Annotated in this window: 39 protein-coding genes and 2 pseudogenes; 17 read left to right on the top strand and 24 right to left on the bottom strand. The window is 39.7% G+C overall.

What is annotated here, in order from left to right; translation table 11 throughout:
- Positions 1 to 301: 301 nt before the first annotated feature.
- From pgl to pgi, 3 genes are all read right to left on the bottom strand, one after another.
- Positions 302 to 1,012: a 6-phosphogluconolactonase gene (pgl, locus tag CWB80_RS04110; protein ID WP_138600000.1), complete on the bottom strand. Its 711-nt coding sequence runs from the start codon at positions 1,010 to 1,012 to the stop codon at positions 302 to 304.
- Positions 1,013 to 1,017: 5 nt separating this feature from the next.
- Positions 1,018 to 2,490 (bottom strand): glucose-6-phosphate dehydrogenase, encoded by a 1,473-nt coding sequence (gene zwf / locus CWB80_RS04105; protein ID WP_054553730.1) that lies wholly within the window; start codon positions 2,488 to 2,490, stop codon positions 1,018 to 1,020.
- Positions 2,491 to 2,760: 270 nt separating this feature from the next.
- Positions 2,761 to 4,407 carry a glucose-6-phosphate isomerase gene (gene pgi, locus CWB80_RS04100; protein ID WP_138600001.1) on the bottom strand — a complete coding sequence of 549 codons (1,647 nt, stop codon included), beginning with the start codon at positions 4,405 to 4,407 and terminating at the stop codon, positions 2,761 to 2,763.
- A gap of 348 nt (positions 4,408 to 4,755) precedes the next feature.
- Here pgi and CWB80_RS04095 point away from each other — a divergent pair, with 348 nt between their 5' ends.
- Positions 4,756 to 5,787 carry a LacI family DNA-binding transcriptional regulator gene (locus tag CWB80_RS04095; RefSeq protein ID WP_138600002.1) on the top strand — a complete coding sequence of 344 codons (1,032 nt, stop codon included), beginning with the start codon at positions 4,756 to 4,758 and terminating at the stop codon, positions 5,785 to 5,787.
- A 67-nt stretch (positions 5,788 to 5,854) separates the two neighbouring features.
- On the opposite strand, the gene CWB80_RS04090 is transcribed toward CWB80_RS04095, so the two are convergent.
- The 3 genes from CWB80_RS04090 to CWB80_RS04080 form a co-directional block, all read right to left on the bottom strand.
- Complete coding sequence (locus tag CWB80_RS04090; RefSeq protein ID WP_138600003.1) at positions 5,855 to 8,110, bottom strand: aminotransferase class V-fold PLP-dependent enzyme; 2,256 nt, start codon at positions 8,108 to 8,110, stop codon at positions 5,855 to 5,857.
- A 118-nt stretch (positions 8,111 to 8,228) separates the two neighbouring features.
- Positions 8,229 to 9,296 carry an AI-2E family transporter gene (locus tag CWB80_RS04085; protein WP_054553734.1) on the bottom strand — a complete coding sequence of 356 codons (1,068 nt, stop codon included), beginning with the start codon at positions 9,294 to 9,296 and terminating at the stop codon, positions 8,229 to 8,231.
- Complete coding sequence (locus CWB80_RS04080; protein WP_054553735.1) at positions 9,289 to 9,507, bottom strand: sulfurtransferase TusA family protein; 219 nt, start codon at positions 9,505 to 9,507, stop codon at positions 9,289 to 9,291. Before CWB80_RS04080 ends, CWB80_RS04085 begins: the two co-directional genes overlap by 8 nt.
- A 155-nt stretch (positions 9,508 to 9,662) precedes the next feature.
- Between CWB80_RS04080 and CWB80_RS04075 the strand changes: the two genes are divergently transcribed.
- Genes CWB80_RS04075 through CWB80_RS04055 form a run of 5 tightly spaced genes read left to right on the top strand, consistent with a single transcriptional unit; the run spans position 9,663 to position 13,198 of the window.
- On the top strand, positions 9,663 to 10,328 hold the full coding sequence (locus CWB80_RS04075; RefSeq protein WP_054553736.1) for a hypothetical protein: 666 nt from the start codon (positions 9,663 to 9,665) through the stop codon (positions 10,326 to 10,328).
- Between the two features lies 1 nt (position 10,329).
- Positions 10,330 to 11,790 carry a beta-barrel assembly-enhancing protease gene (gene bepA, locus CWB80_RS04070; RefSeq protein ID WP_138600004.1) on the top strand — a complete coding sequence of 487 codons (1,461 nt, stop codon included), beginning with the start codon at positions 10,330 to 10,332 and terminating at the stop codon, positions 11,788 to 11,790.
- A gap of 54 nt (positions 11,791 to 11,844) precedes the next feature.
- Positions 11,845 to 12,192, top strand: coding sequence for an arsenate reductase (glutaredoxin) (gene arsC, locus CWB80_RS04065; protein WP_054563602.1), 348 nt, complete (start codon positions 11,845 to 11,847; stop codon positions 12,190 to 12,192).
- Entirely contained in the window at positions 12,192 to 12,746 is a 555-nt protein-coding gene (wrbA, locus tag CWB80_RS04060; protein ID WP_138600005.1) for an NAD(P)H:quinone oxidoreductase, read from the top strand. The genes arsC and wrbA overlap by 1 nt, the downstream gene beginning before the upstream one ends.
- Entirely contained in the window at positions 12,743 to 13,198 is a 456-nt protein-coding gene (locus CWB80_RS04055; RefSeq protein ID WP_138600006.1) for a DUF2069 domain-containing protein, read from the top strand. Before wrbA ends, CWB80_RS04055 begins: the two co-directional genes overlap by 4 nt.
- Before the next feature lie 84 nt (positions 13,199 to 13,282).
- Here the strand turns inward: CWB80_RS04055 and CWB80_RS04050 are convergent, their stop codons facing one another.
- Together CWB80_RS04050 and CWB80_RS04045 are read right to left on the bottom strand one after the other, a co-directional pair.
- Positions 13,283 to 14,620 carry an ankyrin repeat domain-containing protein gene (locus CWB80_RS04050; RefSeq protein ID WP_138600007.1) on the bottom strand — a complete coding sequence of 446 codons (1,338 nt, stop codon included), beginning with the start codon at positions 14,618 to 14,620 and terminating at the stop codon, positions 13,283 to 13,285.
- A gap of 300 nt (positions 14,621 to 14,920) precedes the next feature.
- A complete protein-coding gene (locus tag CWB80_RS04045) occupies positions 14,921 to 15,514 on the bottom strand; it encodes an MlaC/ttg2D family ABC transporter substrate-binding protein (protein ID WP_138600008.1) in 594 nt (197 codons plus the stop codon).
- A 234-nt stretch (positions 15,515 to 15,748) separates the two neighbouring features.
- On the opposite strand from CWB80_RS04045, the gene CWB80_RS04040 reads away from it, so the two are divergent.
- Complete coding sequence (locus CWB80_RS04040; RefSeq protein ID WP_138600009.1) at positions 15,749 to 16,285, top strand: acyloxyacyl hydrolase; 537 nt, start codon at positions 15,749 to 15,751, stop codon at positions 16,283 to 16,285.
- A 39-nt stretch (positions 16,286 to 16,324) separates the two neighbouring features.
- Entirely contained in the window at positions 16,325 to 16,471 is a 147-nt protein-coding gene (locus tag CWB80_RS04035; protein ID WP_082389286.1) for a DUF2897 family protein, read from the top strand.
- 33 nt (positions 16,472 to 16,504) lie between these two features.
- Here CWB80_RS04035 and CWB80_RS04030 read toward each other — a convergent pair whose 3' ends face one another.
- Positions 16,505 to 17,872 (bottom strand): YjiH family protein, encoded by a 1,368-nt coding sequence (locus CWB80_RS04030; RefSeq protein WP_138600010.1) that lies wholly within the window; start codon positions 17,870 to 17,872, stop codon positions 16,505 to 16,507.
- A 71-nt stretch (positions 17,873 to 17,943) separates the two neighbouring features.
- Complete coding sequence (gene bamC, locus CWB80_RS04025) at positions 17,944 to 19,005, bottom strand: NlpB/DapX family lipoprotein (RefSeq protein WP_054553745.1); 1,062 nt, start codon at positions 19,003 to 19,005, stop codon at positions 17,944 to 17,946.
- 368 nt (positions 19,006 to 19,373) lie between these two features.
- Between bamC and CWB80_RS04015 the strand changes: the two genes are divergently transcribed.
- Positions 19,374 to 19,907 carry a glycine cleavage system transcriptional repressor gene (locus tag CWB80_RS04015; protein ID WP_054553746.1) on the top strand — a complete coding sequence of 178 codons (534 nt, stop codon included), beginning with the start codon at positions 19,374 to 19,376 and terminating at the stop codon, positions 19,905 to 19,907.
- 10 nt (positions 19,908 to 19,917) lie between these two features.
- Positions 19,918 to 20,397, top strand: coding sequence for a thioredoxin-dependent thiol peroxidase (gene bcp / locus CWB80_RS04010; protein WP_138600011.1), 480 nt, complete (start codon positions 19,918 to 19,920; stop codon positions 20,395 to 20,397).
- Positions 20,398 to 20,525: 128 nt separating this feature from the next.
- Here the strand turns inward: bcp and queE are convergent, their stop codons facing one another.
- Positions 20,526 to 21,191 (bottom strand): 7-carboxy-7-deazaguanine synthase QueE, encoded by a 666-nt coding sequence (gene queE / locus CWB80_RS04005; protein WP_054553748.1) that lies wholly within the window; start codon positions 21,189 to 21,191, stop codon positions 20,526 to 20,528.
- 121 nt (positions 21,192 to 21,312) lie between these two features.
- Here queE and queC point away from each other — a divergent pair, with 121 nt between their 5' ends.
- Positions 21,313 to 21,993, top strand: a complete 681-nt coding sequence (queC, locus tag CWB80_RS04000; protein WP_283235031.1) for a 7-cyano-7-deazaguanine synthase QueC — start codon at positions 21,313 to 21,315, stop codon at positions 21,991 to 21,993.
- 26 nt (positions 21,994 to 22,019) lie between these two features.
- On the opposite strand, the gene CWB80_RS03995 is transcribed toward queC, so the two are convergent.
- The 4 genes from CWB80_RS03995 to CWB80_RS03980 form a co-directional block, all read right to left on the bottom strand.
- On the bottom strand, positions 22,020 to 24,194 hold the full coding sequence (locus CWB80_RS03995; protein WP_138600013.1) for an exonuclease domain-containing protein: 2,175 nt from the start codon (positions 24,192 to 24,194) through the stop codon (positions 22,020 to 22,022).
- A 66-nt stretch (positions 24,195 to 24,260) separates the two neighbouring features.
- Positions 24,261 to 24,449, bottom strand: a complete 189-nt coding sequence (locus CWB80_RS03990; protein WP_054553751.1) for a DUF3185 family protein — start codon at positions 24,447 to 24,449, stop codon at positions 24,261 to 24,263.
- Positions 24,450 to 24,524: 75 nt separating this feature from the next.
- Positions 24,525 to 25,934, bottom strand: coding sequence for a sensor histidine kinase (locus tag CWB80_RS03985; RefSeq protein ID WP_138600014.1), 1,410 nt, complete (start codon positions 25,932 to 25,934; stop codon positions 24,525 to 24,527).
- The gene (locus CWB80_RS03980) at positions 25,934 to 26,608 is read right to left on the bottom strand and encodes a response regulator transcription factor (RefSeq protein WP_138600015.1); all 675 of its coding nucleotides are present in this window, start codon (positions 26,606 to 26,608) and stop codon (positions 25,934 to 25,936) included. Before CWB80_RS03980 ends, CWB80_RS03985 begins: the two co-directional genes overlap by 1 nt.
- 175 nt (positions 26,609 to 26,783) lie before the next feature.
- Here CWB80_RS03980 and CWB80_RS03975 point away from each other — a divergent pair, with 175 nt between their 5' ends.
- Genes CWB80_RS03975 through CWB80_RS03965 form a run of 3 tightly spaced genes read left to right on the top strand, consistent with a single transcriptional unit; the run spans position 26,784 to position 30,769 of the window.
- Positions 26,784 to 28,727 carry an LTA synthase family protein gene (locus CWB80_RS03975; protein WP_138600016.1) on the top strand — a complete coding sequence of 648 codons (1,944 nt, stop codon included), beginning with the start codon at positions 26,784 to 26,786 and terminating at the stop codon, positions 28,725 to 28,727.
- A gap of 15 nt (positions 28,728 to 28,742) precedes the next feature.
- Positions 28,743 to 30,368: a phosphoethanolamine transferase gene (locus tag CWB80_RS03970; protein WP_249362510.1), complete on the top strand. Its 1,626-nt coding sequence runs from the start codon at positions 28,743 to 28,745 to the stop codon at positions 30,366 to 30,368.
- Between the two features lie 20 nt (positions 30,369 to 30,388).
- Positions 30,389 to 30,769 carry a diacylglycerol kinase gene (locus tag CWB80_RS03965; RefSeq protein WP_054553755.1) on the top strand — a complete coding sequence of 127 codons (381 nt, stop codon included), beginning with the start codon at positions 30,389 to 30,391 and terminating at the stop codon, positions 30,767 to 30,769.
- Here CWB80_RS03965 and CWB80_RS03960 read toward each other — a convergent pair.
- From CWB80_RS03960 to CWB80_RS03920, 9 genes and pseudogenes are all read right to left on the bottom strand, one after another.
- Entirely contained in the window at positions 30,766 to 30,999 is a 234-nt protein-coding gene (locus CWB80_RS03960) for a hypothetical protein (protein ID WP_054553756.1), read from the bottom strand. The genes CWB80_RS03965 and CWB80_RS03960 overlap by 4 nt on opposite strands.
- A gap of 63 nt (positions 31,000 to 31,062) precedes the next feature.
- Positions 31,063 to 31,806 carry a hypothetical protein gene (locus CWB80_RS03955; protein ID WP_138600017.1) on the bottom strand — a complete coding sequence of 248 codons (744 nt, stop codon included), beginning with the start codon at positions 31,804 to 31,806 and terminating at the stop codon, positions 31,063 to 31,065.
- 71 nt (positions 31,807 to 31,877) lie between these two features.
- Positions 31,878 to 33,320 (bottom strand): glycoside hydrolase family 10-like protein, encoded by a 1,443-nt coding sequence (locus CWB80_RS03950; RefSeq protein WP_249362508.1) that lies wholly within the window; start codon positions 33,318 to 33,320, stop codon positions 31,878 to 31,880.
- 144 nt (positions 33,321 to 33,464) lie between these two features.
- A complete protein-coding gene (locus CWB80_RS03945) occupies positions 33,465 to 36,083 on the bottom strand; it encodes a TonB-dependent receptor (protein ID WP_138600019.1) in 2,619 nt (872 codons plus the stop codon).
- 321 nt (positions 36,084 to 36,404) lie between these two features.
- Positions 36,405 to 37,127 carry an SIMPL domain-containing protein gene (locus CWB80_RS03940; RefSeq protein WP_138600020.1) on the bottom strand — a complete coding sequence of 241 codons (723 nt, stop codon included), beginning with the start codon at positions 37,125 to 37,127 and terminating at the stop codon, positions 36,405 to 36,407.
- Between the two features lie 167 nt (positions 37,128 to 37,294).
- Complete coding sequence (locus tag CWB80_RS03935) at positions 37,295 to 37,594, bottom strand: hypothetical protein (RefSeq protein ID WP_138600021.1); 300 nt, start codon at positions 37,592 to 37,594, stop codon at positions 37,295 to 37,297.
- 137 nt (positions 37,595 to 37,731) lie between these two features.
- Positions 37,732 to 38,559: pseudogene (locus CWB80_RS03930) on the bottom strand (DUF4437 domain-containing protein).
- Between the two features lie 70 nt (positions 38,560 to 38,629).
- Positions 38,630 to 39,475, bottom strand: a complete 846-nt coding sequence (locus tag CWB80_RS03925; protein WP_138600022.1) for an enoyl-CoA hydratase/isomerase family protein — start codon at positions 39,473 to 39,475, stop codon at positions 38,630 to 38,632.
- A gap of 59 nt (positions 39,476 to 39,534) precedes the next feature.
- The gene (locus CWB80_RS03920; protein ID WP_138600023.1) at positions 39,535 to 40,350 is read right to left on the bottom strand and encodes an SDR family NAD(P)-dependent oxidoreductase; all 816 of its coding nucleotides are present in this window, start codon (positions 40,348 to 40,350) and stop codon (positions 39,535 to 39,537) included.
- 218 nt (positions 40,351 to 40,568) lie between these two features.
- On the opposite strand from CWB80_RS03920, the gene CWB80_RS03915 reads away from it, so the two are divergent.
- The 3 genes and pseudogenes from CWB80_RS03915 to CWB80_RS03905 form a co-directional block, all read left to right on the top strand.
- Positions 40,569 to 41,489 carry a LysR family transcriptional regulator gene (locus tag CWB80_RS03915; protein ID WP_138600024.1) on the top strand — a complete coding sequence of 307 codons (921 nt, stop codon included), beginning with the start codon at positions 40,569 to 40,571 and terminating at the stop codon, positions 41,487 to 41,489.
- A 333-nt stretch (positions 41,490 to 41,822) separates the two neighbouring features.
- Entirely contained in the window at positions 41,823 to 43,613 is a 1,791-nt protein-coding gene (locus CWB80_RS03910; RefSeq protein ID WP_138600025.1) for an ATP-binding protein, read from the top strand.
- 735 nt (positions 43,614 to 44,348) lie between these two features.
- Positions 44,349 to 44,566 (top strand): annotated as a pseudogene (locus CWB80_RS03905) (transposase); the annotation flags it as partial.

Here is a 44,566-nt window from a genome sequence, read left to right as displayed (position 1 = left end):
GCTAAACCATCAAGCCCATACTCTAGGTAACTAGAAACCCATTTATTCACACTACTTCTTGCAGTGTTTATACCAATTCGCTTAATTAAGTGACCTATTTTTAGGCAATAAAACCTCGTTGATAACAAGGCAAAATTTCGTTATTTAGTTGTTCTAAATCAGAAATTTTTAACGCCGTTAGCGACAGGTTTAATCCCTCAAAATGATTAAGTATTATTGCGGATTGGTATTCAAGGTAAGTATTTAAAAACAAAAAAGCGAGCATAATAGCTCGCTTTTGGCATAGAGTTTTATTGGGCGATTAAGGCGCCCAATAAACTTCAATATTGATATGCGGGTGATTCAATACTGCACGTAAAGGCATGTCAGCAACTGCACCGCCCTCTTTCGCTTGCTTGTAAACAGCGAGTTTTTCTTCACCACTAATTAAAAGCTTCACAACTTTAGAATCTGCAATCGCAGATAAAGTTAACGTCATACGCTCAGTGATTTTACCTGTTACATCGCTTTCAATGGCATTAATTGCACATACTAAATCATCTGTTGCTAGACCGTGTTCAAGACCTTCGGCATGAGGGAAAAGAGAAGCCGTATGACCATCAGGGCCCATGCCTAAAATCGTCACATCAAAAGGACGCTTTAATGCTTTGTATGCAGCTTCACATTCAGCTACACCGTTTTGCGCCGTTAATGCGTCATTTTTCATTGTCACGAAATTAGCAGCTGCGCCATGGTTTTGTAATAGCGTGCTTTTGATAAATGCTTCATTACTTTTTTCATGATCAGCATCAACCCAACGCTCATCAACCATAGCAACATCAATGCTTGCCCAATCAAGTTCAAGGTTTGATAAGTGCTTATAAGCAGGTGCTGGCGATGAGCCACCCGACACCATCAATACCGCACGGCCATCTTCTTTAATACCAGCAACAAGGCTTTGTTCAAGGCTTGAAGAAAGTTCAGCTGTTAATTCGTCTTTGTTTGCAAAGAATTTTTCAACAATTGTTGCCATCTTAATTACGCCTTATCGCCTGTGTTAAACCAAACGTGGTTGTTTTCTTCTAAAAGCTCATCTGCATCTTCAGGGCCCCACGTACCAGCGCGGTATAACGATGGTGCACCTTTTTCTTGCCAACGCTCGATGATTGGGTCAATCCATTTCCATGCTTGACGCACTTCATCACGGTGAATAAACAGCGACGGGTTGTTTGCTGCGGCATCTAACATTAAGCGCTTATAGGCATCTGAATGAAAACCATTACTGTACGCTTGCGATAACTCAATGTTCATGGTTACTGGTTCTAATTGCATCTCAAGGTTATCAAGGCGCTTAGACATCAGTGTTAATTGAATTGTTTCTTCTGGTTGCAGACGAATAACAAGACGATTTGGCTCAATGTTACCTACGTTGTCGGTATAAACGTTGTGAGATACTTTTTTGTATTCAACAACGATTTCAGCACAACGCTTTTTCATACGTTTACCAGTACGAAGATAGAAAGGCACGCCAGCCCAGCGCCAGTTATCGATGTGCGCACGAATAGCAACAAAAGTTTCTGTTTTACTCGCACCTTCGTTTAATTCTTCTAAGTAACCAGGGACGATTTTACCGTCTAAGTTACCTGGTACGTACTGACCACGTACAATGTTTGCATCAACATCTTCAGCCACTAACGGACGTAACGACTCAAGTACTTTTAGTTTTTCAGTACGGATGCTGTTTGCGTTTAGTTTATTTGGTGATTCCATTGCCACTAAACAAAGTAATTGTAGCAAGTGGTTTTGTACCATATCGCGTAATGCACCCGCTTTATCGTAGAAACCAGCACGGCTTTCTAGACCCACTGTTTCCGATAAGCTAATTTGGATGTTATCGATTGATTTTGCATCCCACAGGTTTTCAAACAATGAGTTTGAAAAACGTAGTGCCATTAAGTTTTGTACTGTTTCTTTACCTAAGTAATGGTCAATACGGAATACTTGCTCTTCTTTGAAGTATTCAGCAATTTTTGCATTGATTGCTTCAGCAGATTCACCACAGTAACCAATCGGTTTTTCAACAACAACACGAGATGTTTCTGTGATTAGACCTTTCTTTGATAAGATTTCACAGCAGCTACCATACACTGCAGGTGGTAAAGAAAGGTAAAAAACACGAGACTTGTCAGCGTCGTGTTCATCAAGAATATCTCTTAATTTGTCCCAGTCATCATCTGCTTCAGTCACATTTGATACAACTGGCACAAGGTAAGCTGAAAACGCTTTCCAATCTTTTGCGTTGTACTCACCTTTACCTAAAAAGTCTTGTAACGCTTTATGTGCTGTTTCGATGTATTCTTTACGTTTGCTTTCTTCACGTACCGTAGGAAGGATACGAGAACCTTGAGGAAGGTTGCCCTCTTGATAAGCGCGATACATTGCAGGAAGTAACTTACGTAACGCAAGATCACCGCCGCCCCCAAAAATTACGATATCAAATGGATTTAACATATATCACTCTCTACATTGGCAATGCCATGTTCATCCAATTCATGCAATATGGCAGTGCGTGTTGTTATCTGGTTGATGTGGCCTGTTAGACAATATCCTTTAACAAAGCCTGTTGAATTTGTTTGTAAGTAGCTTACTCATTCTTTTTATGTTGGCTGAAGTAAATGAGTCTTAGGGGCTCTGTAAATCCTCTCACAAAAATACAGGCCCTAAGAACTCCAGCGCTACCCGTTCAAAGGTATTCGGTTTGCAGCTAATACTGCGAATCTTTTACTGCTTACGATGTGTCTTATAGTAAGCGATCAGTCCATTGGTTGAACTATCATGTGGATGACTGACTGCATCATCAAATAATTCAGCTTCAATTTTAGAGGCAAGTCCCTTACCTAGCTCTACACCCCATTGGTCAAATGAACAGATTTCTAAAATAATGCCTTGGCAGAAGATCTTGTGCTCATAAAGCGCAATTAATCGTCCTACCGTTTTCGCATCAACTTTATCTAATAACATTGACGTTGTTGGGCGATTGCCTTGGTGAATCTTGTGATTCAATAATTCTGAGATTTCTGCTTCAGATTTACCTTTCGCGGTTAAATCTGCAGTTACTTGCTCTGCATCAACACCGGCCATCATCGCTTCGGTTTGTGCAAAGAAGTTTGATAATAAAATATCATGATGCTTGCCTACATTGACTTGGGGCTCAATTGAAGCAATAAAGTCAGCAGGTACAATTACATTACCTTGGTGTAGACATTGGTAAAAAGCATGTTGACCATTGATACCTGTCATACCCCAAATAATTGGAACCGTCGTGTAAGGAACCGTTTCACCTGCAAAAGTAACATGCTTACCGTTACTTTCCATCTCACCTTGCTGTAAATACGCGGGTAACATGTGTAGTGCTTGATCATACGGTAAAATAGCTTGCGCTGTATAACCTAAAAAGCTTGTGTTCCAAACACTTAAAAGCGCCATTAATAATGGTACGTTATTTTCAAATTCAGCATTTTTAAAATGCTCATCAATTTCAAACGCACCTTCTAGGATCTCTTCGAACGCGTCGAAGCCTAGGTACAGGGCGATTGGTAATCCTATCGCACTCCATAAAGAAAAGCGACCGCCTACCCAATCCCACATTGTGAATACGTTTTCATCAGCGATACCAAAGGCCGCTGTTTTTTCTAAATTGGTGCTTACAGCTACAAAGTGCTTAGCTATGTGCTCTTGCGCTTGTGCCGTTTGTAAAAACCACTCAACAGCCGATTTAGCGTTAGTCATGGTTTCTGAGGTGGTAAACGTTTTTGACGAGATAACAAATAACGTTGTCTCAACGTCTAAACCTTGTAAAACAGATGCAATCTGAACACCATCAACATTTGATACATAGTGAACATTTAATGTGCCATCAGCATAAGCAGCAAGCGCTTCTGTTGCCATTTGTGGGCCTAGATTTGAACCACCGACACCAATTGCAACCACATCTTTTACTGCTTTTCCTGTGTAGCCTAACCACTCACCACTGCGTACCTTACCAACAAAGGCTTTCATTTTAGCAAGCTCAGCGTTAACAGCATCTGTTACGTTTTCACCATCAACCATTACAGCTGTGTTAGCGCGGTTACGTAAAGCAGTATGAAGTACAGCACGGTCTTCAGTAATGTTAATTTTCTCACCACTGAACATTTTTTCGCGCCATGCGCTAATATCACACTCTTTCGCTAAAGCAATTAATTGTTCAAAAACAGTTTTATCAATTTGTTGTTTCGAGTAATCGAATAATACACCCGGGATCTGAGCAGAGAATTGCTCGAAACGCGTGCTATTTTTGGCAAATAAATCTTTAAGATGAATTTGTTTCATCTTCTTGGCACTTTCAGATAGTGCTTGCCAACTAGCTAATTGCGAACGGCTGCTCATATATTTAATCCCCTTCAAAACTTGCAACAAACTGATTCTTAACTATCTTTTTATTATATTGAATAAAGACAGCAATTAAAAACACGGTGTGAAATCAACACTAAGTTAAAATGACAACGCTGTCAATGTTCTACTTTTACATTCTATAGTCGAGATAATAGCGCAATTTTTCTCTTTTGACACCGGTATCATAAAAATTATCTCAATTATTTTACTGCTAATTTGGTAGAACATTAGATACACTAACTAACTTATATTAAATATAGATGTACATATAAGAAAAAGCGTCTGGTGAACACCTGAACGATAATATTATAATACAAATATAACCAACTATAAAGCAACAGTATGAAAGTAACCATTAATGATGTAGCCAAGCTCGCAGGTGTTTCAATGAAAACCGTTTCACGAGTGATTAATAAAGAGCCATCGGTCAGAAAAAAAACGTACGATATAGTGATGGACGCTGTTAACACGTTAAACTATCAACCAAACCTTGCTGCTCGTAACCTAGCAGGCACATCGTCTTTTACTGTTGGTTTAGTTTATGACAACCCGAATGCTTATTATGTCATCGACATGCAAAACGGTGTGTTATCGCGTTGTAAAGAAGAAGGCTATGAGCTGGTTATTCATCCATGTAACTATCTGGATGGCAACATGGAAGAAGACTTTAAAACCATGATCAAGCGCTCTCGCTTAGCTGGCCTTGTATTAACGCCACCGCTGTCAGAGCAAAATAGCATTATCGATATGCTAGATGAAATGGGCATTCATTATGTACGCGTACTCTCTGGCCGCCCTACTGAAGAAGACCAAGACACTTGTATCTATGTGAACGATTACGCAGCAGCGTACGAAATCACCGCTCACCTACTGTCGCTTGGCCATAAAAATATTGGTTTTTTATGCGGTGACAAAGAGCATAAATCAACAACTGAACGTTTAGAGGGTTATCAGGCCGCGTTAAAAGATCACAGCATTCCATTGCATGACGCGCTCATCTACGAAGGCCAGTATTCTTTTGAATCAGGTGTAGAAGGCGCAAAAGCATTGTTAGGTGAGAATAACCCGAAAAACATCACAGCCCTACTTGGCGGTAACGATGAAATGGCAGCGGGCGCGTTATTCGCCTCACGCTTAATGGGTATCGAAATTCCACAGCAGCTATCAATTACGGGCTTCGAAGACTCACCGTTCTCGCGTCAGACTTGGCCTAAACTCACTACAGCTCATCAGGCAAATGATGTGATTTCGCAGCATGCAGCGCGTTTACTGTTTAGAAAAACCCGTGGTGCACGTAATCAAGATAAAGACATCATCACGACCTTTACCCCTTCATTAGTAGTACGGGAAAGCTCAGGCCCTACAACGGCCTAATTTATACAAGTTACGAAAAAGCCGCTCTATAGCGGCTTTTTTTAATTAAGCGAATTGGTATTGCTTGTTAAAGCAATGCTAAACCACCATTTAAGTTATAAACATTTTCAAACCCTAACTGCGACAAATTGTTAGCCGCTTGTTTTGAACGATTACCACTTCGGCAAACCAAAATGTAGCTATGCGCTTTATTAAGCTGCCCTTGCACGATGGCGTTTGCCATGCGACTGAGTGGAATGTTAATCACTTTGCTCTCAGCAACAGTGAATAACTCTGCTAAATTATTCGCTCCATGCTCATACGGTTCACGTGTATCAATTAGGTAAGTTGCCTTATCATCTAACATTGATTTCGCATCGGTTGCGACTAGCTGTTTCATCGGCGCACTTTCAAGTGTTTCAACATAGCCACATAGAGAATGACTTACAGTATGCTTTTGCTCATCAGCTTGTTGCTTTAATTCAACAAACTCATCATCTGATACTAGCTCACTTAATAGTTGCGCAAGTAACGGAGTCGTTGCTTTTTGCGCATGCCAATCCATAGCAAAACACTGCTGATAATCATGACCAGAACAAATCACCGTTGAATCTTGTATTACCATAGCAAGCTGCTTTAAAGACTGAGCCATTTTCACAGCATCACCACCGCTAATTGCAGTGTTACCTAAGCCGCCTGGTAAGATTAAATCACCACAGAAGCAATAGCTGATATCACCGCTTTGCGTATCTGATAATAAATAGCTAACACTATCGTCACTGTGACCTGGTGTTGCTACTTTAGTTAAGCGCGCATCGCTTAATTCGATGGTTGCTGAATCTTTTGGCCAGCCAAGTTCGTCTATCTCATTAGCAACATAACGTTCTGCGAGCTCTTTTGATAATAAACAACGGGCCGATAAACGTTCTTGGTGATTATGGGTATCGATAATCGCTTTTACTGTTAAACCTTGTGTCGCGACAATTTTCGCCATACGTGGAATAAGCTCAATGATAGGATCAATCACCACAGCGCTTTTATCACTGTCGACATAAAGCCAGCAGCACGCTGCTTGATGGCGAAGTTGTGTTAAGCCAATAGCACAAACTTCGTGTTGCGGCGATGTACTATCAGATACCACTAAGCAGTTTGCTTCTAGAATCGGCTTTAAAGAACGGATTTTGTCGCAAGCAAAATCAATCTCTTGTTGGTTAACAGCTGGGCCAAACGACATACGTATCGCGTTTTCACTTTGCCAATCACTGGCTCCCATCGCATCTAAAACAAAACTACGATTTGCACCTGAGCTACACGCTGAGCCGCCACTCACACGGATACCCGCAGCATCAAATAAATCCATCACTTCTTTACTGGTTAATTCGTTCACCGCAAAGTTCAACGTTGTTGGCACCGAATGCTCAAAACTGTGATTGAACGTGATGCTACCAAAGGTGTCTGTTAATGCAGCTAATAATTGCTCGCGAAAAGCATGTAGCTGCTCAATTGGCTTAAAAGTCTGGTTTTGTTTATCAAGCAATAACGAGAACAGCTTATTCAAACCGGCAATGCCCGGTAAATTTTCGGTACCAGATCGCATACCGCTTTCTTGGCCGCCGCCAGCAATAAATGGCGTATATGCACTGCCTTTACGAATATAAAGTACACCAATGCCTTTAGGCGCATACAATTTATGGCCAGAAAATGGGGCGTAATCAATGGTTGTTTGGCTTAGTGCTAAGTTGGTTTTGCCTAATGCTTGTACACAGTCAACCATCCAAGCCACATTATTGTTTTCACTACGAATAACTTGCTCAATAGCGCTTAAATCTTGGAATACACCGGTTTCGTTGTTTACTGCCATAGTACAAATCATCAGTGCATTCGCAGCATGTGTACGAATAAACTCGTGATCTAAAATACCGTTTTTATCTACTGGAATAGCTAATACCTGCGCGTTGATATCAAGTACACTGTTCCAATGTTTTAGGGTATTTGGCACCGCTTTATGCTCTGTTGCCCCATAAAGTAATACCGGATTCTCGATTTGATGATTTTTTGCAGCAATAAGCGTTGAAACAACCGCCGTTTGAATTCCTTCTGTTGCACCCGAGGTAAATAAAATATCGCCGTCGGCAGCGCCAATGACTTCACGAGCTTTGTTACGTGTTTGTTCTAATAAGTGTTTTGCTTGAATACCCGTAATATGAGAGCTTGATGGATTACCAAAACAGACTTGCATCGTGTGCGAAACCACATCGGCAATTTCAGGAAGTACAGGAGTCGTTGCATTCGCATCTAAATAAATTTGCTGATTAGCATCGTCAGGAAGGTAAAAATTTGCCATGAAAAACGCACCATATTACTAAAAGATATATCTTATAACCTATTTTACATTTTTCACGGCTAAATTATAATAATCAATTAGTCAGTAAAGTGCGTTTTCTATACTTTTTAAGACTAAGCTAATTTTCTATTAGCTCAACCTGCTTAGAAGACCAGGCATTGATAAGTGCTTTTACTAAAGAAGCCAGCGGTATTGCGAAAAACACGCCCCAAAAGCCCCATAAACCGCCAAAAAACAATACTGCAACGATGATGAACACTGGATTTAAATCTACCGCTTCAGAGAACAATAACGGCACTAACACATTGCCATCAAGTGCTTGGATCACGCCATAGATGATTAAAATAGTCCAAAATTGTGTTTCTAAACCAAACTGGAATAACGCCACTGCAGCGACAGGAATGGTCACCAATGCCGCCCCTACAAATGGAATAAGCACAGACAAGCCAACTAATACGCCGAGTAAAGCCGCATAGCGAAGGTCAAGCACTGCAAAAGCGATAAAAGATGCAGTACCAACAATTAAAATTTCAAATACCTTACCGCGAATATAATTCATGATTTGCTGATTCATTTCTTGCCAAACTTGAATGATCAAGCGACGTTGCTTAGGCAATAAACGCTCAGCACTTTGCGTGAGCTCTAATTTATCTTTAAGCATAAAGAACACTAAGAGCGGCACTAAAATAAGATAAATCAGCCAAGCTGCAACGTCTTTTATCGAAGTTAATGACACCGATAGCACCAACTGACCAAACTCAATAGCTTTGGTCTCAACACTGGTAACAATTGATTTAACCTGATCTTCAGTAATCAAACTTGGGTAATCTTCAGGAAGATGTAACAGCAGTGCTTTACCTTTTTCGATCATATAAGGCGTTTCTTGAACTAGATTGCTGGTTTGCTGCCAAAGCACAGGCCCCATGCCGACAATAATCATAATCATCAAGCCACTGAATACCAGCATAACTAGAATCGTTGCGGTAAACCGTTTCAAACCCAGCTTTTCTAAGTGAGCAACAGGCCAATCTAGTAAATAGGCAATTACCAAGGCAACTAAGACAGGCACGATTAACGAACCAAAAAAGTAGAAAAATGCAAAGGTTGCAATAAGCAATAACAACAAGGTTACTGAATGGGGATCAGAAAATTTATTTTCGTACCAGGCTTTTACATACTCAAACACGAATGGGCTCCACTGTTAGCACACCTAATTCTAGGTCAATTTTAAAATGGTAATGATGTTTTTCTAAAAATCGCTGCATATCGTCCGTTGCCTCAGCAGCATTAAATGTAAAAGTCACGGCTTGTTGAGCCGATACTGCCTTATTCAACCCTAATTTAAACTGAATAAATTGTTGAGGGCACTTATAGTCCCTTAAATCAACCGTTAACATAGCGAATCAACTGCGTTATTAATATGAATAATAAGTATAAGATGTAGGCACCTTGCTAAAATAAGTCTTTATAATGAGAAACAACTCATTTTTTTCTTAAAACACGCAAAACAATAGTTTATCCTTATTCAATAACTGGTAGTAAAGGAAACCTGATGCCTGGCTCGCATAATAAAGCGCAATTACCTGCGAATCCAACTCTTAAAGAGATAAACTGGTATAAAAAACAAATAAACTGGGGCGAGCTGCCGCCTTTTTATCATATGGTCGCATCATCGGTTAGCGAATCTGAAGGGATTTTAGACCACGGTTTTGATAATGCCGTTAAACAATTAATTGACCCACGCAACTGGAACCTTGATTTATTAGGTGGCCATGAAACCGACATGGGCGAAATTGTCTGTGAGCAAAAACCGCGCATTGCTTTGCATCAAAGCTTTACGGACCGAGGTTTCGAATTATGGGCCTACCCTTATGCAAAAGATGTGACGGTAGACCAATACATCAAAGACAACCGCTTTATGGAATTTAAGGTGTGGGATCCGCACACCATGAAAAACCTTATTCGTTTTAACCAGCTTCATAAATTCATCGCTTTTTACTTTGAAAGAGGTGACAAAGCTGACAAAGCCTTAATTCTGCATGCTCATAAAGTAGCGCATAAAATCATAACTTTTTTACAACGGGAGTTGAACGTTGTTAAGCTAGATGGAGTCACAATAAAAGATTTCTATCAATTGTGCGAAAAAGACAGCCGAGCATGCAGCGACGAAATAGATTTAGCAAAAGTCATGTTAGGTGAGCAAATCAACAAGGAATAAGATGCGACTAAAATTAGCCTTTATTACACTGTGTAGTGCATTACTGACATTTTCGATATTGCACAGTGAGCCGTTGAAGGCACAAACTAACTTTAAGCTGCCCGATTTAGGGACCTCGGCATTACAAGCCTTACCGATTGAAAAAGAACAAGCAATCGGTGAAGTGATGATGATGCAAATTCGTGGCTCATCACCCGTTGTCAATGACCCTGTTCTTGATGAGTATCTGACCACTTTGGGCCGCCGTTTAGTCGCAAACGCCAACGATGTTCGTTTTCCATTTTCTTTTTTCTGGGTTAATAACCCTGAAATCAACGCTTTTGCGTTCTATGGTGGTCATGTAGGTGTGCATACAGGGCTCATGGCACAAGCCGATAACGAAAGTCAATTTGCCTCAGTACTTGGGCACGAAATTGCCCACGTAACACAGCGCCATTTAGCGCGTCGTATTCAACAACAGCAAGATAACAGCGCGTTAACTATCGCTGGTATGATTGCTGGTATTTTAGCTACTGTAGTGGCACCTGATGCTGGTATTGCAATTATCTCAGCAAACCAGACACAAGCGGCGTTTAGTCAATTAACTCATAGCCGTGCTGCTGAACAAGAGGCAGACCGAATTGGTATGCAGACCTTAAATAATGCTGGGTTTGATCCTCGCCAATCGAGTGAGTTTTTAACTAAACTTGCTGCACAAATTCGCTACAAATATAAGCCGCCCGCATTTTTGCTGACTCACCCATTACCAGAAAGCCGTGTCTCTGATGTGCGCTTACGTGCCGAGCAGTATCCAAAAAGGCACTACTCCGACAGCCTAGAGTTTAACCTAGCTAAGAGCCGTGTTATTGCTCGCTATCAGCAAAAGTCAAAAGCCGCGGAAGATTTATTTCGTAAATTAATGCGTGAAAATACCGTTCATAACGACACTGCACTTAAATATGGTTTGGGTATTAGCTTGTTGGACCAAAAAAAGCTTGATGAAGCAGCCAGCATTTTGAATCCATTACTTGAGCAAGATCCAAAGAACTTATTTTATATTGATACCCACACCGACTTACTTATTGCGCAAGGTAAAGCGAATGAAGCAGTAGAGTTTTTAGCTAAACTAGATATCGATAGACCAAACAATCAGGTGATTGCCTTAAACTATGCAAATGCCGCTATTGAAGCAAAACATTTTGACCTTGCTGAACGTATCTTAAAATCTTATTTATTAGCAAAATCTGAGAACAATCTTGCCAAAGAGCTCATTGCTGATGTCTATAAAAAGCAAGAAAATATGGCTTCCTACCATGAAGCGCATGCCGATGTGCTTGCCCAATATGGCGCTTATTTAAAAGCAGCAGATGAAATTCAAAAAGCACTAAACTTTGTTGAGCCTGAAGAGCTAGTTAAACAACAACGTTTAAAAGCCCTACTTACACAATACCGTCAATTACAAAAAGAGCTTGCGAGACTTTAAGTCTCGCGGCGCTTGCCCTAAAATAAGCCAAATTATTAAATGTGAGAACACACTATGTCTGTGACTATTTATCATAATCCACGTTGTTCAAAATCGCGTGAAACACTTGCCCTATTAGAAAGCAATAACGTACAACCAAGCGTTGTTGAATACCTAAAGACACCGCTTAATGAACAACAAATCTCGACTTTAATTAGCCAACTGGGCTTTACTTCAGCGCGTGAATTAATGCGTACTAAAGAAGACATCTACAAAGAGCTTGAGCTTAAAAACGAACAAAACGAAGACAAATTAATTGCTGCAATGGCTGCCAATCCAAAACTAATCGAGCGCCCAATTGTTGAAAATAACGGCAAAGCTGCTCTGGGTCGTCCACCAGAAAACGTATTAAGCGTACTTTAATGGCTATAAACATTGTTGTGCTATACCACTCAAGCCATGGCTCTGTAGAAGCAATGGCACATGAGATAGCCGAGTCGATTGAGCAACAAGGTGCTACTGCCTTATTGCGCACGTTTGTTAAACGTCAGCCACACGATATTGTGATCAGTAAAGATGATCTAATTAATTGTGATGGCTTAGCCTTTGGCACCCCTACTCGATTTGGCATGATGGCCTCACAAGCTAAGAGTTTTTGGGAGACCACCAGTGATCTGTGGCTTAAAGGTCAGCTGATAGATAAACCTGCTTGCGTTTTTTCGTCATCAAGCAGTATGCACGGTGGTAACGAAGCTACCTTGTTGAATCTATCACTCCCGTTGTTACATCACGGCATGATGTTGCTTGGTGTGCCTTATGAGGTACCTGAGTTATTAGCAACTGAAACCGGCGGTACGCCGTACGGCGCGAGTCATGTGGCCGGTAGCAATAACAGCAATGTGTTAAGTAAAGACGAAATTAAAATTTGCCAAAGCGTTGGAAAACGCTTGGCACTGATTGCGAGTAAATTAAAATGAGCTTGGAACCTGAGCTAAATCAGCCTGTTGCCAAAAAACCAATTACAAAACGATTCCAACGTTTTGCACTGATTGGTTATATCGGCTTATTAGTTTTAATGCCAACTTGGTTGTTTTTAATTGCCCCAAGAGAAGGCCACAGTAACGGCTTTATCTTTGTTGTTTATATACTCCCTCTTCTATTACCACTGAAAGGGATTATTCAAGATAAGCCTTACACCTACGCGTGGGCAAACTTTATCGTGATGTTCTATTTTATCCATGGTTTTACATTACTATGGGTCGCACAAGAACAGCTGATTTGGGTATTACTTGAGTTAATCTTTGCCAGTCTGATGTTTATTGGTTGCACTTATTATGCTCGCCATCGCGGGCAAGAGCTTGGCCTTAAGATACGTAAATTAAAAGAAGAGCTGGCCGAAGAAAAAGCGGCACATGAGCACGATAAATAAGCACTTTCGTTTAGCTTAATTAAAACAAAAAACGGCAACCAAGGTTGCCGTTTTTTTATGTCACTTTATTTAGTTTTTATGCGTTCACACCAACTCTGCTAAGGTGGCTAGCGCGACAATACTTGCCAGACCCACTTGGCCAATTAAGCTAAATAGTGAGAACAATCTTAAAATAAACAGCCCCCATGGATGACGAATATGCGGGTACAGCGCACAGCGTTTTAAACTTGTAGCAAAGAAAAAGCATAAGATAGAAACTAATGTAAAGCCCAGCGTTAACTCACTTTTAATAGCAATGCTATTGTCAAAAAAGAAGAACAACTGCACAGGTAGTAACACAGTTACAATCGCGTGGAGTAAGTGCACTTTTTTAACGCGATCAAACTGCCCTTCTGGCGAAAGCTCTTTAATACCAAAGTCATGCTCAAGGCATTTAACTAAGTTATCTGCTTTAATGCTTACAGCTAATCGGTAGCAACTTAGACCATCGTTGTTACGAACTCTAAAGTCATAGCCCGCTTTTAAAAGCAACACCAGTAAAGGTCCATTCTCGGCTAATACGGCGTAATGTAATGCTGTATTCCCTTTGTTGTCTTGGGCCTTCTTATCTTGATGTTCAAGTATTGTCTCAACCACATTCACATAGCCTTTTTCGGTTGCCCACATAAAGGCTGTTTTACCGTTTTCGTCAGCTAATGCACCTGTTGCGCCTTGCTCAATAAAACGCTTTGCCATGGTTTGTTTTGCATTTTCGTGGCTTAAATGAGCAAGTAAAGCTTGTTCAAGTAACGATGCGGAATCAACATCAGGTGATACAAGTTTTAGTAAGGTGAAGTAATCTTCACCGTGAGCAACTTTTTCAGCTGCAAGCGCCGTTAATGATTCAAGATCAGCCACTGAATCAGGGATAAAACCACTAAAGCGCTCTCTAAAGTCAACTTCGGTCCACAGCTCTAATACATCGTCCGCAGACATTTTTGCACCGTGATTAAGCACATGTTCTATCACAGTAAAATAGCGACGATTAAATAACTGGTGAATCAAAGTTATAGGTGTTTTAACAGCCGATTGAGCAAATGCGCTAGCGTATTTCTCTAAGCGCTGGCATAACATTAAAACAAGACTCTCAGGGGTGTAGTCGTTTTCTAAAAAGTGCGCTTTCATAGCATTAATGTAATGCAGCGCAGCTTCATCAAATTCAGAGATGTGTTGGAAATAACACTCTTCAAACGGTTCAAGAGGAGTCAACCATGTAAGATAGTAAATAGGCGGAAGAACCGTCGTACACACACCGTCATCTTCATTAGTAGAACGACATGCCGGCCAAGCTTCTAAAGCGTCTAAAATATAAGCCCCGTTTTGCTCAGCTAATCCTTTGATCAGTAACGGGTATTCCTTTGGCCAAATCAGTACATTTTCCATTAAAAAAACACAACTCCGCTGCACATTATTCGATGTCTAATTAAGCACTCAGTTATAGCAAAATTTAACTGACAGTTTGCTTAATATTGCGACCAATAACACAGTATCTGATAGATACTTTGGTAAACAAGAAAAGTAGTATGATTCTACCACAGAGGGTTACAGGTGCTAGCGCAAAGTAGGTGATTTTTAAAGAAAATAGAAAAGCAGCGGCACATGGACGGTACTCACTGCTTGGTTGGAGACTGAAAGTAACTAAAAAGCCCGATGAGGTGAAGGTAATCGCGCTTTTTAGCTGACTTACTTACTTGCTAATTCGTGTGTCACTTCATCAATGCCAACTTGGCTAATGCGCTGCAGCACTTCTTTTTGCTTTGCGCTTAACAGTGAGATACCTTCAGCAACGATATCGTATACTTTCCATTGCTTATCTTTGCCTTGACGTAATTTAAAGTGCAAATCAATGGCTGGCGCATTGTCATCAACAATTTGTGTCTTAACAGTTGCATAACCATCGTCGATGAGTTGTGATTGATCAAAAATTACTTTTTGGCCTGTGTATTTCATTAGCGCGCCGGCATAAGTCACTGTTAAGTAATGCTCAACCGCAGCAATAAAATCAACGGCTTGTTCACGGCGCAGACCTTTAATGTGCTTACCTAAAAGCTTATACGATACAAACTTAATATCCATGTGCGGCAATAAGCGTTTTTCTACAATGTTCGCCATTGCTTCTGAGCTTGCATCGCCTTTCGCATTTACATTTGCGATATCAACAAATAAATCTGCTGTGACTGATTCTAATAGTTGCTTAGGCGAGCGGTCTTCACTGGCAAAAGCAGATGCGGCAAAAAATGCTGCAATTAGCAAAAATGAGTTAACTAGTTTGGTCATCGTATTCACCTCTCAACGAAAATTTTCGCTAATATACCGATATTAAATCCATAAAAAAAGAAACAATCCGACACCGTTTTAATGCCAATTAAGCACCAATCGATTTTTTCCATAGTTTTCAGCTAATTGCTAAGAAATATGAGAATGTGCACAGCTTCTGTGTTTTTTTGCACATTGAAAAGCCCCTAGCACCGCCTTATTTACTTGCTCATCGACATAATGAGAAGTACCGAAATGAAATTTAAAAAGCCATTAAAAGCACTTATTTTGAGTGCAGCTGCTCTTTTAGCAGCACCAAGTTATTCAGCTTCAAATCATGGTTATGCCATTGATTACATCCAAGGTGAAGGTGATGTAAAAGGTCTAAAGCTGGCCTATCAGTACCATGTACCCAATGAAAAGTTGCCCTTGCAACACGCCCGCTTGTACTTCGAATCTAGTTTTAATATTTGGCAGTATGGCAAAGACAACAAACATCAAACTAATATCGTGTTAGCTATGTCTCCGGTGATCCAATACCCTGTGTTTAATGTGAAAAACATGCCTGTTTATGTGGAGTTTGGGATTGGCGTTTCACTGTTGGACGACACCCGTTTTGCAGGCAAAAACGTTAGTACTCACTATCAGTTTGAAGATAGATTGGGTCTAGTTGCAGATTTAGGTGACGACTCAAGCTTAGCACTTAGATATTTACATTACTCAAATGCGGGTTTCAAGAGCCCTAACCCTGGCCTTGATTTTATTTCACTGTCTTATGCAAGACGATTTTAAGTGCTACTATATCGCTGTGTATATCGGCAGGATTTCAAGATGGAAACTTGGCAAATTATAGCCATTGTTGTTGCTGTGTTTGGTGTAGTAATTGGTAACCTTATGTTGCTAAAACATGCAGCAAAAATGGACTTCAAAGTACCTAAAAGCGATGATAATGAAGATAAGAAAAGCCCTGATGAATAATCAGGGCTTTTCTATTTAATGCTTTAGCTAAGATTACACTAACCAATGTGCCATTAAGACAATCACCGGTAATGTCACTAAAGTTCTTAAAATAAAGATGAAGAACAATTCGATAATATTAACCGGAATTTTACTACCTAAAAGCAGTGCTCCCACTTCCGACATATAAATCAATTGCGTCACACTCATTGCTGCGATAATAAACCGTGTAACATCACTTTCAATACTACCCGCTGCAAGAATTGACGGAATAAACATATCAGCAAATCCAACCATAATTGTTTGTGCTGCGGCCTCAGCTTCAGGTACTTGTAATAGCTCTAAAAATGGCACAAACGGCTTGCCCATATATTCAAAAATTGGCGTATATTCAGCAATAATCAAGGCAAATGTGCCCACAGCCATAACGACAGGTAACACAGCGAATACCATATCAAAGGCGTTATGTAGACCTTCTTTCACTGTACCAGCAAAACCCGGTGCAGTGCGTGCTTTGGCAAGCGCCACATCAAGTGAATGAGAGACTAATGTTTTACCTTCAGGCACTGATTCTGCGTCTTTATCAGGCTCTGAGCCATCAAAATATAGGTCTTTTTTGAAGCGTAATGGTGGTAAGCGAGGCACAATTAATGCCGCAACAAAACCCGCCAAACACACTGTTAAATAAAACGGTGCAAACAAGTGTTCAAGCTTTACTTGGCCAATAACAACTAAACAAAAGGTGATTGATACTGCAGAGAAAGTAGTACCAATAATGGCAGCTTCGCGTTGTGTATAATGTTTATCTTCATACTGACGAGCGGTCATCAAAATACCCACACTACCATCACCTAACCAAGATGCTACACAGTTAACCGCACTGCGACCTGGCACACCAAAAAGTGGACGCATCACTTTAGTTAATAAGGTACCGACTAGCTCTAACAAGCCGAAGTTTAATAATAACGGTAATAGTAAGCCCGCTAAAACAAACACAGAAAACAACACAGGCAACAAGTCGTTTAAAACCAGTGCACCGGTATTACCGGAAATAATCATTTCAGGCCCTTGTTTTGTGTAGGTCAAAACGATAAAAACCATGCCTAATAAACGAACACTCAACCACAACCAACTAACATCAAATAAATGTTTAATTATAAAGAACTTAAGTAATGGCTGGGGTTTAAACAACTTTATCACTAAAGATAAAATACCGGTAATGCAAACAATGCTCGTAATTAAACCAAGCGCGAAAGGAGCTATCCACGCCTGCACAGCTTTTGCCATAACAGCAATCGGAATGGTCATTGCCTCACCTATGGGTACCGGCGTCATAAACAAGAAGACACCTATAAGTGAGGGAACGAAAAAGGTAAACAAGGTTCGCAAGTCACTGCGATGGGCTGTGTTTAAGTTAGACATATTTTCAACCTGTAAAAACCACAAAAAGAGCGGCTAAGCTCTTTTTGTGGTGGTTTTAACTATTATAATTATTAAATATTAATACCGCGCTGACGCAGTGCATTCTCTAATGCTTGCTGGAGATCATTCATTGTTCCTGGCTCAAGAATTGTGCCTGCAGAATCCATCCACGTTAAGCTTGTGCCACCTTCTTTAGTGCGACTAACAAGAATTTGATATTGGCCATCTTCAATTGGTAGCTCAGCTAACTCTTCACCCCAAATTGAGTCCCATACGCTTGATTCTGGCTTTTTATAATCAGCCGTGATCAAACCACGATCTTGGTCAATTTCTACAATAGTGAAAGATAAGCGCTCTAAGAAACCTGAAAAACGCTCAAACACAGCAAAGTAGTCCTGCTCAGTCACTAAAGCTGCATTCCCTTTGTCATCAAACCCCATCTCTAACGAGATAACACCTTGCTTTTTGCGCATTTCAACTTCAAGTTGACGATAGCGATAATCAAATTCAGCGACAACTTGGTTTAACGCACGCACTTCTAACTGTTGCTGTAAAAGCGGTGTAAGTGGTTGACTATCGCTTTTATAATCTACTAACTTAGCATTTAATGACGCAGTACGTTGGTGCGATTTTTCTTCAATAGTAAATAAGAAACGTTGTTGTGATACTTCGGTTTCGCTTTCCCAAAACCAACCATCTTCTGGTTTTATAATTGTGTACCAATCTGTTTCAACACTTCCTAAAAGCTTATCTTCTTTTATTGCAGAAGTATTTTTTTCGTTCAACACGGCGTGGATCGAGTCCCAAATAAACTCGTCTAAATCAACAATACCGTCGTTTTTATCAAAATAAACACGCGCATCTTTGTCACCCTCTTCTACCCAACTACCTTGAGCAATGGTAATAACCTGTGCTGGCGGACGGTAGTTTTTCGCTTCAGGGTTATTGTCGTATTGCGCAACGTCCATTTTATATGTCGGATCTTGAGCCGGTTGCGCTAAACCTTCAGGTGCTTTGACTGGTTGATTAGCACGATAATTGCGTTTGTGGTGCGCTTCGTCGGTAAATACACCGCACCCAGTTAAACTTACCACTACGCTTACAGCAAGCGCCTTTGAGATCCAATACTGCACAGATATTTCTCCTTAGCAAACCCTTAATTCTTTTAACAAATATATGAGTGGGTAATACCGATTTGGTTCACTGTAAAATCACTTTTAACTTTACATTTCTTGTTTTTATGCAAAAAACCCGAATAGATTGGGCTAGCGTAACGTGTTTGAATGCTTATCGCCTTGCAAAATTTTAACTATGGTACTTTCTGATGCCCCTAAAAACAAGAAAGAGCGCACTTTATTCACGGCTTAATTAATCGTCGCTATCGTTAACTAAGCAAATTATGTTAAACTTCGCCGCCGTGCGGTATTAAACTCACGTGAAATTAAAGCTTAATCAAGCTTATATCCATTGGTATTGTTAATTACTAGGTATTTAAAATTCCATGACTGCTTTTACAAATCATCAGATAGTACTCACTGCGATTGGCGAAGATAGACCCGGTATCGTCAGCGAATTAACTCAGTTAGTGAGTGATTGCCATTGCAATATAATTGACAGTCGCATTGCTATTTTGGGCAACGAGTTCACCTTTATCATGCTACTAGCAGGTGATATGTCGGCAATTAGCCGCATTGAACATACTTTGCCAACTAAAGGAATGGAACTAGGCCTTTTAACCATGATGAAACGCACTGCAAGTCATGTTGCATGTGAATTTTGTGCCGGTTACACCCTCGAATACACAGGTATTGATACACCAGGAACATTAAGTAAAGTTACGCGCTTTTTTGCTGATAACAACATCAGCATTTGTTCTCTTAAATCGGACACTTATGATGAAGATGACGAGCTTAAAATGCGCTGTGAACTTGAGTTTAATATTCCTGTTGAAGTCGATATTGATAACTTTAAAGTGAGCTTTGAAGATCTTTCTCGTAGTTTGAACGTAGATTATATTTTCAGACGCATTCGCTAAGGAGCAAAGCATGAAAACAATTAATCCATTACAAGCAGGCGACACAGCCCCAGCTTTTAGTTTACAAAATCAAAATGACGAAACTATCGTACTCGCTGATCTTTTAAAAGAGCAGCAAGTACTGGTTTATTTCTACCCTAAAGCATCAACACCAGGTTGCACTGTGCAAGCAGAAAACTTACGTAATGAAAAAGCTGAGCTAGCTAAATTAAATACACGTGTTGTAGGTATCAGCCCTGATCCAATCAAGCGTTTAAAGAATTTTGAAACCAAAAAAGAGCTTAACTTTGATTTATTAGCCGACGAAGATCACGCGATTGCTGATGCCTTTGGTATTTGGGGTTACAAGAAGTTTATGGGTAAAGAATACGAAGGAATTCATCGTATTAGCTTCCTTGTAGGCCAAGACGGTAAAATCAAACATGTGTTTGATAAGTTCAAAACCAAAGACCATCATCAGGTGGTGTTGGACTATTTAGCGCAGAATTGATAGTTACGAGTTACAAGAACATAGTATAAAAGCGTTGCCATGGTGCAACGCTTTTTTGTTTTTAACTAGAAAGATTAAACCCCGTGTCTACTTTATCGGGGTCAGATCAGACGGCTGACGGCTAAACCCTAGCTAATTCCTAAATATTTATGTACTTGAACCGATAAACGCCAGTTCTTTGCAATACAGGTTTCAATAGCAAGTTTAGTTGCTGAGATCTTTTGGCTAATTGGTTGTAGATACACTAAACGTGGATTCACACCTGTTTTTAAGAATAAATCTTCGAGCTCTTCCACATGCTTTTGCATTGCCACTGGGTGTTTAATCTCATCAGCGCGCTGCATTGCACTGCGTAATACTTTATAGCCACCACGCATATTAATTTTTGGTGATACAGTCACCCATGTCTGCTCAGGGACTAAAATCTCAAATGTACCGCTGGTTTCAATTTGAGTCGAATAGCCATTTGCATGTAATAATTCACACACTGGATTTAAGTCGTACATGCAAGGCTCACCACCGGTGATCACCACATGTTTTGCGTTGTAGCCACGTTTTTTAAATAGCGCTAACACTTGCTCCGCTGTTGCTTCTGCCCAATGATCTGAGTCTGCTTTTTTCTCAACGGTGTCATCAAGTGACACTTTATACACATTATCAACGTCCCATGTTTGTTTTGTATCACACCAAGCACAACCCACAGGGCAGCCTTGTAAACGTAAAAAGATTGAAGGTGTACCCGTAAAACTCGCTTCACCTTGAATTGTTTCAAACACTTCGTTAATTTTGTACAAAAGACATCTCACTTACGACGCAACGGTATAAAATACATACCATCAAAAAACCAAAAACACGCGCAAAAATTGTTATTTAGGCCCGAGCCGTGTAGTATATCGCGCCCTGAAGTAAACCTCTATCAAAAGTAAGAGCAAAACAGATATGACGCAAAAAGTAGTTGTGATTTATTCCGGCGGTATGGACTCATTTACCGTATTAAATAAAGCCCTGCAACAAGGCCACGAAGTGTATGCCCTGTCTTTCGACTACGGCCAGCGTCATGTTAAAGAGCTTAAAGTAGCTGCTCAAGTATGTGAAAAGTTAGGTGTTTCTCACAAGATTGTTGATATTTCAGCGATCAACCAATTGATTGGTGGCTCATCACTAACTGATGATATCGAAGTACCAGAAGGTCACTACGAAGAAGAAAGCATGAAGAGCACAATTGTGCCTAACCGCAATATGATTTTACTCTCACTGGCTGTGGGTTATGCGGTGTCTTTAAAGGCTAGTAAAGTTTATTACGGTGCCCACTCAGGCGATCATGCAATTTATCCAGACTGTCGCCCTGAGTTCGTACAAAAAATGGATGATGTTTGCCGTATTGCCAACTACGACGCTGTTGAAATTTTCAGCCCATACTTAAACAATACCAAAATCGACATTTTGACAGACGGTTTAAAAATGGGTCTTGACTACAGCCAAACGTGGACCTGTTACAACGGCCGCGACAAGGCCTGTGGTAAATGTGGTGCTTGCCAAGAGCGCTTAGAAGCCTTTGCATTAAACAAGGTTACCGACCCTATCGAATACGAATAACGACATAGCTAAGTGAAAAGGCGAGTTTAACTCGCCTTTTTTGATTGTGTTTGTTGAATCAGATTTAACAACTCTGCTGTGGCAGTTGCATCAGCTAACGCTCTATGGTGATTCGTTAAATTCAATTCAAAATGTGCCGCTAAGTTACCAAGCGAATATGACTTAAGCTTTGGAAATGCCTTTCGTGATTCAACTACAGTACATAGCTTTGGCATTTTAAAGCCTTGCCCAAGTGCACCATATTCTTTGCGAATAAAGCCGAAGTCAAAATTCACATTATGAGCAACAAATACACTGCCTTTTAATAGTGAGCGCAGTGTATCGGCAATCTCTTCAAAGCGTGGCGCATCACGAACCATAGCAGCGTTTATCCCCGTTAACTTGGTGATAAAAGCAGGAATACTGCGCTCAGGATTGATTAAACTCGCCCATTGATTGATTACTTCACCCGCTTGTAACTGCACAACCGCTATTTCGGTAATTTTATTATTACCTTGTACGCCGCCGGTGGTTTCTATATCCACCACACTGTAAATACGATTCGGATCATTAAACCAATTTACCGCAACGATATTTACTGCAAAGCCTTGTTGTTTTAACACCTCAATACTGACAAGTTGGTTGCGTCTTAATTTGTCGCCAGGGGCTTTCACTTCTTCAAAGGTGAGTGTATCCCCCTTTAACACCATCAAGTCTGGGTAGCCATCTTTGAGCTGCTTAAAGGTTTTTGTCATTTGTAGTAAATGCGCTTTTAAATTTGCAAGCGGGCTGTGTTTTATTAATACCTCTAGCGGCTCTAACATGTCGCTGTGCCACACAAACACGCTATTGGGGGCTTCATAAAACTGCCCTACGTTTTTGCAAACATATTTATATAAGGCTTCATTACTAGTGAATTTGGCAAGCTTTTGCTCAATTTGTGTTTGTTGCGCTGTGTAAAAACAATCAGCCAGCAACACCTTTGGATAAAGATCAAATTCATTACACGGCGGGTGCGGAGTCTCTATAAAGAGCTCTTGCCAAAACGTTAAGGTAAAGAAGCTCAACCAAAGATTATTCTCGGTAAAAAAAACCGTATTACCCAGCTGTTGATAATGCTCACACACTCCTTGCTCTACATCGCCACGGTAAATATCATCAACCTCTAATTGATGCTCGGTATCGATGAGCATTTGTGTTAGGCGTGAGCGTTGTTGCTTATTATATTTACGCTGTAAAAAGTCCTCTGCAAAATATAAAATGCCATCATCAAGCGGGTCTTGAATAACTTGCTCAAGCTTTTGTTCAACCCAATTTTTATCACCTTGTTTGTAACGCTGACGAATTGCCAGCTCTTGCGCTTCACTACTGCCTTCACAGTGCTCAAGTAATTCAAATGCAAATGCTAAGTCATGCTCTTTAAGCTGCTTATACAAACGGATCAATAACTTGTTTTTGATACTCTGGGCTAATTCATCTTCACAGCTAATGGCTAAAAGCGCTTGGGCTAAATTTTGATACTGTGATTCTGAGTCACTTTCTTTGAACTGCATTCGCAGCTTATTTAATTGATAATGCGTTTGTGCTTCGGCTAGCGTTTGAAAACGAGAGATGCTCTCACTCACATCAGCTCGCACTTTTGCAATCCCTAAATCACGCATCACAAAACGATTTTGATGATTGATATCGCCGCCACTTAGTCGGCCGCTATGTAAAAACTCAAAGTATTCATAATACTGGCAACGGCTATTGACCACGAACTGACTAAACAACGCCTCTAATTCACTGTGGTTGCGATCAATATGCTCTTTACACAGTTGGGTCAAGCGCTGTTTACTGGCTGACTTTTTGTAATCAGGTTTAGTCGCCATTAACTCATCATTTGCTAATAAGGTTAACAGGGTTGGCTTGGTTAAATGCTCAAGCAATAGATCTAATTCGTCACTACTAGGATGTGCCACCAGCCCTTGCTGTTTTAGCTTAAAAATAGCACCGTGCAGGTTGGGGATCTCTTCATAATTTAAAGATGACAACGCAACGATTTTTGGCTTTCGAGAATATATACGTAGCAAAGTACATAAGCTTTGCTCATCAAGCTGAAGGAGTTTTTCAAGAAATAACTGCTGCTCTGCTAGAAGCAGATGCTTGCACTGAGATTGAATAAATTCAGCAAGCTCAAAGAAGTGACTTAAATAATATTTTGCTGGTAATTGTGTTTTCATAGCCAAACCCGATACTGTATATAAAAACAGTATCAGGTATTAGCTAATTGATTTCAATGTTTGCGGTTATTTAACTTTTAAAATACCCACAATTGCGCAAATTGCGCCCCCGACCATACCGAGCCAAGCTTCAATTGGTGTATCACCACTAAAAGTACGGCTAATTTGCGCACTTGCAGAATCATAAACGTTATATCCCCATACGGCTAGCGCCACACCAATAACGATTAAAGCAATACCTATAATTTTTCCCATCGTGTTGTTCCTTATTGTTATTAATTTCTTTTTGATAACCTCAGTGTTGCACACATATTAAACGCCTGCAAAGCCTTAAGAAATAATCAAACTAAAGGTTATGTTTTGCCCACTTAACGACACCTGAAGTTCAGCATCAATTGCTTTACTTAACGATTTGGCAATAGATAAGCCTAACCCAAAGTTATCATTAGAGGTTCTGGCACTGTCTTTTTGCCAGAGTGGATCAAATAACTGGCTCAAATCGTCTTCTGTTAATGGGACTTTTAATTCATTTGTAACAGAGAGATACAACTTATCATCTTTACTCAATAGCGTGCTTACAGTCACGATGCTCTCATCGGGGCTGTATTGTTTTGCGTTATTTACAAGATTGGTGATAATTGATTCAAGGGCAAATAAGTTACTGACAACGGCAGGAATATCATCTTGAAACTCAAACTTAACCCGCTCTAAATCACACTTTTCTAAGGTGCGCAAAATAACCTGATTTAAATCACATGCATCTTGCTTTGGGAGTGCTTCATCACTGTACTTATGCAGTAGTAATAAGTTCGACACAATACTCTTTAAGCGCTGGCTAATTTTTAGCACTTCGGGTTTGAAGTCTTCCTCAAGCTCTTTTTCATTTGGAAAACGAATGGCCACTTCAGCCATATTTATAAGCTCAGCAATCGGCGTTTTTAACTCATGAGCAATATCTGAGGTTAAGCGTTTTTCTCGAAAATAAAGCTGGCGGTTTTCTTGGATAAAAGCATTTAAGCTATCAACAATGGGTTGCAACTCTTTGACAGGTTCTTCTATTGCGATTACAGCATTTTTATCAGCAATACTCAGTTGGCTAATATCCCGGTTTAGTTTATTCAGCGGCGCTAGAGAACTGTCGACTGATTTACGCACAAATAGACGAATGAATACAATTACCGACACAGTAGAAACAACAAAAATAACGTCGATTAGCCATAAAACAAAATCAACTTCTTCTGATGAAGCCGCATAAGCTAACGTGATGGGTTGTTGCAAAGAGGTGTTAACACCTTCAGTGAGGTCTTCATCATCATCTAGGTCTAAAGGCGGTATAAAGCGAGTATAAATAACCCGGCCATTTCGACCATCAGGTAACTCGATATTGATGATTTTTGTCTCGCCCAGTTTAATTTTTTCTAAAGGTAAGCTCTTTTGTGAGAAAAGATCCAAACTTTCTGAACGCGCGAACACGCCAGACTGCGACCAAAGTTGAAAATACTCAGTTTCTGTATTTCCAGAAAACTCAGGCATAAACAGCCCTGAAAAATCAAAATCAATTCCTTCTTCGTCAATATCAATCAATGACATAAGCATACCGGCTTTGGATTTCATACCACGATTAAATTCGTTATCAATCCAACTATCAACGGCGATATCAGTAGCAACTAAAATACTCAGCACTAGCCCCGTTATAGTAATCGATAATGTGGTTACTAACCTACTGCGAATTGACTTCATTATTTTCCTTGAATGATATAACCAAAACCACGCTTAGTTTGAATAGGTAGTTCACTACCTGCTGCCCTCACCTTTTTACGCGCTGAGGATAAATGCGCTTCAATAGAGTTTTTTGAAACTAGGTCATATTGCCCTGCAATATAAGTACTTAACTTTTCAGCAGTGATCACTTTATTTTGGTTACTAAACAAACACTCGACTATTTTATATTCGTTGGGGGTTAAATCGATTACAGTTTCATCAACTTGCAAGAGTTTTAATTGTAAATTTAAAGCCAAGTTATCGATGCGGATCACATCACTGATTGTTTTCAGGCCGCCGCGACGCATTAAATTTAATAACCTTGCGTGCAGCTCATCAAACGAAAATGGCTTGGTCAGGTAATCATCGGCCCCGGTGAGTAACCCTTTCACTCTGTCTTCTGGTTCTTGCTTGGCAGATAAAATTAGCACACGCACATCAAGCTGTTTTGCTCTTATGGTTTGTAATAACGTAATACCATCAATACTGGGTAACATAATATCGAGTATGATTAATTCGTACTCACCTGTCATTGCCATACTCAAACCTTCAGCACCATCGCCGGTTTCATCAATAGTAAAACCTAGGTTCTCAAGGCCAATTCGTAGACTACGTCTTAATGACACCGAGTCTTCTATAATCAACAATTTCATAAGTTACTCATTTAGGTAAAAACCGCTTTAGCGTCATCAGGTTACGCTTTTAATCTTAAGGTTCACTTAAGATTTACTGAAGTTTTTCTAGTTTAGAAAATATTAAGATTACCATCAGGGTTTCTTAAGTTTCGACTCCTAGTATTGCCGTAGTTTCGATTAAGTAAGTACGACTATGACAGCAAAACTCTCTGTTTTAAAACCTTTGTTCCGTTTTTCATTAATTTTAATGTCAGTTTTTATACTGTCGAGAATAGCCTTGCTTGTATGGCAACACCAAAGGTTAGCTGATGGCGATTGCCTTGCCGTTTTATTTGGCGGCTTAAGAGTCGACTTAAGTAGTTTAGGCTACTTGTCAGCCTTGGCTGTTTTGATGTTACTCGCTGATCTGCTTGTGCGCAGAAAAACCGCTTTTTTTCAGCATGTTTTTACTCTTTATAGCAGCATAGTTGTGACTTTAATCGTGGTTGTAGAGGCTTCGACTCCCGCGTTTATTACCCAATACGATGTACGACCAAATCGTTTATTTGTTGAATACCTAGACTACCCTCAAGAAGTCTTTTCTATGCTATTACATGGCCACCTGTTTGCCATGATAAGCACTTTAATTATTGCAACGCTTAGCTGTGTCTTTGCGTACCGTTATATAAATACAGCATTTAGCAAACAGCAAAATGCTAAAACGGTTGGCCAAGTGGTGATACTGGTTACCACTTTATTAGTTTGCTTAATTAGCGCAAGGGGCACAGTAAGCCATCGCCCGTTAAACCCTGCATTAGTGTACTTTTCAAGTGACTCACTAGTTAACTCCTTAGCCCTTAATTCAACTTACAGTGTCGCCTTTGCTATTAAGAATATGGGCAATGAAAAAAATGCCAGTAGTTTATACGGTACTATGCCACGTGATGAGATTTTACAAACAGTAAAGCAAGCAGCCTATAAACAGCAGTTTATCACTGAGAGTATCCCTACCCTTGCCAACAACACACCTTTTAACACAGGCAAGCAAAAGAATTTAGTGATCATTTTAGAAGAAAGCTTAGGCGCACGCTTTGTTGGTGAACTAGGTGGCATTGGAGTGACTCCTGAACTAGATAAGCTTTATCAACAAGGCTGGGGGTTTGATAACTTATATGCCACTGGCACACGCTCTGTTCGAGGGATTGAAGCGGTAACAACCGGGTTTACCCCGTCTCCTTCGCGCTCGGTGGTCAAACTTTCTAAATCTCAGCGTAACTTTTTCTCTCTTGCTGATGTATTAAGCCGCACCGGCTATACCACCCAGTTTATTTATGGCGGTGAAAGTCATTTCGATAATATGAAAAGCTTTTTCTTAGGGAATGGCTTTAGCGATATTGTCGATATTAATGACATGCAAAGCCCAGAGTTTATCTCATCTTGGGGAGCAAGCGACGAAGACTTGTTCAATCAAGCTGATATAGAGCTAAGTGAGCTAAATAAATCAAGCAAACCATTTTTCAGCCTTGTGTTTACGTCAAGTAACCACGACCCATTCGATATTCCAGAGAGTAAAGTAACACTGCCTGAAGGCCACGACCCAGAAAACTACAAACGCGACCTAGCAATCAAATATGCTGACTATGCACTCGGTAAATTCATCGCAAAAGCAAAAACGCAAGATTACTGGCAAGACACCGTCTTTTTAGTGGTTGCAGATCATGATGTGCGCGTGTTTGGTTCAGAGCCTGTGCCGCTTAAATCATTCCATATCCCTGCTGTGATCCTAAATAGTGATATGGATGCAAAGCGCGATACTCGCTTAGTCAGCCAAATTGATTTACCTGTTACTTTGTTGTCGTTATTAGGCGTTGAGCAAGCAACCCCTATGCTTGGTTATGATTTAACGAAACAATACCCTGTAGAGCGCGCCATGATGCAGTACTACGACAACTTTGCTTACGTAGAAAATGGTCAAGCCGTGATCCTGATGCCAAACCAAAAAGTGAGCTATTGGCGCTATGACCTTACAAGTAAAACCCAAGTTGCCATCGATAACACAGGTAGCAGCGTTGGGCTTGCCAAAAAAGCCTTAGCGCACGTCTTATTTAGCAATTTAGCTTATACCGAACAGTTGTATCGCTTACCAAATAAATCGTAGCGATGAGGAATGATTATGATCATGCAAATTAAACAACTCTTTACTCAAAAATGGCACGTTAGCTATAGCCAATTTGTCTGGTTGGTGTCGTTGTACTTGGTTATTGCATTTAATGGCCTGTTTTTATTTAACACGCTTGAAGCAGCCAGCAAACCTGAACATGTCAATTGGTTATTTATAGCAAGCGTACCGTTTTTCTTATTAGCACTGACGGCAATGGTGTTAAGTTGGTTATCGTTAATCACCTTCGTAAAACCCGTGCTTTTAACAAGCATCGTGGTTTCATCATTGTTGTTTTATGCAACCTTAAATTACGGTGTTATCTTTGATAAAAGCATGCTGCAAAATATCTTAGAGACAAATACAGGCGAAGCATTTTCATATCTTAATGTACAAGTTATCGCTTTTATTACTGTGCTAGGCGTACTGCCTGCTTACTTGTTTTCTCGCTTTAAAATTATCGGAAACTTTCGTATTCGTCTTAAAAGCTTTGCATTTCTTAACGTTACAGCGTTTATTGCTGTAGCTGTTATTGCCGTTCCTTTTTATAAAGATTACGCCTCTGTAGGGCGTAATAATCGCCAATTAACTAGCTACATTACTCCTTTTGCATTTTACACTGCGGGCTATAAGTACCTACGCGATAATTATTTTTACCCACCTTTACCATTTAAAGTCTTAGATAAAACACCGCACCTATTAGCTAAGAAACAAAGTTCACTGACAATTATGGTGGTAGGTGAAACAGCCCGTGCAGCAAACTTTTCACTGCAAGGTTACAACAAGCCGACTAATCAATATACCCCTAAACTTGGCGTTAAATATTTCAGTGATGTTAGTTCATGTGGCACCGCAACGGCCATTTCTGTACCTTGCATGTTCTCGCGCTTAGACCGCAATCACTATGATTCACGCATCGCGCAAAGCCAAGAAAATGCCCTAGATATCATTCAACGAAGTGGTGTAGAAGTAACGTGGATTGATAACAATAGCAGCTGTAAAGGGGTTTGCGCACGAGTAAACTCACAAACGGTAGAACCCACAAAGAGCAACCCACTTTGTGACGGACGTTATTGTTTTGATGAAGTATTGGTTGAAGCATTAGCTGCAAAGCTTGCCAAGAGTCATGCGAAGCACCAACTAGTGGTATTACATATGATTGGCTCACATGGACCAACTTACTATCGCCGCTATCCAGAAAAATACACTAAATTTTTGCCGGACTGCCCACGTAGCGATATTCAAAATTGTAGCACTGAGCAACTGACAAACACGTATGACAATACCATTGCTTATACCGACCTAGTGCTGAGTAAGCTTATTAAATTACTGCAAAACAGTCCGGCGGATGATAAAGCCCTGCTGTATGTTTCTGATCATGGTGAATCACTGGGTGAAAAAGGCTTGTACTTACATGGCTTCCCATATGCATTAGCGCCTAAAGAGCAAACCCATGTGCCTATGCTATTTTGGAGTAATAAACTGGCCGATACCCGCTTTAATCAATGTATCGAACAGCAGCGTAACCATGCTTTTTCGCACGATAACATTTTTGACACCCTACTTGGCTTAACTCATATACAAAGCATTGAATATCGCCCAGAGCAAGATATTTTTAATGCTTGCTCAACACAAAGCTAACGAAATAGAGATTTCAAACTATGCAATTTGATAGCACTAACAAACCCATTGGCATTAAACGTATCCTCCTCGCATTCAAAAACTCCCAACGAGCATTCACGTGGTTAGCAAAGCATGAGTCTGCTTTTAAACAAGAGCTGATACTGTTGGTCCTTGCCATAGCAGTGGTTTTTGTCTGGCAGATCAGCCTGTATGAGAAAATAATGCTGCTTGTATCAGTGCTATTTGTGATGTTTGCTGAAGTCGTCAATACGGCAATTGAAGCCGCCATAGACCGAATAGGCCTTGAAATTCATCCATTATCAGGCCTAGCTAAAGACTTAGGATCCGCAGCCGTACTGATTGCTCTAACAATTTGTGTGTTGGTCTGGGGCGGCGTGTTTATTAATAACCTAAGTTAGCTTACTTTTTTATCATCAGGGGTGTCATTACAAAGTGCACAGTGGCGCCCTTTTGATGAATGATATAAACGGGTTGCAATAAAAATGGCCGTGGCAATAAAAGACCAAAGTAGCGCAAAACCTAACGCGCTGAGTGTCTCGTGACCTTTTAGAATTTCTATCATAAATAATAAAATAGACACCAGCGTAAAAACTTTAGCGGCTCTGATCACCCAGAATTTTGTACCCATAACTTACTCCTTTAGAAAAACTCCTTTGGAAGAATAAGTGTAGTGCAAAATAAGAAGAACATACTAATAACTTAAAACAGGCTCAGACAATATCTGTACATTATTTTTAAACACCTCTAACAGCCCTGATGGCGAGTGTTCAGTACCAAGCGCAGTAACATGACAAACGTAACGATAACCGTTGTTAGTAAAGGTATAAAAATGATTCCCTCCACTGCCATCAAAGCTTAATGTGCCCCCTGTGATCACCAGGCTTGGCTCATCTTGCATAGATTGATCCCTATTCCATGCCGCATAGCGGTATTGATGATCAGCCAGTTCATCAATACGAATTAAATGCTTTTTTGTTTGCCACGTTAATATCGGCTTTGTGAATTCACGGAGGCTTTTGTGCAATGCTTGTTTTTGCTCGTCAATCAGTGCTTCGCGTCGTGCTTTTTCAGCCTCTGATTCATAAGGCACAGCCCAAATAGAGCCATCAAAATCCAGCCACAGTTTACCTGAATCAAACATAATGCCGCGCCAGCCCATCATTTCCCAATCATGGCGAATGTTGGAGTTAGCTATTTCTTCAACAAACTGTTTATCGAAAATTTGCTCAAACTTTTCTATAAACATTTGCTCATTTTCAATAGCTTGCAACGGCGCTTTGCGCTTTAGCGGGTAATGGACTCTTTTAGAAATGGTCGCTTTATCACCCGCCTTAAACGCAGCAACCACAGGTTTGACAATACTTATGTGCTTTGTTGCGGCAGCTGTTGAAAATGAGATAAAGCAACCTAAGAAAATGACCGCAAAATACTTCATTGTGTTCACTTTTATGGTTAAAAATTTGATTATTCAAAGCGTAACAAATTTTTGTATTTGCAGTACAGGTGCTATTTGATTAACAACTCAATCTCATCACTTTGGTTACCGAGCCTATCAATAGCAATTACCTTAATTACCTCTAATGGTCGTTGTCCTTCAGAGGCCGCAACAGAAATTACACTCTCCTCACTTGAGTAGATATGATATTGCCACTGCTGTGCATATTTTAGATAGACAAGTAACTGTGATACTTGCTCAGAATTAGAATGACTCCAAGTAAGATGGATGTCTTCGCCAACATAATTCATATCAACATTAACAGCCGCTAAGTGCGGCGCAGCTATCCACGGAGTTTCTGGTATTAATGCTTGATGCTGATAAACGCCTTGTGCAATCACATCACTCATCAATTGGCTGCCATCAAGTGCTGCTACATTCCAAAACACTGTACCGGGTGATGTTGATAAAAAACCACGATTAATCATGATTTGATTCACGACTTCATCAACGCCGGCCTCATCAAATGAGCGTAACGCATTAATACCAGGCCACAGATGTCGTTCATGCGTATTCTGAGATTGCCACCAACTTAATAAGAGCGGGTAACTTTGTGCATACTGGTTTATTGGCCAATAAAGTTGCGGCGAAAAATAGTCAAGCCATCCTTCATTAAGCCAAAGCTTAGCATCAGCAAACAGCTTGTCATATTGATCCATCCCGCGAATAGTTTCAGGTTCACCAGGTCTATAGATACCAAATGGGCTTATGCCAACAAGTACATGAGGCTTCGATTGCTTTACTCGTTGATATAAGCGTTTAACGAACTGATTTACAGCTTCACGACGCCAATCACCTATCGAAAGTGCCCCGCCTTCAGCCACATATTGCCTGTATTGTTCAGCATCAGGAAAATCTTCATCGTTGTTGTAAGAAGGGTAAGGGTAAAAATAGTCATCGTAATGAATACCATCTAAATCATAGCTATCTACAAGTTCGGTTAATACATTTAATGTATGTGAAACCACGGCTTGATCGGTTGGTAAAAACCAATAGGTCTCATTTTTGAGTTTTACTACCTTATCATTCATTTTTTCAACAACTGATTGTTCTGAAGTTGGGCCCCCTATATGATGATGAGCACGATAAGGGTTTATCCATGCATGCAACTTTAAACCTCGTTTATGTGCTTGCTCTATCCAAAATTTTAATGGGTCATAAAACGGCTCAGGCGCTTTACCTTGCTCACCAGAAAGGTAATAAGACCAAGGTTCGTAAGAGCTTTGATACAAACTATCGGCTTGCGGTCGAACCTGAAAAATAACCGTATTAAAGTTATGTTTTTGAAGTGAATTAAGAATTTGAATAGCTTGTTCTTTTTGCTCTATCACTGACAGCCCTGGCTCATCAGGCCAGTTAATATTGGCAACAGTAGCAACCCATGCCGCACGAAACTCCCTTGCAACATGATCTTGATGGATGTTACCTAACAACTGCTTTTCAGTATTAGACATCTCCTTTATTTGTACGAAACTGCACGCACTCAAAACAAAGCATATTATCAAAGAGAAAACGTTTTTAAAGTACATTGTATACCCCACAAAAAAGGCACAACAAAGACTTGCTGTGCCTACATGTATCAAATTCAAAAGGAAAAATTAAAACTTCATTTGTGCGCCAAGTAAGAAACGACGACCATAATCGTGTATCGCTAATGGGCGATTAGCATCTGACATGCCAGTGCTATTGCCCGACGTTGCTTCTTGCTCTTCATCCGTGAGGTTAATTGCTTGGAATACAAGGTTTAAATCTTCAGTAACATTGTAACTAATATTAAGATCATACTGACCAAAACCATTTTTATATTGGTTCAAACCAAGATAGTTAGTGTAGAAATACTCTGAACGATAAGTATAAGAAACACGGGCACTAAAGGTTGTGTTTTCATAATATACTGTCGCGTTAAAGGTATCTTCTGAATTATTAGGTAAAACGGCTTCTTCACCTGCCTCTTTTTGCTCTGCAGTTTGTTTTAACTGTGCATCTGAATAGGTGTAGTTTGTCTGTACTCCAAAGCCGTAAGGGAGTTTCTGCGTGTAGTTAACTTCAAAACCTGAGTTCTCACCGCCTAAACCGTTCAGAGGCTGGGTCACTAAAAAATCACGAACTTCTTCCACGCCTGTATCAGGATCTGTCCAGGTCCATTGTTTTTCAATAGTGGCATTGGTTATGTATGAGTCGATATCTTTATAAAAATAAGCAAACGATAAAATAGATGATTCATTAAAGTACCACTCAGCAGATAAGTCATATTGAGTCGCACGGTAAGGCTTCAGGTTCGGGTTACCCTCAGAGCCTTTACAGCCTGTAGCTGCAGCACAATAACCACTTTTGCGGGCAGATAAGAAGTCATAATCCGGGCGAGACATGACTTTTGCCGCAGCAAAACGCACAACCACATCATCTGTAAAGTCGTAGTTGATATTCACACTCGGCAAGATATCATCGTAGCTATTAGAGCTATTGATATCTTGAATATTTTCAGGTGCAAAGCTGCGCCCTGTGTATTCAACAGAACGAGAATCTAGCTCTGTTTTCACAGCTCGAACCCCAAAATTACCGCGCCACTTATTATGATCGAACACCGCTTTTACATACCCTGCGGTGACGGTTTCTTCTAAATCGAATGTGTAATCAAGGTGTTCATATGGCGCTGTAGAAGGTGTTGTTGATGATATCCAATCAGCATATTTTGAATTATCAAACTGCCATAAAATTGCATTATCTGTCGAATCGCTTGCGAACATGCCTAAGTTAAATTGTTCACCATCTGATGATACTTTTGGATAATTCGCTTTTATTAAACTTGCAGCTTTTGAATGCTCTCGGTACTTAACCCCAGCCTTGATTGCTTTGAAGAAGTCGCCATCTAATAGATACTCAAAATCTAGCTGCCCGTAAACTTCCTTTGAGTCGTTGTATATGTCATTTTTATGGTTGTAGTCTAAGCGATAATCATCAGCGCTTAAATCAGCGTCTAATGTTACATCTGGCGTTCCATTGTCTAATGTAAATGATGCGCTTGTATTTGCGTAATATTCTGAGTAAACATCACTTACTTCACCATCAGCCTTGCTATAACCTAGCTGACCTGTAACAGTGTAATTGTCTGCTTTATATGTCACTTTTAAATCGTGCGCTTGAGTTTTAAACTCCCCCTCATAACCTGCATTGCCATAATATCCTAAATTATTATGGGCCGGCAGATCGCCCGAAATCAAAGTGCCATCAACAATGACTGGATTTTCTACATTTGCAATGTTTTGCAAAATAAAGCCGCTTGAGTATGTTCCGTATGACTCATGCTCAGATTTTGAATATAAGTTATTAAAAACAAAATCTACGTTGTCATTAGCTGCATATTGAAACGTCAAAGTTGCGGTATCTAAATCACTATCACTTGCGTATCGGTTATAGCCTACCGCGCCAGGGTAAAACTCTGCGTTGCCATCTTGATCTGCATCGGTACTGCGATAGCCGAATCGAACTTCTTTGCTATCACGTTGGGTCGCAGTTTCTTTATGAACAAATCCTAGATTAAAACCAAAATCTTGTGCTTCATTTTTCCACGAATACAAACCAGAAAGGTACGGTTTAGTTTCTTCAGCATTTTCAAAATGATAAGCCTTAACAGAGAGCGCTGCGTAATTCGCTTCACTATCGAGCGGTTTACGAGTTTTTACAACAACGGTACCACCTATAGAACCCTCATCAATGTCTGCTTCTGCCGACTTATATACTTCAAGAGTATCTACTAATTCAGCTGGTAGCAGCGAGTAGTTAAACCCTCGTGAAGGACGCGTAATTGAAGCTGAAGCAGTTGCTGAAGCAACGTTTTGCCCGTTTAACAAGGTAATATTTAAATGCGGTGCAGTACCACGAATACTAACTCGGTCGCTTTCACCACCTAGGTCTTTTTCAACTTGTACACCCGGAATACGCTGTAGTGCATCAGCGACAGTTTGATCTGGAAATTTACCAATATCTTCAGCAGAAACGGCATCAACTACACTGTTTGAAAAGCGCTTCATATTAATGCTTTTCTCAACTGATGCAGCATAACTTCTTACTTCAATCTGCTCGATATCTTCTTTAGTTGCTTTTTTCTTTTCTGGCAGTTGATCAGCTGCATAAACAGATACTGATGTACTTAAAACTAAAGTAGGAATAAGTGCTTTTTTAACACCAGCCGCTAGCGCTGAGAATTTTTTATTCATGGAACTGTAACCTTATAGTTTTTGTAAAGTGAGAGATTTTGTGACTACAAACTACATAAATGCTCTTAAGAACAACAATTGGTAACAACTTTATTGTTACAATGCGGCTACAATATTAGTAATAAATTATAAAATCAAGATATTTTATTCTGAAAAATACACTTAGGGTAAAATATTTAATTCTCAAATTTTAAGCGCTCACCACCCATAAAGAGATAAACTAAATACAATCAATACCTTGATAGCAATGAAAAGAGAAGAAATCAAAGCTGCTTTTAAAGATTCATAGGCTGCCTTGATGTTTTAAAATCAGGGAATTAATTATTCCAAAACTAAATCAAACACAACATTGACACTTGCTCTGAAGGTAATCGATTCTTGTAAATACTTACCTTCTGGGACTGTATTAATACGTGAGCCCGTTACCATGATTCGTTCAATATTTGTGTTGCTGCCATAGCCAAAGTGACTACCTACTTCTTGTGATTGAATACTATACACCCGACCAAGTTTCGCTTCGAATGCGCTAGCAAGGCTACTTCCCTGCTGTTTGGCATTCGCAACTGCTTTATCAAGAGCGGCTTGCTCGTAATCTGAGGCTTTGCTTGATAAAAGTTGAATTTGCTCGATTTGATTGACACCCACTTTAAGCGCAAAGTTTAAAAAGCCATCCAAAAGGGAGAGTTGTTTAAGGCTGACTTTGACCTTGCGGGTAGCGCGAAAACCATCTTTAACTTGGTTATCGTTTTCGTCATAGCGCATGTTCAGCTCTACGAAAATTCGACCCGCAGAGATACTTTTTTCGTCTATTGAGAAATTATTTAAGCCCGCAAGGAGTTCATTTACTTGCGCATCTACTTGCTGCTTAGCCTGCACACTTTCAGCTTTAACAGCTTCAAACTCTAACGTGATATCTGCCCTATCAGGGGCTGTACGCACAACAGCCTCACCTTTAACAACAATATGGCGATTATCCGGCAGACTTGTTGCAGCCATCGCAGAGCTGGAACACAAAACCAGTGCTAACAAAGATTTAAGCATCATAACCTCTCCTTAGAAAAAGTTATGATGCCTTGCTAGGGTGTGAATGTATAGCAATGTATGCTGTTTTTAAGTGTAAATAGTTGCGAAGAAAGGAAATTAATTAATGAAAAGCTAACACGGCATATTATGACAAGTTGCTAAAATATGCCGTCTTTTTAAAGATTTGCTTAGTGAGCTAGTACGCTTAGCCACTCATCTGGGTTTGCTAAAATGAACTCAAATATATCGTTATTATTTAAAGTTATGCGAATTCCATCTGCTGTGATTGGCAAAATACCCGCGCCTTTACCTGAACACTTACCAACGTTATTGATTTGCGCTCGTGAAAATGTGTATGGGCCTAAGCCTAGCTCTTTATTAAACGGTTCAAAAGCAATGTCTTGTTCAGTAACTACAAGCTTACCATCCGCTTTTGCGACACCCGATTGAATAGTTGCTGCTGACTCTTTAACTGTGTGTGCGTGCATATCCTTTACTCCACTTAACATATGAGTGTTAGTCTACACTCAATGAAACCTTAAAATTGCGTACCAACTTAAGATACAGCAAGTACAAAAAAAGTACAGTAGAGTTAGTTAATTTAAAACATTATCTTTTAAAATAGTTATTGTTCACTGATCTGTAGTTTATTGTTAAATCGCACATAAACGATTGCTCCACCCTCAGTCTTTAGCTGATGTTTAAAACCGGCAACTGACGAGAAGTAACTACCAGCCTCAATTTGTTTTGCTTCACTATGTTCAACAGATCGGTAGTTAAGCTCGCCGCTGATCAAAACTGCGCGTAATGAACCTCTTTCACTTGTTAATTGCCCATTAAAACCCGCATCAAGTTTAACTAAAACACCTTGTTGATTTTGTTTTTGCCAAAGAGGGGTAAGGGTAACATTTTTAGAGTCTAATGACGTTAACTCATCACTATTGAACCATACCATGTTGTCTGAATGAAGATTGAGTGAGTGCTCGCCATTATTAAACTGCGCCTTAGAAGGCTAAACCAAATAAGGCCCTTCATCGATTTCAAGGTATATGAGATTGGTCTCAGCCTTAGCAGCTGTTATGTGATTTTGCCCTGCAGGTTGCGTCCAAAATGACCCTGTTGCCATCCAATCCAATTCCGCATTTGGGTCATCATTATGCATCAGTCCTTTAATGACAATGCCACGGTATGAAATATTATGAATATGCGCAGGAGATGAAAAGCCCGGTTTAAAGCGCACTAGCATACCGGTTGCAGAATCTATTGTTCTGTCGCCCCATAAGTTTGCTGCGCCAGGGCTTTTGTCACCACGTAGAGGGTTTAAATATCCCCAGTTTACGGACTCTACGGGGACAAGTTCAGACTGGGGATTATCCAACCTTTTTTCATCAGCAGCGGCTGAAAATGCAGCAATAAGTACTACACTTGTTGTTAGTGATAATAGCTTTAACATATTAAATTTCCTCTAATAGCAAACCCAAGAGAAGTCTCTTGGGGTTACAAATCTTGTTGTTAGCACAGTACTAATTTATTTCTTGTACCTTCATCACTAACTCCGGCCAATTACGCTGATTTTCTATGTCATGCTCAAGGCCTTGCTCATCGGCAATAGTGAAGCGCTTAATTGCAGGTGTTTTACTGGTTGCTTGATATAACCAATATGCTTCTGCTTTTAATGCCTCCGCAATTGGCTTATCAATTGATTCATATACCATTTGTTTGCATGCATTAATTGATTCAGCAGGAAACTGAGCAATTCGGTTTGCTAGCGTATCAACGTATTCATCAATCTCATCGGGGTTAAGCGCTTTATTAATGGTACCCATGCGCTCAGCCTCATCTGCATCAAAATCACGGGCACTCAAAATAATTTCTAAAGCACGACCTAAACCTGTCTGGCGAGCCATTCTTGAAGCACCGCCACCACAGGGTAAAATACCCATACCAACTTCCATTTGCATAAATTTAAACTTACCACGAGCTGCAAATCGCATATCAAGCGCTAGCGCTAGTTCATGGCCACCACCGCGTGCAAAACCTTCTAGTTTTGCTATTGTTGCCTGCGGCACTTTACTTAAGCGCTCACAAATTGATTGTAAGTCCAGCAGCTTCGCTTCATCGCGTGAAACAACTTCAACTGACATATCTTTCAATAGTTCAGTATCATAGTGGCAAACCCAAATTTCAGGGTTTGCTGATTGAAAAATAACAACTTTAGTGTTTTTATCTCGCTCTAAACGCATTGCTAAACTATTTAAATCAGCAAGCATTTCTTGGCCCTGAACATTAACTGGCCCAAAATCAAACGTAACAGTTAATACACCACCAGACTGAGTAGTCGTGAATGTTGTAAATCCTTCGTATTTCATAATTATCCCTAGTGTTTTTATTGGTTGCGGCTGTAAAAAAGCTATCGTAAAAATAAACTCTAAATTTTTACATCTAGACGAGTTAAAACTTCGTCCATCGCCATAATCAAAGTAGTATTTTTTGCTGTATCAAACGCATCTGGATGTGGGTTCGAAAATGCACCAATATCATTATCAAAATAACGGCCAGTCATACCTGTAAATTGGTCACTTAACGCAGCCTTAACTAAAATATCAGCCCCTATAGCCAAATTTTTTCCTTGTGAACCATATGCTTCCTTAACCATTTTGCTTCCTAAAAAAGAGGCTGGATTAACTGCCACTAAAGAAGGAGTATTGTCTGCCCATTGTTTTGCCAATTGTAGCGTCCACATAGTTAGCGCTAATTTACTTTGCGCATAAGCACTGCTATCAGACAATGCTTGCAAGCCTTTAAGTGCTGCAATACTAACCGGTGCTTGCGCCGCTGAAGATAGGTTCACTATGCGACTATTTTCATTCATAAGAGCAGATAAAGTTTTGGTCAAAATATAAGGCGCAATCGTGTTCACTAAAAAGCGTACATCTAGATCTCCCTCGCCTAGGTTATTTGCTATTTTAAAAACGCCAGCATTATTGATCAGTACATCAATATGTGAATATTTAGCTTTGACCTGATTGGCTAATTCAACCACCTGTTTTAGCTCTGATAAGTCAGCTAAAAACGTATCAATTTTTGCACTGCTATAAAGCGCCTCTATCAACTCTTTTGCTTGTAAAAGCTTTTGCTGGCTACGACCATGAAGTAAAAGCGTATGACCTAATGAAGCAAGTTTTTTTGCCGTCTCAAGGCCAATGCCATCTGTAGCGCCTGTTAATAAAATTGTTTTAGGCATACATAATGATTCCTTTTAATAAGGGGTCAGTGAAGTTAGTCAAGCAAATAAATTCATCACGGCTATGCAGTTGATAAATAAGGCTTACTTTCACATATAAAACTCTCCCCTTTAGTTGCATTTGTCATGTTTAGTTTTACAAATAAAGCTTAAGGCTTTGGATAAAACGAATAAATAACGTATAAAAAGAATCAGAATTCTGATTTTCGAGATAATTGATGGACACTAATTGCATTAAACTATTTGTGTTAGCGGCTGAGACACTCAACATTAGTGCTGCAGGCGAGCAGCTGGGCCTTACTCCATCTGTAGCAAGTGCCTGGTTAGCCAAATTAGAAATGCAAGTTGGAGCAGACCTATTCCACAGAACGACAAGGAAAGTAACTTTATCACTTGCTGGCATGGAGTTTTTACCTTATGCCAAAGAGATCCTTGCTCAACAAGAAGCCGCGCTTGCAACCTTAGGACAAGGTAACCTTAATATTAGCGGAACATTGAGGTTTGCTGCATCAAGTACGTTTGCGCAGCGCTTTATCATGCCTATTTTGCCAGAATTCCTAGACCGCTACCCAGATATAAACCTTGAACTCATGCTCTCAGATGGCCAAGTTAAATTAATTGAAGGAGGGTTTGATCTAGCACTGAGAAACCTCGCTGTGGAAGATAGTAGCTTGATTTGCAGACGCCTTGCCAAAGACACTCGGATATTGTGTGCCTCACCAGACTACTTGGCTCGTAATGGCACTCCGAGGAATCCTGAAGAGCTTATCCAACATCAATTATTAGTGTTTTTAAATACCAAACCCCGTAAGTTAATTACCCCTAATTGCAGCGATCATTTTAGTTTTCCACCTGAAAAAAGTAAGCCACGCATTTTGTGTGATGATGGCGCAAGTATGCGTATAGCAGCAAAAGCTGGCGTGGGTATCTGTATGAGTTCATTGTGGAATATTCATACTGAGCTAGAAGCAGGTTCTTTAATTCGAGTTTTACCTGATTATCAAATAAGTGATAACAGCGCTATCTGGCTTGTATACCCGAAATCAAATGTACTTACGGCTAAAGTAAGAGTTCTTATAGATTTCTTAGTCGAAAAAATAGGTAACTCGCCAGAGTGGGAAACGATAAATAAAAAATGATTACTCTATTATGAGCACCCTGCACGATTTAATAGCAAAAACTAATACCTATGCGCTTAATTAGGTAGACTATTTTGAGGCAATAAAACCTCGTTGATAACAAAGCAAAAATTTCATTATTTAGTTATTTTCGGCAATTGCTCCCGCATTGCTCTCCCTTCTGTATCCATGCAGTCGAAAATCAGAAACTCTTAACATAGGTAGCAATAGCCTTACATAAAACATAATTAAGTATTATTAAATAATGATATAGGTAAAACTTAAGTAATAAAAGTCACGGATTGTCTTTTTAAATGCTATGCTTAGAGTTACTAATTAGTAGGTACAAGACTCATGACTCAATCGCTAAAGAAAACTCAAACAAGGCTGAGAGTAAACGCGGTAATTGTTATTATATTAGTCATTCTGCTAACAGTGACTTCATTATTCTTTTACAAGCATGTTGATAACCAATGGCGTGATTATTCCAATACTGCAAGCAACGTTTATGTTTTACATGACACCTTGGTGCAAAGGTTAGGATATGGTGGCTTTATACACCACTTTAAAAATCTAATTTTAAGAAAAAATGTTGATCTTTACCTCCCTAGTATAAAAAAAGAAATTTACGAAATAAAAGTAATACTAGAAAAGCTAGAAGCAGTAGAAAATTACGACAAGCAAGCTCTCGGCGGTGTAAGAACGACCCTAGCTAATTATGAGGAAAAGCTTGATTTAGCGCTCAAAATGATTGAACAAGGCGCTTCTAGTGAAGCTATTGACGACATTGTAAAAGTTGATGATGCGAAAGCCCTTGCAGCTCTATCTGACTTTGAAAGCCACGTAAACACCATGCTTAAGAAAAAGAGTGTGGCGATTAATGAAAACTTTAAATTTGCATATACAGTTCATATTCTGACGATTGTACTTTTGGCTGGTATTTTGCTCTTTTACTTTAAAAAGCTATCTACCTCATATAAAGAGCAACAAGCTTTAACTGACCAAGCATTAGAAGGGGCAAGAATTAAATCAGAATTTCTTGCTAATATGAGTCATGAAATTAGAACCCCCTTAAATGGTATTATGGGTTTACTACAAATCCTGCAACCTAATGTTCAAAAGCCCCAAAACATAGAAATTGTCTCAAAAGCTCTTTTTTCATGCCGATCATTACTTACTATTATTAATGATATTTTAGACTTTTCTAAAATGGAAGCGAACGAGCTTACAATCGAAAATGTTAACTTTTCTTTGATAAAAATAGTTGAATCTATAAATTCTGATTTTTTACCTATCTGTAACGAAAAGTCTATCGAGCTAAACATTGATATAGACAAAAATGTCGAAAATATATGGATTGGTGATCCTGTTCGTATTAGGCAAATAATTTTAAACCTAGTTTCTAACGCTGTGAAATTCACAGAGCAAGGTGGTATACAAGTTATTGTAAAGAAAAAAGTAAAAAACTTAATCCCAGGTATCGAGTTACAAGTATTAGACACAGGAATAGGTATGAGTGAAGAAGGTTTGGCAAATCTTTTTCAACGCTTTCAACAGGCTGATAATAGTATTACACGCCGCTTTGGCGGCACAGGCCTTGGCATGTCAATAACAACAAACTTAATTAAACGGATGGGAGGTACTATAGACGTTGATAGTAAATTAGGCGAAGGCACACACTTTACCATATTTTTACCGCTAGAAATAGCAGAGCAGCAGCAAATCATAGAAAGCCCCCATATAACTGATGTTCCCAATCTTGAAGGTAAAACAGTTCTAATTGCTGAAGATAACCCACTTAATACTATGGTCATTCAATCCTTAATGGCCGAAACAAATGCCAATGTTCAGTTTGCCAAAGATGGTCTAGAGGCTATAGATTTATTTAAAAAAATAAACCCTATGCTCGTCCTGATGGATATCCAAATGCCAAAAATGGGGGGGATTGAAGCCTGTGCACACATTCGAGCATTAAACCCTACGACTCCGGTAATCGCGTTAACAGCAAATGTCATGAAAGAAAATATTATTGAATACAAGAACTGTGGTTTTTACTGCCATGTTGGTAAGCCCGTTGAAAAACATCTACTGTTTGAAGCCTTGAATAATGCCATTTCACAGCACAGCCAAAACTTATCTGATTAATAAAAACGGCCCCATAATTAGAGAACATGACTCCAGCACTAACAGTTTAAATCCCAACAGCTAGTGTCTGAGAAATGATAAAAAGACACCCATGTTTAAAGATAATTAATCACCTACTTTAGAGAGGACTAGAGACATCACGTAATTAGACACCCACTTTTGGTAAAATTAGCATATCAATTGCATTTGACTTAGCGAAAAAGATCGCTCATAGTCGAAAAAATCATCAATACACATAAAATCTAATAATAAACACATCTAATTTGCTTGTAATGAAACTATATAGAGGAAGCTTGCAATGCCTTTCCTCAACAAAACCAAGCTTTAACAAATTAGAGAGTAGCAATTTATTATAAAATGCTATGCAAATGTGGGGAGTGCATTATGAATCGCAAGTCAAAATTAATTTATCGTATTATGTTAGCCTCAAAAGTTAACAACTCTAATAAAGAAATTTCTATTGATAACCTAAAACAGAATTGCTGTCTTTCTGAAACCGAACTACTCAACATACTAAAAGAGCTAGAAATAAAGAAACTTATATGTTGGGATTCTAGCAAGTCAACATTTATGATTTCGAGTTAACTTACTAGTTTTTAAAGTATAATCAACCTAAGATTACTTGCGAAACAAATTGTCAATTGTTTAACAAAAAAGTGAATAAACTACTTTCTGTTTCTCACTCTTTAGAATTACAGCTAAGCTTATAGTGTTCAACTCATGGAGGAGAAGAGCATGGCAACCCCTCGTAGAAACTTAATTAGCGTTTCAAACACGCCTTACTATCACTGTATTTCACGCTGCGTTCGTCGCGCTTATTTGTGCGGGCAAGACCCACTAACAGGTCGTTCGTATGAACACCGGCGCGATTGGGTTGAAAAGAAACTACTTCAACTTGGTCGTATATTTTGTATTGATATTTGCGCCTACGCGGTTATGAGTAACCATACTCA

The sequence above is a fragment of the Pseudoalteromonas sp. S1650 genome (assembly GCF_005887195.1).
Classification (GTDB): Bacteria; Pseudomonadota; Gammaproteobacteria; order Enterobacterales; family Alteromonadaceae; genus Pseudoalteromonas; species Pseudoalteromonas simplex.
The sequence above is the reverse complement of the archived record's forward strand: the minus strand, read 5'-3'. Positions and strand labels throughout refer to the sequence as shown.

Coding starts and splice junctions, on each gene's coding strand:
- pgl (WP_138600000.1), bottom strand. CDS start 1,012: ATGGCAACAATTGTTGAAAAATTCTTTGCAAACAAAGACGAATTAACA.
- zwf (WP_054553730.1), bottom strand. CDS start 2,490: ATGTTAAATCCATTTGATATCGTAATTTTTGGGGGCGGCGGTGATCTT.
- pgi (WP_138600001.1), bottom strand. CDS start 4,407: ATGAGCAGCCGTTCGCAATTAGCTAGTTGGCAAGCACTATCTGAAAGT.
- CWB80_RS04095 (WP_138600002.1), top strand. CDS start 4,756: ATGAAAGTAACCATTAATGATGTAGCCAAGCTCGCAGGTGTTTCAATG.
- CWB80_RS04090 (WP_138600003.1), bottom strand. CDS start 8,110: ATGGCAAATTTTTACCTTCCTGACGATGCTAATCAGCAAATTTATTTA.
- CWB80_RS04080 (WP_054553735.1), bottom strand. CDS start 9,507: ATGTTAACGGTTGATTTAAGGGACTATAAGTGCCCTCAACAATTTATT.
- CWB80_RS04075 (WP_054553736.1), top strand. CDS start 9,663: ATGCCTGGCTCGCATAATAAAGCGCAATTACCTGCGAATCCAACTCTT.
- bepA (WP_138600004.1), top strand. CDS start 10,330: ATGCGACTAAAATTAGCCTTTATTACACTGTGTAGTGCATTACTGACA.
- arsC (WP_054563602.1), top strand. CDS start 11,845: ATGTCTGTGACTATTTATCATAATCCACGTTGTTCAAAATCGCGTGAA.
- wrbA (WP_138600005.1), top strand. CDS start 12,192: ATGGCTATAAACATTGTTGTGCTATACCACTCAAGCCATGGCTCTGTA.
- CWB80_RS04055 (WP_138600006.1), top strand. CDS start 12,743: ATGAGCTTGGAACCTGAGCTAAATCAGCCTGTTGCCAAAAAACCAATT.
- CWB80_RS04050 (WP_138600007.1), bottom strand. CDS start 14,620: ATGGAAAATGTACTGATTTGGCCAAAGGAATACCCGTTACTGATCAAA.
- CWB80_RS04045 (WP_138600008.1), bottom strand. CDS start 15,514: ATGACCAAACTAGTTAACTCATTTTTGCTAATTGCAGCATTTTTTGCC.
- CWB80_RS04040 (WP_138600009.1), top strand. CDS start 15,749: ATGAAATTTAAAAAGCCATTAAAAGCACTTATTTTGAGTGCAGCTGCT.
- CWB80_RS04035 (WP_082389286.1), top strand. CDS start 16,325: ATGGAAACTTGGCAAATTATAGCCATTGTTGTTGCTGTGTTTGGTGTA.
- CWB80_RS04030 (WP_138600010.1), bottom strand. CDS start 17,872: ATGTCTAACTTAAACACAGCCCATCGCAGTGACTTGCGAACCTTGTTT.
- CWB80_RS04015 (WP_054553746.1), top strand. CDS start 19,374: ATGACTGCTTTTACAAATCATCAGATAGTACTCACTGCGATTGGCGAA.
- bcp (WP_138600011.1), top strand. CDS start 19,918: ATGAAAACAATTAATCCATTACAAGCAGGCGACACAGCCCCAGCTTTT.
- CWB80_RS03995 (WP_138600013.1), bottom strand. CDS start 24,194: ATGAAAACACAATTACCAGCAAAATATTATTTAAGTCACTTCTTTGAG.
- CWB80_RS03990 (WP_054553751.1), bottom strand. CDS start 24,449: ATGGGAAAAATTATAGGTATTGCTTTAATCGTTATTGGTGTGGCGCTA.
- CWB80_RS03985 (WP_138600014.1), bottom strand. CDS start 25,934: ATGAAGTCAATTCGCAGTAGGTTAGTAACCACATTATCGATTACTATA.
- CWB80_RS03980 (WP_138600015.1), bottom strand. CDS start 26,608: ATGAAATTGTTGATTATAGAAGACTCGGTGTCATTAAGACGTAGTCTA.
- CWB80_RS03975 (WP_138600016.1), top strand. CDS start 26,784: ATGACAGCAAAACTCTCTGTTTTAAAACCTTTGTTCCGTTTTTCATTA.
- CWB80_RS03970 (WP_249362510.1), top strand. CDS start 28,743: ATGATCATGCAAATTAAACAACTCTTTACTCAAAAATGGCACGTTAGC.
- CWB80_RS03965 (WP_054553755.1), top strand. CDS start 30,389: ATGCAATTTGATAGCACTAACAAACCCATTGGCATTAAACGTATCCTC.
- CWB80_RS03960 (WP_054553756.1), bottom strand. CDS start 30,999: ATGGGTACAAAATTCTGGGTGATCAGAGCCGCTAAAGTTTTTACGCTG.
- CWB80_RS03955 (WP_138600017.1), bottom strand. CDS start 31,806: ATGAAGTATTTTGCGGTCATTTTCTTAGGTTGCTTTATCTCATTTTCA.
- CWB80_RS03950 (WP_249362508.1), bottom strand. CDS start 33,320: ATGTCTAATACTGAAAAGCAGTTGTTAGGTAACATCCATCAAGATCAT.
- CWB80_RS03945 (WP_138600019.1), bottom strand. CDS start 36,083: ATGAATAAAAAATTCTCAGCGCTAGCGGCTGGTGTTAAAAAAGCACTT.
- CWB80_RS03940 (WP_138600020.1), bottom strand. CDS start 37,127: ATGATGCTTAAATCTTTGTTAGCACTGGTTTTGTGTTCCAGCTCTGCG.
- CWB80_RS03935 (WP_138600021.1), bottom strand. CDS start 37,594: ATGCACGCACACACAGTTAAAGAGTCAGCAGCAACTATTCAATCGGGT.
- CWB80_RS03925 (WP_138600022.1), bottom strand. CDS start 39,475: ATGAAATACGAAGGATTTACAACATTCACGACTACTCAGTCTGGTGGT.
- CWB80_RS03920 (WP_138600023.1), bottom strand. CDS start 40,350: ATGCCTAAAACAATTTTATTAACAGGCGCTACAGATGGCATTGGCCTT.
- CWB80_RS03915 (WP_138600024.1), top strand. CDS start 40,569: ATGGACACTAATTGCATTAAACTATTTGTGTTAGCGGCTGAGACACTC.
- CWB80_RS03910 (WP_138600025.1), top strand. CDS start 41,823: ATGACTCAATCGCTAAAGAAAACTCAAACAAGGCTGAGAGTAAACGCG.